This window comes from Burkholderia sp. FERM BP-3421 (genome assembly GCF_028657905.1).
In the GTDB taxonomy this organism is placed as follows: domain Bacteria; phylum Pseudomonadota; class Gammaproteobacteria; order Burkholderiales; family Burkholderiaceae; genus Burkholderia.
In genome coordinates, this window is sequence record NZ_CP117782.1 from 3852827 (window position 1) to 3899588 (window position 46762).

41 protein-coding genes and 2 pseudogenes (1 of these 43 only partly in view) are annotated in these 46762 nt (G+C 67.0%); 29 read left to right on the top strand and 14 right to left on the bottom strand.

The window, feature by feature from the left end:
• On the bottom strand, positions 1-794 hold the 5' portion of the coding sequence (locus Bsp3421_RS33665; protein ID WP_274001408.1) for a TAXI family TRAP transporter solute-binding subunit. 595 nt of this gene lie to the left of the window's left edge; 794 of the gene's 1389 nt are visible here — the first part of the coding sequence; it begins with the start codon at positions 792-794; its stop codon lies off the left edge, out of view.
• A gap of 381 nt (positions 795-1175) precedes the next feature.
• Between Bsp3421_RS33665 and Bsp3421_RS33670 the strand changes: the two genes are divergently transcribed.
• Positions 1176-1538 carry a BON domain-containing protein gene (locus tag Bsp3421_RS33670; protein WP_274001409.1) on the top strand — a complete coding sequence of 121 codons (363 nt, stop codon included), beginning with the start codon at positions 1176-1178 and terminating at the stop codon, positions 1536-1538.
• A gap of 97 nt (positions 1539-1635) precedes the next feature.
• A complete protein-coding gene (locus Bsp3421_RS33675; protein WP_274001410.1) occupies positions 1636-3735 on the top strand; it encodes a D-(-)-3-hydroxybutyrate oligomer hydrolase in 2100 nt (699 codons plus the stop codon).
• Between the two features lie 147 nt (positions 3736-3882).
• On the opposite strand, the gene Bsp3421_RS33680 is transcribed toward Bsp3421_RS33675, so the two are convergent.
• Entirely contained in the window at positions 3883-4230 is a 348-nt protein-coding gene (locus Bsp3421_RS33680) for a hypothetical protein (RefSeq protein WP_274001411.1), read from the bottom strand.
• 68 nt (positions 4231-4298) lie between these two features.
• Here Bsp3421_RS33680 and Bsp3421_RS33685 point away from each other — a divergent pair, with 68 nt between their 5' ends.
• A complete protein-coding gene (locus Bsp3421_RS33685; RefSeq protein WP_274001412.1) occupies positions 4299-6137 on the top strand; it encodes a S10 family peptidase in 1839 nt (612 codons plus the stop codon).
• Between the two features lie 75 nt (positions 6138-6212).
• Here the strand turns inward: Bsp3421_RS33685 and Bsp3421_RS33690 are convergent, their stop codons facing one another.
• The 5 genes from Bsp3421_RS33690 to Bsp3421_RS33710 all read right to left on the bottom strand — a co-directional run bounded on the left by Bsp3421_RS33690 (position 6213) and on the right by Bsp3421_RS33710 (position 11083).
• Positions 6213-7001, bottom strand: a complete 789-nt coding sequence (locus Bsp3421_RS33690) for a sulfite exporter TauE/SafE family protein (RefSeq protein ID WP_274001413.1) — start codon at positions 6999-7001, stop codon at positions 6213-6215.
• 92 nt (positions 7002-7093) lie between these two features.
• Entirely contained in the window at positions 7094-8536 is a 1443-nt protein-coding gene (locus tag Bsp3421_RS33695) for a DHA2 family efflux MFS transporter permease subunit (RefSeq protein WP_274001414.1), read from the bottom strand.
• 145 nt (positions 8537-8681) lie between these two features.
• Positions 8682-9821, bottom strand: a complete 1140-nt coding sequence (locus Bsp3421_RS33700; protein WP_274001415.1) for a glycerophosphodiester phosphodiesterase — start codon at positions 9819-9821, stop codon at positions 8682-8684.
• A 138-nt stretch (positions 9822-9959) separates the two neighbouring features.
• Entirely contained in the window at positions 9960-10496 is a 537-nt protein-coding gene (locus Bsp3421_RS33705) for a GNAT family N-acetyltransferase (protein ID WP_274001416.1), read from the bottom strand.
• A complete protein-coding gene (locus Bsp3421_RS33710; protein ID WP_274001417.1) occupies positions 10493-11083 on the bottom strand; it encodes a helix-turn-helix domain-containing protein in 591 nt (196 codons plus the stop codon). The genes Bsp3421_RS33705 and Bsp3421_RS33710 overlap by 4 nt, the downstream gene beginning before the upstream one ends.
• A gap of 120 nt (positions 11084-11203) precedes the next feature.
• Here Bsp3421_RS33710 and Bsp3421_RS33715 point away from each other — a divergent pair, with 120 nt between their 5' ends.
• Positions 11204-12112 (top strand): LysR family transcriptional regulator, encoded by a 909-nt coding sequence (locus tag Bsp3421_RS33715; protein ID WP_274001418.1) that lies wholly within the window; start codon positions 11204-11206, stop codon positions 12110-12112.
• A gap of 52 nt (positions 12113-12164) precedes the next feature.
• On the opposite strand, the gene Bsp3421_RS33720 is transcribed toward Bsp3421_RS33715, so the two are convergent.
• From Bsp3421_RS33720 to Bsp3421_RS33730, 3 genes and pseudogenes are all read right to left on the bottom strand, one after another.
• The gene (locus Bsp3421_RS33720) at positions 12165-13502 is read right to left on the bottom strand and encodes a dihydroorotase (RefSeq protein WP_274001419.1); all 1338 of its coding nucleotides are present in this window, start codon (positions 13500-13502) and stop codon (positions 12165-12167) included.
• A gap of 1 nt (position 13503) precedes the next feature.
• Complete coding sequence (locus Bsp3421_RS33725; RefSeq protein WP_274001420.1) at positions 13504-14064, bottom strand: gamma carbonic anhydrase family protein; 561 nt, start codon at positions 14062-14064, stop codon at positions 13504-13506.
• 420 nt (positions 14065-14484) lie between these two features.
• A pseudogene (locus tag Bsp3421_RS33730) lies at positions 14485-15432 on the bottom strand (MBL fold metallo-hydrolase); the annotation flags it as partial.
• Positions 15433-15593: 161 nt separating this feature from the next.
• On the opposite strand from Bsp3421_RS33730, the gene Bsp3421_RS33735 reads away from it, so the two are divergent.
• Positions 15594-16043 carry a winged helix-turn-helix transcriptional regulator gene (locus Bsp3421_RS33735; protein ID WP_443111554.1) on the top strand — a complete coding sequence of 150 codons (450 nt, stop codon included), beginning with the start codon at positions 15594-15596 and terminating at the stop codon, positions 16041-16043.
• A 33-nt stretch (positions 16044-16076) separates the two neighbouring features.
• On the opposite strand, the gene Bsp3421_RS33740 is transcribed toward Bsp3421_RS33735, so the two are convergent.
• On the bottom strand, positions 16077-16565 hold the full coding sequence (locus tag Bsp3421_RS33740; protein WP_274001423.1) for an Lrp/AsnC family transcriptional regulator: 489 nt from the start codon (positions 16563-16565) through the stop codon (positions 16077-16079).
• Positions 16566-16729: 164 nt separating this feature from the next.
• On the opposite strand from Bsp3421_RS33740, the gene glmS reads away from it, so the two are divergent.
• The 15 genes from glmS (at position 16730) to Bsp3421_RS33815 (ending at position 33923) form a co-directional block, all read left to right on the top strand.
• Positions 16730-18559: a glutamine--fructose-6-phosphate transaminase (isomerizing) gene (gene glmS / locus Bsp3421_RS33745; protein ID WP_274001424.1), complete on the top strand. Its 1830-nt coding sequence runs from the start codon at positions 16730-16732 to the stop codon at positions 18557-18559.
• A gap of 444 nt (positions 18560-19003) precedes the next feature.
• Positions 19004-21700, top strand: coding sequence for a type VI secretion system Vgr family protein (locus Bsp3421_RS33750; RefSeq protein ID WP_274001425.1), 2697 nt, complete (start codon positions 19004-19006; stop codon positions 21698-21700).
• 13 nt (positions 21701-21713) lie between these two features.
• A complete protein-coding gene (locus tag Bsp3421_RS33755) occupies positions 21714-23480 on the top strand; it encodes an esterase/lipase family protein (protein ID WP_274001426.1) in 1767 nt (588 codons plus the stop codon).
• A 76-nt stretch (positions 23481-23556) separates the two neighbouring features.
• Positions 23557-24777: a T6SS immunity protein Tli4 family protein gene (locus Bsp3421_RS33760; protein ID WP_274001427.1), complete on the top strand. Its 1221-nt coding sequence runs from the start codon at positions 23557-23559 to the stop codon at positions 24775-24777.
• A gap of 6 nt (positions 24778-24783) precedes the next feature.
• Complete coding sequence (locus Bsp3421_RS33765; protein ID WP_274001428.1) at positions 24784-24945, top strand: hypothetical protein; 162 nt, start codon at positions 24784-24786, stop codon at positions 24943-24945.
• A 13-nt stretch (positions 24946-24958) separates the two neighbouring features.
• Entirely contained in the window at positions 24959-25234 is a 276-nt protein-coding gene (locus Bsp3421_RS33770) for a hypothetical protein (RefSeq protein WP_274001429.1), read from the top strand.
• Positions 25235-25284: 50 nt separating this feature from the next.
• Positions 25285-26718, top strand: coding sequence for an esterase/lipase family protein (locus Bsp3421_RS33775; protein WP_274001431.1), 1434 nt, complete (start codon positions 25285-25287; stop codon positions 26716-26718).
• Positions 26719-26794: 76 nt separating this feature from the next.
• Positions 26795-28018 (top strand): T6SS immunity protein Tli4 family protein, encoded by a 1224-nt coding sequence (locus Bsp3421_RS33780; protein ID WP_274001432.1) that lies wholly within the window; start codon positions 26795-26797, stop codon positions 28016-28018.
• Positions 28019-28045: 27 nt separating this feature from the next.
• Positions 28046-28309 (top strand): PAAR domain-containing protein, encoded by a 264-nt coding sequence (locus Bsp3421_RS33785; RefSeq protein ID WP_274001433.1) that lies wholly within the window; start codon positions 28046-28048, stop codon positions 28307-28309.
• Positions 28310-28765: 456 nt separating this feature from the next.
• Positions 28766-29479, top strand: a complete 714-nt coding sequence (locus tag Bsp3421_RS33790) for a c-type cytochrome (protein ID WP_443111555.1) — start codon at positions 28766-28768, stop codon at positions 29477-29479.
• Positions 29479-30759 (top strand): c-type cytochrome, encoded by a 1281-nt coding sequence (locus Bsp3421_RS33795; RefSeq protein ID WP_274001435.1) that lies wholly within the window; start codon positions 29479-29481, stop codon positions 30757-30759. The genes Bsp3421_RS33790 and Bsp3421_RS33795 overlap by 1 nt, the downstream gene beginning before the upstream one ends.
• A 7-nt stretch (positions 30760-30766) precedes the next feature.
• Positions 30767-30949, top strand: coding sequence for a hypothetical protein (locus Bsp3421_RS33800; RefSeq protein WP_274001436.1), 183 nt, complete (start codon positions 30767-30769; stop codon positions 30947-30949).
• A 25-nt stretch (positions 30950-30974) separates the two neighbouring features.
• Positions 30975-31532, top strand: coding sequence for a cytochrome C oxidase subunit II (locus Bsp3421_RS33805; RefSeq protein WP_274004443.1), 558 nt, complete (start codon positions 30975-30977; stop codon positions 31530-31532).
• A complete protein-coding gene (locus tag Bsp3421_RS33810; protein WP_274001437.1) occupies positions 31519-33144 on the top strand; it encodes a b(o/a)3-type cytochrome-c oxidase subunit 1 in 1626 nt (541 codons plus the stop codon). The genes Bsp3421_RS33805 and Bsp3421_RS33810 overlap by 14 nt, the downstream gene beginning before the upstream one ends.
• The gene (locus Bsp3421_RS33815; RefSeq protein WP_274001438.1) at positions 33141-33923 is read left to right on the top strand and encodes a c-type cytochrome; all 783 of its coding nucleotides are present in this window, start codon (positions 33141-33143) and stop codon (positions 33921-33923) included. The genes Bsp3421_RS33810 and Bsp3421_RS33815 overlap by 4 nt, the downstream gene beginning before the upstream one ends.
• A gap of 49 nt (positions 33924-33972) precedes the next feature.
• Here Bsp3421_RS33815 and Bsp3421_RS33820 read toward each other — a convergent pair.
• A pseudogene (locus Bsp3421_RS33820) lies at positions 33973-34287 on the bottom strand (helix-turn-helix transcriptional regulator); the annotation flags it as partial.
• Positions 34288-34408: 121 nt separating this feature from the next.
• Between Bsp3421_RS33820 and Bsp3421_RS33825 the strand changes: the two are divergent.
• The gene (locus Bsp3421_RS33825; RefSeq protein ID WP_274001439.1) at positions 34409-35233 is read left to right on the top strand and encodes a nitrilase-related carbon-nitrogen hydrolase; all 825 of its coding nucleotides are present in this window, start codon (positions 34409-34411) and stop codon (positions 35231-35233) included.
• Positions 35234-35376: 143 nt separating this feature from the next.
• Here the strand turns inward: Bsp3421_RS33825 and Bsp3421_RS33830 are convergent, their stop codons facing one another.
• Positions 35377-35751: a hypothetical protein gene (locus tag Bsp3421_RS33830; protein WP_274001440.1), complete on the bottom strand. Its 375-nt coding sequence runs from the start codon at positions 35749-35751 to the stop codon at positions 35377-35379.
• Between the two features lie 334 nt (positions 35752-36085).
• On the opposite strand from Bsp3421_RS33830, the gene trpS reads away from it, so the two are divergent.
• The 8 genes from trpS to Bsp3421_RS33870 all read left to right on the top strand — a co-directional run bounded on the left by trpS (position 36086) and on the right by Bsp3421_RS33870 (position 45494).
• Complete coding sequence (gene trpS, locus Bsp3421_RS33835) at positions 36086-37102, top strand: tryptophan--tRNA ligase (RefSeq protein WP_274001441.1); 1017 nt, start codon at positions 36086-36088, stop codon at positions 37100-37102.
• Positions 37103-37729: 627 nt separating this feature from the next.
• Positions 37730-39346, top strand: a complete 1617-nt coding sequence (locus Bsp3421_RS33840; RefSeq protein ID WP_274001442.1) for a DUF2957 domain-containing protein — start codon at positions 37730-37732, stop codon at positions 39344-39346.
• Between the two features lie 61 nt (positions 39347-39407).
• Complete coding sequence (locus Bsp3421_RS33845) at positions 39408-40655, top strand: DUF2957 domain-containing protein (protein ID WP_274001443.1); 1248 nt, start codon at positions 39408-39410, stop codon at positions 40653-40655.
• Positions 40656-40729: 74 nt separating this feature from the next.
• The gene (locus tag Bsp3421_RS33850) at positions 40730-41554 is read left to right on the top strand and encodes an OmpW/AlkL family protein (RefSeq protein ID WP_274001444.1); all 825 of its coding nucleotides are present in this window, start codon (positions 40730-40732) and stop codon (positions 41552-41554) included.
• Between the two features lie 116 nt (positions 41555-41670).
• Positions 41671-42174 carry a hypothetical protein gene (locus tag Bsp3421_RS33855; RefSeq protein ID WP_274001446.1) on the top strand — a complete coding sequence of 168 codons (504 nt, stop codon included), beginning with the start codon at positions 41671-41673 and terminating at the stop codon, positions 42172-42174.
• Between the two features lie 410 nt (positions 42175-42584).
• Positions 42585-43106, top strand: coding sequence for a hypothetical protein (locus Bsp3421_RS33860; RefSeq protein WP_274001447.1), 522 nt, complete (start codon positions 42585-42587; stop codon positions 43104-43106).
• 485 nt (positions 43107-43591) lie between these two features.
• Positions 43592-44617, top strand: a complete 1026-nt coding sequence (locus Bsp3421_RS33865; protein WP_274001448.1) for a hypothetical protein — start codon at positions 43592-43594, stop codon at positions 44615-44617.
• 73 nt (positions 44618-44690) lie between these two features.
• The gene (locus Bsp3421_RS33870; RefSeq protein WP_274001449.1) at positions 44691-45494 is read left to right on the top strand and encodes a class I SAM-dependent methyltransferase; all 804 of its coding nucleotides are present in this window, start codon (positions 44691-44693) and stop codon (positions 45492-45494) included.
• Positions 45495-45543: 49 nt separating this feature from the next.
• Here Bsp3421_RS33870 and Bsp3421_RS33875 read toward each other — a convergent pair whose 3' ends face one another.
• Positions 45544-46551, bottom strand: a complete 1008-nt coding sequence (locus Bsp3421_RS33875; protein ID WP_274001451.1) for a zinc-dependent alcohol dehydrogenase family protein — start codon at positions 46549-46551, stop codon at positions 45544-45546.
• Positions 46552-46762: the final 211 nt, after the last annotated feature.

Below are 46762 nucleotides of genomic sequence, written 5' to 3' on the forward strand. Positions count from 1 at the left end.
TGCAGGTCGGTCGCCGGCAGGTTGGCGCCGGGATCGTAGACGCCCATCGGCAGCGTGATGTCGGTCAGGTAGGGAAAGCGCCGCGCGTAGGCCTCGGCCTGCGTGAACGAATAGAAATGGATGCCGGGCGCGCGGAACAGCTTGGCCATCACCGGGATCTCGGTCGAATCGCCGGACAGGAAGGCCGCGTCGATCTTGCCGTCGAGCAGCGCGGTTGCGGCGTCCTCGCCGGCCGTCGGCAGGATCGGCGTCGGGCCGCCCGGCGCGATGCCGTTCATCTTGAGGAGCGCGAGGCCCAGCTCGCGCGCGCCGCTGCCTTCCGCGCCGAGCGCGAGCCGCTTACCCTTGAACTGCGACAGCCGCTCGATCACCGGCCCGCGATACAGGATCGCGAGCGGCACGTAGCCGACGCTGCCGAGCGACACGAGGCCGCTGTCGTGCTGACGGTCGCCGATCCCGCTCTGCACGAAGCCCACGTCGACCGCGTCGTCCGGCGCCGTCAGCCGCTTCAGGTTGGCGGCCGAGCCCTCGGACGCCAGCACGTTGAGCGTCACGCCGTTCTTCGCGAGGATCTTCTTGTAGCGCTGCGCGGCGAGCCAGTTGGTGCTGCCGGGCGGCCCGGCGGAGATCGTCAGCGAGGAGGGCGGGGACGGCTGGATCAGCGAGTACGCGAGCCAGATCGCGGCGAGCGCGAGCACCAGGGTCGGGCCGATCGACATCGCGAGGTCGCGCCACGATACGGCGACGAAGCGGGCGAGGATCCGGGGCGGCGGGCGATGGGGGGATGGCTTCATGGGGCTTGGGCGGAGGCGCGCCGGCGGACAGTCTGTTCGCGGCGATGGTACCCGAGTTCGGCGCCGCTGCGGCGGCCGCGCAAATCCTTTGCGTATCCTGACGGTGTGGATTAAATTGTGCGACGCAGCCGCGCATCCAGACCGTGCCGGCGCGACCCGGCTTCCCGACCAGACCGGGCGCGTCCCGTGCATGGCGCGGCCGCCTGGCGCACGCGTCGCCGGCTTCCGCCGGTGCGACGTCGCGGCGCCGGGCCATCGCCTCGCCTCTCTCGCATCGCCGTGAAAAGCGCCGGCCGGCAGCCTGCGCGCCGCCGTCCGTTTTTTTGGGGGTCATGCAACCGTTCGCTGTCGCGGTTCATCTCGAAGTCACAAGGAGAAAGTATGAAGTCGATCGTATGGAAGGCGTTGGGTGGGGCGCTGGTCGCCGCGTGTCTGAGCGGCCAGGCCTATGCGCAGGCGAGCGACGCGGCAATGGCGGCCCCGGCCGCCGCACAGGATGCGTCGAAGGCGGCCGCGAAAACGGCGAAGAAGACGAACCGCAAGCTCGGCTACGCGGTGCGCAAGGCGATCTCGAAGGTCAACGGCGTCGACGTGTCGAACATCACGGTGCGCAGCAAGGGCGGCGTCGTGTCGCTCGAGGGCACGGTGCCGGATGCGGGCCAGATCGACAAGGCCGTCGAGGCGGCGAAGGGCGTGTCGGGCGTGACCTCGGTGAACAACAAGCTGAGCGTGCAGCAGCAGTGAGCCCCCGGTGCCCCCGTGCAGGCCGCGCGGGGGTTCGGGCCCCGGCGGGCCCGGCTGCCGCCGGGACGCGAACCGAACATCAGACTGAGGGACGGCCATGACGAGCGGCAGGGGCGGACCGATGCGCGCGGCGGCCGCCGCGGCGCTCATCAGCGGCGCGGCATTGCTCGGCGCATGCAACGGCGACGGCGATGCGTCGACCAACGTGCTGCCGGGCTTCGCCTCCGGCAGCGTGCGCACGACCGCGTACGACGGCGTCAGCGACGACCTGCTGACCGCGGGTCTCGGCAAGACCGGCCTCGCGAGCGCGACGCCGCCGCCGATCGCCAATCCCGCGCGGCCGACCGCCGCCGAGCTGCGGCGGCTCGCGATCTACGCGAACTACCGCGCGCTCGTCGACATGACCCCGAACGGCGGCTACGGCCGCTTCTGGGGGCCGAACGTCGACCTGGCGGGCAACGACACCCTTGGCGAAGGCAAGATCGCCGGCACCGAATACCTGACTTATTCCGACGACGGCAGCGGCCGCAAGAACGTCACGCTGCTCGTGCAGGTGCCGGCGCGCTTCGACCCGGCGAATCCGTGCATCGTGACCGCGACGGCCTCGGGTTCGCGCGGCGTGTACGGCGCGATCTCGGCGGCGGGCGAATGGGCGCTCAAGCGCGGCTGCGCCGTGGCCTACAACGACAAGGGCGGCGGCAACGGCGCGCAGGAGGTCGCGAGCGGCACGGTCGCGCTGATCGACGGCACGCTTTCCAATGTCGCGGGCGCGGGCGGCCAGAGCCAGTTCAGCGCGAGCGAATCGCTGTCCGACCTCGCGAGCTTCAACACCCGTTACCCGAACCGCTACGCGTACAAGCATGCGCATTCGCAGCAGAATCCGGAGCAGGACTGGGGGCGCGTGACACTGCAGGCGGTGCAGTTCGCGTACTGGGTGCTGAACCAGCAATTCGGGCCCACCGTGGGCGGCGGGCGCCACGGCATCCGCTACCGGCCCGGCGACATCACGACGATCGCGGCCTCGGTCAGCAACGGCGGCGGCGCGTCGCTCGCGGCGGCCGAACAGGACACGCAGGGCTATATCACCGCGGTGGTGGTCGGCGAGCCGCAAATCAACGTGCGGCTCGCGCCGAATGTCGCGGTGCAGCAGAACGGCGGCGCGGTGCCGTCGTTCGGCCGTCCGCTCGCCGACTACGCGAGCCTCGCGAACCTGCTGCAACCGTGCGCGGCGGCGGCGGGCGCGGCCGCGGGCGCGCCTTATCTCGGCGCGCTGCCGCTGGCGCAGACCCAGGCCCTGCGCCAGCAGCGCTGCGCGACGCTCGCGGCGGCGGGGATCGTCTCCGGCCAGGATCAGGCGAGCCAGGCGAACGACGCGCTCAACCAGCTGCACGCGGCCGGCTACCTGCCCGATTCCGACCTGCTGCAGGCGCCGATGTGGGATTCGCAGGCGATTCCGGCGATCGCCGTGACCTATGCGAACGCCTACACGCGCTCGCGCGTCAGCGACAACCTGTGCAACTTCAGCTTCGCGACCACCCAGGCTGCGACGGGCGCGGTCGCGGCGCCGGCCGTGTCGCCGATGGGCAACCTGTTCGGGCTCGGCAACGGCGTGCCGCCGACCAACGGCATCAATCTCGTCTTCAACGGCGCGGCGGGCGGCGTCGATCACCGGCTCGCGACGCCCGACGCGAGCTTCGCGGGGGCGCTGTGCCTGCGCCAGCTGTGGACCGCCAACCAGCTCGGCATCGGCGCGAACGTCGATGCGGTGCGCGTGAACGCGAACCTGCAACGCAAGCCCGCGATCATCGTGCACGGCCGCAGCGACGCGCTCGTGCCCGTCAATCACGCCTCGCGCGCCTATGTCGCGCAGAACAGCCTGAGCGAGGGCGGGGCGAGCCAGCTGGCGTTCTATGAAGTGACCAATGCTCAGCACTTCGATGCATTCCTGCCGGTGGCCGGCTTCGACACCCGCTTCATCCCGCTCCACTACTACAACCTGCAGGCGCTCAACCTGATGTGGAACCACCTCAAGAACGGCGCCGCGCTGCCGCCGTCGCAGGTGATCCGCACGATTTCCCGCGGCGGCACGCCGGGCGCCGCGCCGCCGCTGACCGCCTCGAACCTGCCGCCGATCGCGGCGTCGCCGGGCGCGAACGCGATCCGCGCGGGCGGCGGCGTCGTCGACGTGCCGTTCTGATTCCCGCTTGATCCGCTGCCCGGCCGCCCGAACAGGCGGCCGGCTGTCCTGTCGCGGACGCGCCGGACGCCCCGCTTCCGCTGTAACAAATTCTTACTTTACGTTGCCGCCCGGCGCTCCTAATATGCGCCCGTATTTGTTCGTATTTTAAAAAGGCAGAAAGTCCGATCCTTTCTGTTTAATTGAAAACCCTTTCATTTTGTATATTTGATTTTCAATTCGACCAATCGTATCGAATTGAAGATCGGGGGGTGTTTTGTTCAAAAAAAATGATGCGCGCGGCGCGGCCGCCTGCGCAGGGGGCGGTCTTGTCCGCGCGGAACGCCGCGCGGCGGCCTTGGCGCGGCCATCGCGCGAATCCGGCCGGTGCGCGCGGCTGGAATTGATTCCAATCGGATTGAATGGAAATTCAGGTGGGGAAATCGGTGATCCGGTGAATATTGAATCGCCGGGAGAAATACTCGGGTCGTACATCGCATAACGATCGCGATCCAAGTGCGGAGCGCTGCTTGGAATCAAGCATTTCAAGTCGCGTCATTTATCGTTCTGTTCGAGAGGCAATAATGAAGACTCAGAAGTCCTTGAAAGACGGTTTCGCGCTATTCCTCGGCAAGGCGACCCGGCCGGTCGCGGCGGCGGCGGTGGCCGCGCTCTTGCTCGCCGGTTGCGGCGGCGACGACGGCGGCGGCGGTGCGCCCGCGGCGGCGGCCGTCACGAACGCGACGGCCAATTCGGCGGCCAATTCGGCGGCGGCGCCGCAAGCGACGGCGGCCGTCCCGGCCGACCAGCCCTATGTCGACAACGATGTGTACGGCACCGGCCCGACCGCTTCGGTCAGCGACGCGACCGAAGGCGCGTCGGTCGTGCACCGCCAGGTCACGATCGGCGGCAAGGTCGTCCAGTACACGGCGACGGCCGGCCACCTGACCACCATCGATCCGGTGACGTCGAAGCCGAACGCGAAGATGTTCTACGTCGCGTACACCCAGGACAATCCCGATCCGAGCAAGCCGCGCCCGGTCACGTTCTTCTACAACGGCGGCCCGGGTTCGTCGTCGGTCTACCTGCTGCTCGGCTCGTTCGGGCCGAAGCGCCTGCAGTCGTCGTTCCCGAACTTCACGCCGCCCGCGCCGTACAAGCTGCTCGACAATCCGGACAGCCTGCTCGACCGCTCCGACCTGGTCTTCATCAATCCGGTGGGCACCGGCTATTCGGCGGCGATCGCCCCGGCGCAGAACAAGGATTTCTGGGGCACCGACCAGGATGCGCTCTCGATCGATCGTTTCATCCAGCGCTACCTGACCAAGTATTCGCGCTGGAACTCGCCGAAATTCCTGTACGGCGAGTCGTACGGCACGGCGCGCAGCGCGGTGGTGTCGTGGGTGCTGCATGAGGACGGCATCGAACTGAACGGGATCACGCTGCAGTCGTCGATCCTCGACTACGCGAATGCGCTGTCGGCGGTCGGCACGTTCCCGACGCTCGCGGCCGATGCGTTCTACTGGAAGAAGACGACGCTGAGCCCGACGCCGACCGACCTCGACGCCTACATGGCGCAGGCGCGCCAGTATGCGGACACCGTGCTCGCGCCGCTCGCGCAGGCGCCGAATCCGCAGGACGGCGGTTTCGTCAACGTGCGGCTGAACCTGAATCTCGCGGCCGCGCAGCAGATGGGCGCGTACATCGGCACCGATCCGGTGTCGCTGATCCAGACCTTCGGCAATCCGGCCGCGCTCGGCAACGTGCCGTCGTCGGACAACAATCCGCCGTACACGTTCTTCCTGACGCTCGTGCCGGGCATCCAGATCGGCCAGTACGACGGTCGCGCGAACTACACGGGCCTCGGCATCGCGCCGTTCATCCTGCCGAACGCGGGCGGCAACGATCCGTCGATCAACAATGTCGGCGGCGCGTACACGGTGCTGTGGAACAGCTACCTGAACACCGATCTCAAGTACACCTCGACGTCTTCGTTCGTCGATCTGAACAACCTGGTGTTCACGAACTGGAACTTCAGCCACACGGACCCGACGGGGGCCAACGCGGGCGGGGCGAACACGCTGTACACCGCGGGCGACCTGGCGGCGACGATGAGCCTGAACCCGGACCTGAAGGTGCTGTCGGCGAACGGGTATTTCGATTCGGTCACGCCGTTCCACCAGACCGAGCTGACGCTGCAGCAGATGGCGCTCGACCCGACGCTGAAGGCGAAGAACCTGACGATGAAGTTCTATCCGTCGGGCCACATGATCTATCTGAACGATCCGTCGCGGGTCGCGCTCAAGGGTGATCTGGGCGCGTTCTACGACGGCATCCTGGCGAACCGCTCGGGGCTGCAGCGCGTGCTCGCGCTGCAGCAGAAGGCATTGCAGCTCAAGCAGCAGAAACAGCAGGGGCAGTAATCAGCGTGCTCCGCGCGGCGGGCCTTGTGCCCGCCGCGCGGACCTCTTGCGGCGGGCGTGATGCCCGCCGCGCCGTCAGGCGAGCACGAGCTTCGCGCCGACGGCGACCAGCGTCGCGGCCAGCACGCGGCGCAGCAGGCCTTCCGGCGCGCGCGTCGACAGCAGGCTGCCGAGCACGATGCCGGGCAGCGAACCCACCAGCAGCGACAGCAGCATGCTCCAGTCGACCGAGCCGAGCAGCCAGTGGCCGAGGCCCGCGATGAGCGTGAGCGGCACTGCGTGCGCGATGTCCGAGCCGACGATGCGCGTGGTCGCGAGCGTCGGGTAGAGCAGCAGCAGCACCGTCACGCCGATCGCTCCCGCGCCCACGGAGGTCAGCGACACCAGCACGCCGAGCACGGCGCCCGTGAACACGGTCGCGGCCAGCGTGCGGGTCGGGCTGCCCGCGCGTGCACGACGCGCGGCGAACGCCGCGAGCTGCGGGCGGAACAGCAGCGCGATCGAGGTCAGCAGCAGCGCGCCGCCGAGCACGATCTGGATCATCCGGTTGGTGCCGTGCGATTCGAGCCCATACGCGTGCAGCACCCAGAGCGTGAGCGCGGCGGCCGGCACGCTGCCTGCCGCGAGGCGGCCGGTGATGCGCCAGTCGATGGTGCCCTTGACGCCGTGCACGAAGGTGCCGGTGGCCTTGGTGGCGGCCGCGTACAGGAGGTCGGTGCCGACCGCGGTCGCGGGATGGACGTTGAACAGCAGCACGAGGATCGGCGTCATCAGCGAACCGCCGCCGACGCCTGTCAGGCCGACGAGAAAACCGACGAACAGGCCGGACAGCGAGTACAGCAGGTCGATATGGGGGAGGGTCATCGGAGCCGGGGCGGGGCGGAACGGAATCCGCCATTGTCGCAAAACTGGCGAGGCGACGCCGAAATGCCCCGCGCCGGGGCGCGGGGCGGGCGTCAGTGCGCCGTGTGCGACAGGCCGTCCGCGTCCGCCGGCTGCGGGCGCACGCGCAGCGCGAGCCCGATCAGCGCGGCGGCGGCGGCGAACAGCGCGCCGCCCGCGAAGGCGACGTGATAGCCGCCGTTCAGCGCATCGGCGAGCGGCGCGTGGTCCGCGAGCCGCGCGCCGGTGCGCGCGGCGGCGAGGCTCGCGAGCACCGCGAGCCCGACCGCGCCGCCCATCATGAAGGCGGTGTTGACGATGCCCGAGGCGAGGCCCGATTCGCCGGGCCCGACGTCGTTCATCGCGGCGAGCAGCACCGGATTGAACGCGACGCCCGCGCCGATGCCGAGCAGCGCCATGCCGGGCAGCACGTGCAGCGCGAAGTCGCCGTCGGCGGGCGAGATCGAGAACAGCGCGAGGCCGGCCGCGGCGAGCAGCAGGCCGACCGCGATCGGCCCGCGGATCCCGAAGCGCATCACGATCTTCGCGGACAGCCCGAGCGAGAACGCGGCCATGATCAGGTTCGCGGGCAGGAACGCGAGCCCGACCTGCAGCGGCCCATAGCCGAGCACGCGCTGCATGTAGAGCGCGGACAGGAAGAACCACGCGAACATGGCCGCGGCCCACAGCACGCCGACGAGGTTCGCGAGCGCGATGTTGCGCTTGGCGAACAGCGACAGCGGCATCAGCGGATGCGCGACGCGCGCCTCGATCGCGATGAACGCGGCGAACAGGACGGCTGCGCCCGCGAGCAGCGACAGCGTCTGCGCCGACAGCCAGCCCGCATCGTTGCCGTTGACGATGCCGTACACGGCGAGCATCAGCGAGGCGGTGACGGTGAGCGCGCCCGCGACGTCGAGGCGCGCGCCGGCCGCGACGCCGTCGCCCCTGGGCAGCAGCGCGACGCACAGCGCGTAGACCGCGACGCCGATCGGCAGGTTGACGAGAAAGATCCAGTGCCAGCTCAGCGAACTCGTGAGCAGGCCGCCGAGCAGCACGCCGATGCTGCCGCCGCCCGCGCACACGAAGCCGTAGACGCCCATTGCCCTGGCGCGTTCGCCGGGCGCGGTGAACACGTTCATGATCAGCGACAGCGACACGGCCGACACGATCGCGCCGCCGAAGCCCTGCACCGCGCGCGCGGCGATCAGCATCAGCTGGGTCTGCGCGAGCCCGCAGGCGAGCGACGCGAGCGTAAACAGCGACAGGCCGAGCAGGAACATGCGGCGCTGGCCGTACAGGTCGCCGAGGCGGCCGCCGAGCAGCAGGCAGCCGCCGAAGGTCAGCATGTACGCGTTGACGACCCAGACGAGCGCGGTTTCGGAGAAATGGAGATCGGCGCTGATCGACGGGAGCGCGACGTTGACGATGGTCGAGTCGAGCACGATCATCAGCACGCCCAGGCAGAGCACGAACAGCGCGTACCAGCGCCGTTCGCCATGCAGGCCATGTGTCATGGGGGAAATTGCCTCGCGGATTATTATTGGGATAGTGAATGGTAGGCAAACGGCAGGGAGGCTTGCTGCCGTTTTTTGTCAGTAGCCGCGCGGGGCGACCGCGCGGCCGCGCTGCGATCGCAGTGCGTTCGGTGCGTTGGTGCGCTCAGCGCTTGAGCGTGTCGACCGCCTGGCGGCCGACGGCCGGATCGTCGGTGAAGAAGCCGTCGATGCCCGCGTTGAGATAGGCCTGGATTTCCTGCACCGAGCCGGCCGGGTTGCGCGTGTCGGGCGTGCCCGCGCTCTTGAGCGACTTCGGCAGGAAATTGTTCTCCGGCCGGAACGTGTACGGATGCACGAGCAGCCCGGCCCGATGAGCGTCGCGCACGTAGTTCGTCGGTTTTTGCAGCGCGCCGTCCGCGCCGACCGCGATGATCGAGGTCTTGTACGGGCCGACCGCATTCGCATAGGTCGAGATCTCGCGCATGCCGCTCTCGGTCGACAGGTCGCCGTAGGTGCGCTTGTCGCCCGCGACGACGAAGTCGTAGGGCCGCTGCTGCGCCTCGTCCATCAACTGCACGAGCTTCCAGTTCGGCTGGCTCCCGCCCACGCGCGCGCGGATCGCCTTCAGGTTCGCGACCTCGAACGACTGGATGTAGACGGTCGCCTGGCGGGCCGTGTAGGGGTCCTTGCGCAGCGCGTCGATGAGGCGGCCCTCGAGCGGCAGGCCGATCGACTGGAAGTAGGTCGGGTGCTTGGTTTCCGGATACAGGTGGATCGTGCGGCCGACCCGGCCCGACATGTCCTTCGCGAGCGCGACGATCTCGTCGAAGGTCGGAATCTCGAACTGGTCGTTGTAGGCGGTGTTGGCGGGACGGAATTGCGGAATCCGCTCGCGCGCGCGCAGCGTCTTCAGCTCGGCCAGCGTGAAGTCCTCGGTGAACCAGCCGGTCAGCTGCGCGCCGTCGATGGTCTTGGTCTTCTTGCGGTTCGCGAACTGCGGCAGCGTCGCGACGTTGGTGGTGCCCGAGATCTCGTTCTCGTGGCGCGCGACCAGCACGCCGTCGGACGTCGACACGAGGTCGGGCTCGATCACGTCGGCGCCGTCCTCGATCGCCTTGCGGTACGACGCGAGCGTGTGCTCGGGGCGCAGCGCGCTCGCGCCGCGATGGCCGACCACCTGCGCCTTCGCGACGAGCGGGCGGGGGACGTCGGGCGGGTCCTCGCCGCCGCAGGCGGTGACGGACACCAGCGCGGCGGCGCAGGCGAGGACGAGGGGGAGCACGGCAAACGGACGCTTGGACATGACGATCCTGGGTACATGAGTCGATGAGGGCGATGCGTGCGCGCAGGGGCGCCACGCGGGCGGGATGGGATCCTCGCAGGCCGTCATTACATCTGTATTACGTTTCGCTGTCTATTGATGCACGGCTCGAACGGTGCGTCAGGCCGCGTCCAGCCGCTTCGTGAAGAAGGTCGTCGCGCAGGGCGCGCCGTCGGGCAGCAGCGCATAGTCGGGCACCACGCCGACGCGCTGCCAGCCGGCGCGCGCATAGACGCGCTCGGCGTCGCCGCCCGTCACGGTGTCGAGCACCAGCACCGTGCGGCCGGCCGCGCGGGCGGCCGCCTCGAGCGCGTCGAGCAGGCGCGGCGCGACGCCGTGGCGGCGCGCGTCGCGGTGCACCAGCAGCTTCGCGACGTCGGCGCGATGCGGCTGGTTCTCCGGCAGGTCGACGATGAGCTGCACGGTGCCGACGAGGCGCGCGGCGGCGTCTTCCGCGACGAACAGCAGCCGCTCGCCGCGCGCGACGCCCGCCGCGACGCCGCGCCAGAACGCCTGCGCCCGGTCGCGCGCGAGCGGCCACATGAAGCTCACCGACGCGCCGCCGGCGACGCAGTCGATCAGCACGTCGGCGAGCGCATCGACGCTCGCGGCGGCGGCGTCGCCGTCGAGCCGCCGCACCGTGACGGCGGCGCTCACGATGCGCTCCGCGCGGCGGCGGGCCCGGACCGCGGGCTCAGCGCGACGAGATAGCGCGCGGCCTTGCGGGTCGGGTTGTGGAACAGGGTCGGGCGGTCGAGCTGCATCGCGAGGCAGTCGCCCGGCGCGAGCCGCCAACGCACGTCGCCGCTCGTGATCTCCATCTCGCCTTCGAGCATCCAGATCTGCTGGTGGATCTCGGCCTCGCGCACGCCGGTGTCGTAGGCGACCCGCTCGCCCGCCGGAAAGCGCACCTCGACGAGCTGCAGCGGCGAGGCGACCGCCGGCGACAGGTGGCGGCGCACGTAGCCGGAGGCCGGGTCGCGCCACAGCACCTGGTCGGCCGCGCGCGCGAGCGGCGAGGCGGGCGCGGTATCGGCGCCCGCCTCGAACAGCGACGCGAGCGGCGCGCCGAGCGCGGTCGCGAGCCGTTCGAGCACGACCGCGGTCGGGCTGCTCTGCGCGCGTTCGATCAGGGAGATGGTCGAGCGGCTCACCTTGCTGCGTTCGGCGAGCGCATCGAGCGAATAGCCGGCGCGGTCGCGCAGTTCGCGCACCCGCCGGGCGATCAGGTGATTGATGTCCATGTCTCCAGTTTAATGGAAAAAAATTCCAGAACAATGGAATTCGGAGTCGTCGGACCCCATGTCGACTCCCTGACTTTTCTGCTGCGATTGCTATCCTTCATGCCACGGAGGAATGATTCCATGGACCGCCTGACCGCAATGGAAACGTTCATCAGCGTGATCGACACCGGCTCGTTCTCGGGCGCCGCGCGGCGCCTGAAGGTCGGTCAGCCGGCCGTGTCGAAGTCGGTCGCGCAGCTTGAGTCGCGGCTCGGCGTGAGGCTGCTCGCGCGTTCGACGCGGGGCCTGACGCCGACCGAGGCGGGGCAGCAGTTCTATGCGCGCGCGAAACGCGCGCTCGACGCGGCCGAGGAGGCCGAATGCGCGGCGCGCGGCGCGGACAGCGGGCTGGCCGGCGTGCTGCGCGTGAGCGCCGCCGTGACCTTCGCGCGGCTGCATATCGTGCCGCGCATGCAGGCGTTTCTCGACGAGCATCCGGACCTCGCGGTCGAACTCGTGCTCGACGACCGGCCGGTCGATCCGGACGCCGACGGCATCGACGTGGCGCTGCGCACCGGCGCCGGGCCCGTCGACCTCGGCGCGCAGGCGCGCAAGCTCGGTGCGAGCCCGCGCCGCGTGTTCGGCACGCCCGCCTATTTCGCGCGCGCCGGCCTGCCGTGCGAGCCGGAGGATCTGCTCGGGCACCAGGTGATCGTGCATGACCCGCGCGGCCCGACTGCGTGGAAATTCCGGCGCGAGCACACCGAGGTGACGGTCGAGACCTCGGCGCGGCTGCGCGTGCAGGTGGCCGAGGGCGTGCGCGCGGCGGTGCTGGCCGATCTCGGGCTCGCGATCGCGTCGGAATGGCTGTTCGCGGACGAGTTGCGCCGCCGCTGCGTGACGGTGGCGCTGGCCGACTGGACCCTGCCGCCCGTCGAATTGTGGGCGGTGTTTCCAGGCGGCCGCGGCGCGAACGTCAAGGCGCGCGCGTTCGTCGCGTTCGTGGAGGCGGCGCTGGGCGTCGCGGCGGCGGGGCGCGAGATCGCCTGAGCGGACGCCGGGCGCACGCGCCATGCGTCCGAGCCGCGCGGATCCCGAGGCGTCAGCGCGCGAAGCGCAGCGGCAGACCCTGACAATCGTCGTACAACTGACCATCGAGCCACGCGATCTGGCCCGACACGAGCGTCGCGCGCACCGCGTGGCGAAACGCGTGATCGACGAACGGCGTCCAGCCGCAGCGCGCGAGCACCGGCGCATCGCGCACCGCGCGCGGTTGCGCGAGCCGCTCGATCAGCGCGAGATCCGCCCAATAGCCTTCACGCAGATAGCCGCGCTGTTCGATCGAGAAGCGCGCGGCGACTGCGTGGCTGGTCTTGTCGACCAGCGTCGCGAGCGGCACGCAGCCGTCGGCGACGAGTTCGAACAGCGCCGGCAGCGCATGCTCGACGAGCGGCAGGCCCGACGGCGCGTCGAGGTAGGGGCGGGCCTTCTCGGCGCGCGTGTGCGGCGCGTGATCGGTGCCGATCACGTCGATCCTGCCGCTGACGAGCGCCGCGCGCAGCGCGTCGCGGTCGGCGCGGCGCTTGATGGCCGGATTGCACTTGATCAGGTGGCCGAGACGCGCATAGTCGCCGTCGTCGAACAGCAGGTGGTGCACGCACGCCTCCGCCGTGATCTGCTTGCCCGCGATGGGGCCCGGCGCGAACAACGCGAGCTCGCGCGCGGTCGTGATGTGCAGCACGTGGAGCCGGGTGCCGAAGCGCCGGGCGAGCGACACCGCGAGGCTCGACGATTCGAAGCAGGCGGCCTCGTCGCGGATCAGCGGATGCTGGTCGGGCGGGATCTCGGCGCCGTGGCGCGCCGTCCATTGCGCCTCGCGCGCGCGGATGCGCGGCGTCGCCTCGCAATGCGCGAGGAGCGGCAGCCGGCACACCGCGAACAGGCGTTCGAGCACGGCCGGATCGTCGACCAGCAGGTTGCCCGTGCTGGCGCCCATGAAGACCTTCACGCCGGCCGCGCGGCGCGGATCGAGCGCCGCGATCGTGTCGAGGTTGTCGAGGCTCACGCCGAAATGGAAGCCGTAGTTCGCCACCGAGTGGCGCGCCGCGCGCTGTTCCTTGTCGGCGAGCGCGTCGAGCGACAGCGTCGGCGGCGCGGTGTTCGGCATGTCCATGTAGCTCGTGATGCCGCCCGCGACGGCCGCGCGCGATTCGGTCGCGATGGTGCCCTTGCGCGGCGCGCCGGGTTCGCGGAAATGCACCTGGTCGTCGATCATGCCCGGCACGAGCCACGCGCCGCGCGCGTCGAGCGCGGGCTCGCCGGGGCGGCCCGCGAGGCTGCCGGCGATCTGGTCGATGCGGCCGTGCCGCACGCGCAGGTCCGCGTCGAATTCGCGCCCCTCGTTGACGAGCCGCGCATTCCGGATCAATAGGCTCGTCATCTCAGAACTCGTTGTGCAGCGCCTTGTAGCCGCGCACCAGATCGATGTTGGTGCGGGCGACGTCCTCCGAGAACTCGGTGGCCGACACGCTGACTTTTGGCAGGCGCGCGAGATCGGTGCGCGGGCCGATGCGCTCGGTCGACGCGACGTAGAAGCCGGCCGGCAGCGTGCAGCCGTCGACGACCGCGTTGTGCCGCACGACGCAGCCGTCGCCGACGACGCAATTGAACAGCACGCTGTTGAAGCCGATGAACACGCGGTCGCCCACGGTGCAGGGGCCGTGGATGATCGAGCGGTGCGCGATCGAGGTGTGCTCGCCGATCGTGACGGCCGCGCCCGATTTCGAATGGATCACGACGCCGTCCTGGATGTTCGAGTTCGCGCCGATCACGATCGGCTGCATGTTGCCCGACGCATCGACCTCGTCGGCGCGGATCACCGCGTACGGGCCGACGAACACGTTGTCATGGATCATGACCTTGCCGCAGATGATGGCGGTCTGGTCGACGTAGGCGGACTGGGCGATGCGCGGCAGGTGGCCGGACGGGTTGCGGCGGATCATCGGAGGCGGCGGCAAGTGGTGGAGATGAAAAGATATAATATATCGTTTCATCGGACAAGCGATGACGAGAGGCGGGCTGGGTGGAGGGGCGGGGAACGGCGGGGTGATGCGAGGCGGGTGCGCTGGAGGGCTGGCGATGTGTCGCATCGGCGCGGTGTCACGCCAGCGAGGTTTCGCACCGGCAAGGCGTCTCACCTGCAAGGCGTCACATCGGCGAAGCGTCGATCGGCAAGGCAGTGCACCGGCAAAGCCGCCGCATCGTCGGCTCATCAGGTCGGCGAGGGTTCGCCAAGGGGGGTGAAGCCGGCCGCGCGACGACCGGATACGCGGATCAGGTCGTCCCGGCCTTCGGTTCATCCGCCCCGCGCGGGCCGCGGGGCGTCGCAAGCGTGCGTCGGCGCGCGATCAGTGCGCCGGCGGCGCGTCCGCGGCGGCGGTCGGCGTCGCGGCATCGTTGGCCGGGGCCGGCCACTGCATCTCGCCCTTGATGACCTTCGCGCTCAGTTCGAGCGACGACTCGTCGGCGAGGCCCGGATAGCGCTTCTTCATCGCCGCGATCAGCGCGGCCGAGTCCGGCGCGCGCGCCGCCTCGACCTCGAAGGCCTTCAGGTAGTCGCGGGTGAAGCGCACCGACGCGAGCGTGTCGGGCGCGCTGCCGTTCGGATTCGGCAGGTAGTGGCCGGGCACCACGCGATGCGGCCGCAGCGCCGCGATGTGATCGAGCGTCTTGAGCCAGTTCGCGCGCGAGGCGGGCGTCTGCGTATCGGCGATCCAGACGTGGATGTTCGCGGCCACCGGGATGCCGCCCACCACCGCGTGCGCCGACGGAATCGACACCACCGTGCGGTCCGGCGCGGGGCCGTCGAGTCCGACGATGCGCAGCGTCTGGCCGTCGAGCGTGAGCGTGTCGCCGTCGAGCGCGTCGGGCACGACGAGCGCGCGCGGCGCGTTGTCCTTCAGGATCGGCCCCCAGTACGCGAGCTTGCTGTCCTTGTTCGCGCGGATCGCGGCGACCGTCTGCGGCGTCGCGAGGATCCGGACGTTCGGGAACGCGGCGCGGATCGTGTCGAGGCCGAAGTAGTAGTCGGGATCGCTGTGGCTGATGTAGACGAGCTTCAGCGGCTTGCCGGTGGCCTTGATCTGGCTCACCAGCGCCTCGGCGTCGTTGCGCTGGAACTGCGCGTCGATGAGGATCGCGCCGGTCCTGCCGGTCACGATCTCGGAGGACACCGGGAACAGGCTCTTTTCGCCGGGGTTGTAGACCGAGATGTGCAGCGGCGCGGCGGCGTCGGCCGCGCGGGCAGGCGCGGCGACGCCCGCGAGCAGGGCGGTGGCGGCGACCAGGGTCGCGAGGGAGCGCAGGATCATGGGCAGTTCCATAGGTGAGGGTGAAGGCTGGCGGTGGCGCGGACGCTTGGCGTTGCCAAGCGATGCGCCGGAACGCGTGGACGAGGCAGCCCGAAGGCGGGCGTCGCCGCGACTGCTGGTATCTTCGGGATACGTGGTAACGGTTGGAAACTATAGTCGGGATGAGGAAGATGGGGAAGAACGCACTGCCAAGTGAGTTGGTTACCGCCGGGAAACCGTCGCTGCTCGACGCGCCGCAGCCGGGCAACGTCTATGCCGCGGAATGTCCGACGCGGCTCGTGCTCGATCGCATCGCGGACAAATGGACCGTGTTGATCCTCGCGCTGCTCGTGCATCGTCCGCTGCGCTTCAATGCGCTGCTCAGGCAGGTCGAGGGGCTGTCGCAGAAGGTGTTGTCGCAGACGCTCAAGCGTCTCGAACGCGACGGGCTCCTGAGCCGCACCGTGCATGCGACGGTGCCGGTGTCGGTCGAATATGCGCTGACGCCGCTGGGCGCGACGCTCGCACGCGCGCTCGGCCCGTTGATCGCGTGGGCCGAGACGCATATCGACGCGGTGCTGGCCGCGCGCGAAGCCTACGATGAGCGTGCCATAGGCTGCACGACCGGTTGAGCGGCCGCTGCCGCGTGCGGACGCGGCGTTCCGTCAACGCTGTGGCGCGGCGCCCGGCACCGGTGCGTTCGCCTCGAATTTCGCGCGGTGGGTCGAGAAGAAAGTGCGGACGTTGCGCACGTTCGCGGCATGCGTGAACAGGCGTCGCGCGAGCGCGTCATAGGCGTCCATGTCGGGCAGTTCGGCGATCACGACGAAGTCGGGCCCCGGCGACACGCGATAGCACTGCGTGACGGCCGCCTCCGCGCAGATGTAGGTTTCGAACGCCGCGTGATCCTCGGCAGTCTGGCGATCGAGCGTGATCTCGATCAGCGCGGTCAGGGTGGGGCCGAACGCCGCCGCGTCGAGCAGCGCGATCTCGCGCACGATCACGCCCAGCTCGCGCAGGCGCCGTACGCGTCGCAGACAGGTGGGCGGCGACGCATGCGCGCGCTCGGCCAGTTCGAGGTTGGTCAGCGAAGCGTCGGCCTGCAGCAGACGGAGCAGGCGCAGGTCGAGGTCGTCGAGGGATACGGCGGGCACGGGCAGTCTCCATCCGGGAGCGGGACGCGGTGAAATAAAATTTCAGATTCATCGATACATGTCTCATTATTTCACCGAAGCAACAATTTCGAAATTAAATTCCATTTCAGCCATCTTAGTATCGCCGCCATGGGCTCGAAAGAGCGTTCCGGGGAGAAGACGGCATGTGTGGAATTGTTGGGGCGGTGGCGCAGCGGGACATCCTGCCGGTGCTGGTCGATGGCTTGAGGCGGCTCGAGTATCGCGGCTACGACTCGTGCGGGGTCGCGCTGCACCAGGCGGGGCGGCTCGTGCGCGCGCGCAGCGTCGACCGGGTCGCGCAATTGCGGCAGGCGATCGCGGACGGCGAGCTCGCGGGCTACACGGGCATCGCGCACACGCGCTGGGCCACGCACGGCCGGCCCGCGACGGAGAACGCGCATCCGCACGTCTCGCCCGACGACGCGCGGCCGCGCATCGCGCTGTCGCACAACGGCATCATCGAGAACCATGAAGCGCTGCGCGCGGAGCTGGAGGCGCAGGGCTATGTGTTCGCGAGCCAGACCGACAGCGAGGTGATCGCGCATCTGGTCGACAGCCTGTACAACGGCGACCTGTTCGACGCGGTGCGCGACGCGGTCGCCCGGCTGCGCGGCAGCTATGCGATCGCGGTGCTGTGCCGCGACGAGCCGCACCGTCTGGTCGGCGCGCGCGACGGCATGCCGCTCGTGGTCGGCGTGGGCGACGGCGAGCACTTCCTGGCGTCGGACGCGATCGCGCTCGCGAACGTCACCGATCGCATCGCCTACCTCGAGAACGGCGACGTGGTGGACGTGCAGCTGCACCGGCACTGGATCGTCGATGCGGCGGGGCGGCGGGTCGAACGCGAACTGCACACGGTGGCCGCGCACAGCGCCGCCGCCGATCTCGGCCTGTACCGCTGCTACATGCAGAAGGAGATTTTCGAGCAGCCGCGGGCCGTCGCCGACACTTTGCAGGAACTGACCTCGGTGATGCCCGAGTGGTTCGGCGACGGCGCGTGGCGCGTGTTCGACGGCATCGATTCGGTGCTGCTGCTCGCGTGCGGCGGCAGCTATCACGCGGCACTGACCGCGCGCTACTGGATCGAGAGCCTCGCGCGCCTGCCGGTGAATGTCGAGATCGCGAGCGAGTACCGCTATCGCGACGGCGTGCCGAATCCGCGCACGCTGGTGGTCGCGGTGTCGCAGAGCGGCGAGACCGCCGACGTGCTCGGCGCGCTGCAGAAGGCGCGCGAACTGGGCATGCCGCATACGCTCGCGATCTGCAACGTGGCGACGAGCGCGCTCGTGCGCGACTGCGCGCTGAACTTCATCACGCGTGCGGGCGTCGAGATCGGCGTCGCGTCGACCAAGGCGTTCACGACGCAGCTGGTGGCGCTGTTCCTGTTGGCGTTGGCGCTCGCGCAGGCCAAGGGGCGATTGAGCGACGAGGACGAGCACGCGCACCTGCGCGCGCTGCGTCATCTGCCCGATGCGATGAGCCGCGTGCTCGCGCTGGAGCCGCGCATCATGGCGTGGGCCGAGCAGCTGACGCGCCGCGAGAACATCCTGTTCGTCGGTCGCGGCATGCATTACCCGATCGCGCTCGAAGGCGCGCTGAAGATGAAGGAGATCTCGTATATCCACGCGGAGGCGTATGCGGCGGGCGAGCTCAAGCACGGGCCGCTCGCGCTCGTCAGCGACCAGATGCCGGTGGTGGCGGTCGCGCCGAACGACCGGCTGTTCGAGAAGCTGCGCTCGAACATGCACGAGGTCAGCGCGCGCAACGGCCGGCTGTTCGTGTTCGCGGACAGCGATTGCGGAATCGCCGCCGGCGAGGGCATCGAGGTGATCCGGATGGATGAGTACTACGGGCCGCTGTCGCCGATTCTGCATGCGCTGCCGATGCAACTGCTTGCGTTTCACGCAGCGTTGGCGCGCGGCACGGATATCGATAAGCCGAGGAATCTGGCGAAGTCGGTGACGGTGGAGTAGGGAGATGTCGAGGCCGGGTCGGGATGCGCGAAGTGTGTCCCGACAGGCAGGCTCGCGGCAATCGTCTCGGATAAATGTGAGGCCGGTTCATTTCACACGCAGCGCTATCGATCAAATATTAGAACGAGTATGGAAAATCGATAAAACTGCTTCAGGTCCGCGGATTTTCCTCCGCGCTCGGCTAGAATCCCGCGGTCATGCGCTTTCACGGCGATCGCGTTTCCTCATGCCACCTTGCCCTTGCGATGATCGAGGGTGTCGGCAAGAGCCGGCTGGTTGGCGATAAGGCGTGGAAAATATATCGGAATTTTAGGATTCCGGATGAATAAATTCGAGATATGACGCCGAGCGGCGGCCGTTGAATGACGGTCGCCTTGTCCATCCATCGTTCCGGGGCGGAAATGGAGCGCACCTCACACATGCGTTCCGTTTACCGATGAGACCATGCCGACACCGTCGTTCACACCCGCGTCTTCCTCGAATCCGTTGGAAGGGCTGTCCTCGATGTTCGCGAATTTCGACCAGTTGTGGTCGATCTTCAGTCAATCGCAGCGGCAGTTGCAGGTGCAGCTGGCCCCGAGCGCGGGCCTGCCGGGCAACGTGATCCTCCCGCATGAGCTGGTCGGCAGCGAAGGGATTTGCGAGCCGCTGCATTACACGCTGCGCTGGCTGTCGACCGATGTGCGTTTGCCGCTCAAGGCCTTCAACGGCGTTCCCATTGCGTTCCGGGTCGGCGACTTCACGGGGGCGCGTCGAACCGTCAGCGCCATCGTCACGAGCGCGCATCAGCTGGCGTCGGACGGCGGGTTCGTCCTGAACGAGTTCGTCTGCCGGGATGCCTTGACGATACTCGAACACCGGACGACGTGGCGCGTCTATCGCGCCGTGTCGATCATCGACATCACGCGCGACATCTTGTCCGCGCATCGTGACGGCAACGGCGTGCTCGGCAACGCGTTCGAATTCGACATGACGGGATTGACTTCGACCTATCCCGTCCGCGCCTTCACCATGCAGGCGGGCGAAAGCGATGCGGCCTTCCTGATGCGCCACTGGCGATTCGAGGGAATCTGCTGGTACTTCACCCACGATATCAAGGACGGATGGCCGGTTCATACGCTGCATCTGGTCGATAACGTTCATGCGTGGCGCGACAACCCGGCCGGGACGGTTCGCTTTCACCGCGCCGATGCGACCGAGCGGGACGATACGATCACGTCGTTTCAGGCCCATCGTCATCTCATGCCGGGCGCGGTGTTTTCCGCTTCACCTGACTATCGGGTGGCGGGTGTCCGGGAAGTCGGCGAAACCGGCATCCGGGATCAGGGCAAATACGGCAACGCGTTCGCCGTCACGCTGACGGACTATCGCTATGACTCGCCGCACGTCGCGGACGACCTCCGGCACTACGAACAGATCAACCGGCGGCGTCAGCAGGCGCACGAGCAGCGGACCAAGCATTTCACCGGGGAGGGCGTCGTGCGCGCGTTCAGCGGCGGCGCGGGCACGGTTTTCTCGCTGTCCGGCCATGCGGAAATGGATCAGCATCCGGCCGAGCAGCGGCGCCTCGTACTCACCCGCGTCGAAACGCGCGTGCGCAATCATCTGTTGACCGCTTCGCCGGGCAAGGGGCCATTGGCGCTCGATGCCGACAGCGCCGACTATCTGAACCGCTTCGAGTGCGTTCGCGCGGATATCCCGATCGTCCCGGCTTTCGATCCGTCCGCCGTGCCGTCCGTCGGCCCGATGAGCGCGCGCGTCGTCGGCGGACAGGGGCTGGAGATCGACGTGGACGCGGACGGCCGCATCGCGGTCCGGTTTCCCTTCGCGCGAAGCGACGAGCATCCGCGCGCGGGCGCGAGCGGAACGCCGCGCGATTCCGCGCGCATCCGCTACGCGCTGCCGTGGGCGGACAACCGGGCAGGTACGGCGCTGTGGCCGCGGGTCGGAAGCGAGGTGCTGGTCGTATTTCAGCAGAACGATCCCGACAAACCCATCGCGATTGCGACGATGCACGATGCGCATCATGCGCCCGCGCAATTTTCCGGCGCGGGCAGCTTGCCCGCCAACGCCGCGTTGTACGGCATTCGTTCGAAGGAGGTGGGAGGGACGGGCTATGGCGAGTTGCTGTTCGACGATACGTCGCGCGAGATCAAGACGAAGCTCTCGTCCGAGCACGGCAAGACGCAATTGAATCAAGGGTGGATCGGCCATCCACGCGAGGACGGCCTGTCCGAACCGCGCGGCGAGGGGTTCGAGCTGCGATCCGATTTGCCGGGGGCCATTCGCGCATCGCAATTGCTGATTTCCACCGATGCCCGGCCGAATGCGAAGGGCGCGGTGCTGGATCGACAGGAACTGATCGGGCAGCTCGAAGCGGCGCTCGCGATCGCGAAGCAGCTTGCCGACCTGTCGTCCGTGCATGAAGCGGACGGCACGGATACCGCGCCGCAGGAAAAGCTCGTCGAGCGGATCAAGCAATGGGACGGCGGCAGCCAGGACGGCGCGGCCATCGCGCTGTCCGCGCCGGACGGCATCGCGCTGTCGAGCCCGCAGGGCGTCATGGCGTCGGCTGGAACCCACGTCGACGTGGTCGCGGTTCAGGACGTCAACGTCAGTACGGGCCGCCGGATACTCATGCGCGCGGCGCAAGGGCTGTCGGCATTCGCGAAGGCGGGCATGAAGCTCATCGCGGGCACCGGGGATGTCGTCGTGCAGGCACAGCAGGGCCGCGCGGAAATCGGCGCATCCGAACGCATGCATCTCTATTCGCTGAAGGAGCTGGTGATCGAGGCGCCGAGCATCGTGTTCCGCTCGAACGGCGTCACGCAGTCGTTTGCCGACGGTGAGGTGCTGACTTCATCGAGCGGCGCGCACACGATCCAATCGTCGGGATTCAGCCATGTGCGTGGAGGGGGCGGCACTCCCGATCTGCCGCATATGCCGGCGTCGACGATGCGAACGGACGAGCAATTCGCCGTGGCCTCGCGCAATGGGAACGCTTATCCGCCATTCCGGCATGAGGTGATCGACGAGACCCGGGACACGCGCGATGCGGGCGCGCTGGCAACGGACGGAACCAATCGGAACGTCGTGCAGGACGCGCAGATTCGCCCGCTTACCTTCATTCCGAAACCCTGATGGCCGATTCCCTATGACGACTTCCTCCGCTGATACCTGTGCAACCCGGCCGGTGCATGAAAAGGCTCGCCGCCGGGTTCCGCTGCAGTTCGACGAGAACGGGCATCCGTATTTCGGGAGCGTGGCGAGTCCCGAGAGCTTCAGGATGCGGGCATTGTGCGTGATGCCGCCGCGACATGTGATTCCGGTCATCTTCGTGCCGGGCATCATGGGGAGCAATCTGAAAGCCAACGAGATGGCCAAGAGGCCTGGGATACCAGCGTGGAGACCGCCCAATGGAATCATCGATGGCTTGATCGAAGTGGGACGCAGGATCAGGCAAAGTCCGAAGGACCGGCAGATCCAGATGACGCCGGAAGAGGTCGAGGTGGACCGTAGCGGCGACATTCATGTGCCTCGGAACCTCTACACGCTGACGAAAAGCGAAGCGGAACGTCGCGGATGGGGGGAGATTCATCTCGGCAGTTACGGCACGGTCCTGGCCGAACTGGAAATAGCGCTGAACGAGCAATATGCCGATGCAGGAACGAAGGATTGCAAGCCGTTACCCGTTTGGGAGATTGCGTGGACGCTGAAACGCAGGAGCGGCTCTGCGTCGGACGAGATGGTCGATGTGGTGGACCAGGATTGGCGGCCGGTGAACACCGATGTGCCGCCCTTGAGCGAGCAGGAGTTCAATCGGCTGGACGACTATTTTTATCCGGTATGGGCATGCGGCTATAACTGGCTCGAAAGCAGCGAGCTGTCGTCCGACCGGCTGATCGCCCGTATTCAAGAGGCGATCGATTGGTATAAGAAGGATAGCTATTGGATTTCGATCGACAAGGTCATCGTCGTCACTCATTCGATGGGTGGGATGGTCGCAAGGCGCGCGGTGCAGAAGGCGCCCGACAGAATTCTGGGCGTCGTACACGGGGTGCAGCCCGTCGGCGGCGCTCCCGTGGTCTATCGACGTCTGCGCTCGGGGACGGAAGTGAATGGCTGGTCTGATATAGGTGGGGCTGCGGCAGCTGTTGTGATGGGGTGGAGCGCCGCCGATGTCACATGCGTAATGGCGAATTCCCCGGGCCCGCTGGAACTGCTGCCGACGAAGCATCATCCCCCCGGCTGGCTTCGCTTCGAGCAGCGGAGGAACGGGAAAACACGGGAGCTGATGCCGCCGATGCCGATCTCCGATCCGTATGCGGAGATCTATGCGAAGCGAGTGCAGGATGTGTGGTGGGGAATGATCGATGAGACGTTGATTGACCCTGCGAATCTTGCCCAAAAAAACAATACAAATCCTTCCGCGATGTACGGAGCCGCCCTTAAAAAGGCGCGGCTCTTTCATGATCGAATCAAGCTTGATTGTCATCCCGTCACATTCGCGCACTATGGCAGCGATCCGGGACAGGTGTCGTTTGGTCGTGTGGTGTGGACGACTTCGGATGAAGTGGGGGCTGAAGCGGAATCAGGATTGAGCGATGCGCAGACGCAGTCGTTCACGCGGCTCGGTCGTGCAGTGCTCGCCTTTGGTGAGCAGAAAGTAAGCATGAAATTGGAAAATAACGAAAGCCTGGCTACGCATGGCGCAGTCCACGCGGGGGACGGGACTGTCGCTCTCGAATCCGGGGCATTGATTGCAGATGCCACACCGACACCCAAAGTATTCGGCATGATCGGATTCGATCACTCGGGTAGTTACAGAAATAAAAATGTACTCAGCAATGTAATTTATTGCATCGCTAAGATCGTGCAATTGGCTCCGGTTGTGGGTAAGCCTTCATCAAGCGAGGATTGATGTGTTCATTCGATCGATTGTTCAGATGCTTTGCACCTGCTTTTTATTGTCGGTATGTCATGCGGGAGAGCCAGTGATGAGTGAAACAAAAACCTATTGTTTCGGACGCTATTTGGCGGATATCCCGGTTGGCGCTCAGGTGAACGGCTACGCTTCGAGGTATAAGTATGGATATATAAAATCGTCTTCGTTGTCTAGAGTGGAATTCGATGAATACGTCGGGAAGCGTGAGGCGGTGATCAGATCGGGAAAGCAAAAGGATGGATATTCGCTGAAGGGAGGTGGGCGGATAAGTGAGTCAATCTGGATTTTCGAACTGGAAAATCAATTGCTGACTGGCCTGTCGGTCGGGTTTGAGGCCCATCGATGGGATGGCGGACGTGCGTTCGAAATGACTCAAGTGGGCACGATGTCGGATAAATATGACGAAGTCTTGTCCACAATGAAAACGAGCGTGCTGCCGAATCTCCACGCGCGTGATGCCGACGATATACCTTCGCAGCCGGGGTTTTGTCTCAAGGATGGATTCATCGACGACGACGGCACGACCGAGCAATACGAAGACTCGGGGATGAGCTTCAAGTTTCCACAATGGCCGGGCATCCTCATCACGGTGAGCGCGAGCACCACGACCAAAGCCGGCGAAAAGACCCTGCTCCAGCGTGTCGGCAGCGCCTGGTTGCCCACCAACTTCATCCTGGTCAAGACGCTGCGCCGTGGCAAGCGTACGGTGAACGGCCGCGATGGCGAAGAGATCCTGTGGTCGTTCCCGACCAATCATGGATTCCGTTCGCATCAGTTCCAATGGGAGGCGCAAGGCACGCTGAGCCAACCGCTCAATGCCGATTTGACCGTGGAATTCGAGAGCGGACTGCAAGCGAAAGGTGGAGAGTGGCAGCGCCCGAACCTGAGCGACGAAGAAGCCATCGCGATATTCGACGCGGTGGTGAAATCGATCCGTCTGCGCCCGACCAGCGATGCGAAGGCATCGCGCGCCGCACCGCCTCCGACCATGCCGTTGGGCACGCTCGTGCAAACAGGTTCGGCGTGTCCTCAAACCGGTTGGTGGACGTGTCCCGAAGCAAACGGCAACGAACTCGCCGGAGGCGGGCGGCGGTATTTTGTCGCAGGATCGCCGATGCCGGTCGCGACGATCCTGCGCGGCCGGACCCTGGCCGACCGGTTGTTCGGAAAGCCGGCCCGATACGACGTGCCGACGACGTGGCGACTCGTGGGATCCGATCCGGCGAACGACGCGGACACGACGCCTGCGTCGATGATACGAACGGATGAGTAATTCGCCGTGGCCTCGCGCAATGGGAACGCCTATCCGCCATTCCGGCATGAGGTGATCGACGAGACCCGGGACACGCGCGATGCGGGCGCGCTGGCAACGGACGGAACCAATCGGAACGTCGTGCAGGACGCGCAGATTCGCCCGCTTACCTTCATTCCGAAACCTTGATGGCCGATTCCCTATGACGACTTCCTCCGCTGATACCTGTGCAACCCGGCCGGTGCATGAAAAGGCCCGCCGCCGGGTCCCGCTGCAGTTCGACGAGAACGGGCATCCGTATTTCGGGAGCGTGGCGAGTCCCGAGAGCTTCAGGATGCGGGCGTTGTGCGTGATGCCGCCGCGTCATGTGATTCCGGTCATCTTCGTGCCGGGCATCATGGGGAGCAATCTGAAAGCCAACGAGAGAGGCCTGGGATACCAGCGTGGAGACCGCCCAATGGAATCATCGATGGCTTGATCGAAGTGGGACGCAGGATCAGGCAAAGTCCGAAGGATCGGCAGATCCAGATGACTTCGTCAAAGGTCGAGGTGGATGATGATGGCGACGTTCACGTGCCTCGGAGTCTGTACACGCTGACGAAAAGCGAAGCGAAACGTCGCGGATGGGGAGAGATCCACCTCGGCAGTTACGGCACGGTCCTGGCCGAACTGGAAATGGCGCTGAACGAACAATACGCCGATGCTGGAACGAAGGACTGCAAGCCATTACCCGTCTGGGAGATTGCACGGACGCCGAAGCGCAAAAGCGGTTCCACGTCGGAGGAGATGGTCGATGTCGTGGAGCAGGATTGGCGCCCGGTGAATACCGACGTTCCGCCGTTGAGCGAGCAGGAGTTCAATCGGCTGGACGACTATTTCTATCCGGTATGGGCATGCGGCTATAACTGGCTCGAAAGCAGCGAGCTGTCGTCTGATCGACTGATCGCCCGTATTCAAGAGGCGATCGATTGGTATAAGAAGGATAGCTACTGGATTTCGACTGACAAGGTCATCGTCGTTACGCATTCGATGGGCGGAATGGTCGCTCGGCGCGCGGCGCAGAAGGCGCCCGACAGCATTCTGGGCGTCGTACACGGGGTGCAGCCCGTCGGTGGCGCTCCCGTGGTTTATCGGCGCCTGCGCTCGGGGACGGAAGTGAACGGTTGGTCCGATATCGGCGGGGCGGCAGCAGCCGTCGTGACGGGGTGGAGCGCAGCCGATGTGACGTGCGTGATGGCGAATTCCCCGGGCCCGCTGGAACTGCTGCCGACGAAACACCATCCTCCCGGCTGGCTCCGCTTCGAGCAGCGGAGGAACGGGGAAACACGGGAGCTGATGCCGCCGATGCCGATCTCCGATCCGTATGCGGAGATCTATGCGAAGCGAGTGCAGGATGTGTGGTGGGGGATGATCGATGAGACGTTGATCGATCCGGCGGATCTTGCCAAAGAAAACAATACAAGTGCTTTCGCGATGTACGAAGACGCCATTGCAGATGCACGGCTATTTCATGATCGAGTCCAGTTAGATTGTCATCCCGTCACATTCGCACACTATGGCAGCGATCCAGGACAGGTGTCGTTTGGTCGCGTGGTGTGGGCGACTTCGGATGAAGTGGGGGCCGAAGTGGAATCAGATTTGAACAATGCTAAGTCACAGTCGTTCACGCGGCTTGGTCGTGCAGTGCTCGCCTTTGGTGAGCAGAAAGTAAGCATGAGATTGGAAAATCACCAAAGTCCGGCTACGAGTGGTGCCGCCAATTCAGGCGATGGGACTGTCGCTCTCGAATCTGGGGCATTGATTGCCGATGCGACGCCGACACCCAAAGTATTCGGCATGATCGGATTCGATCACTCGGGGAGTTACGGAAATAAAAATGTGCTCAGTAATACAATTTATTGCATCGCGAAGATTGTGCAGTTGGCTCCGGTTGTAGGTAAATCTTCATCAAACGGGGATTGATGTGTTCATTCGATCGGTTATTCAAATTCTTTGTGTCTGCTTTTTATTGTCGGTGTGTCATGCGGGAGAGCCTGTGATGAGTGAAACAAAAACCTATTGTTTCGGGCGCTATTTGGCGGATATTCCGGTTGGCGCTCAAGTTAATGGCTACGCATCGAGATACAAGTATGAATATATAAAGTCGTCCTCGTTGTCTAAGGGCGAGTTTGATAGGTACGTCGAGCAGCGCGAAGCGGCGATCAGGTCGGGAAAGCAAAAGAATGGATACTCGCTGAGGGGAGGCGGGCGGATAAGCGAATCAATCTGGGTTTTCGAGTTGGAGCGCCAATTGCTGACTCGTCAGTCGCTGGGGTTTGAGGCCCATCGATGGGATGGGGGGCGTGCGTTCGAAATGACTCAAGCGGCCACGATGCTGGATAAATATGACGAAGTCTTGTCCACAATGAAAACAAGGGTGCTGCCGAATCTCCACGCGCGTGATGCCGACGATATCCCTTCGCAGCCGGGGTTTTGTCTCAAGGATGGATTTATCGACGACGACGGCACGACCGAGCAATACGAAGACTCAGGGATGAGCTTCAAGTTTCCACAATGGCCGGGCATCCTCATCACGGTGAGCGCGAGCACCACGACCAAAGCCGGCGAAAAGACCCTGCTCCAGCGTGTCGGCAGCGCCTGGTTGCCCACCAACTTCATCCTGGTCAAGACGCTGCGCCGTGGCAAGCGTACGGTGAACGGCCGTGATGGCGAAGAGATCCTGTGGTCATTCCCGACCAACCATGGATTCCGTTCGCATCAGTTCCAATGGGAGGCGCAAGGCACGCTGCGCCAACCGCTCAATGCCGATTTGACCGTGGAATTCGAGAGCGGACTGCAAGCGAAAGGTGGAGAGTGGCAGCGCCCGAACCTGAGCGACGAAGAAGCCATCGCGATATTCGACGCGGTGGTGAAATCGATCCGTCTGCGCCCGACCAGCGATGCGAAGGTATCGCGCGCCGCACCGCCTCCGACCATGCCGTTGGGCACGCTCGTGCAAACAGGTTCGGCGTGTCCTCAAACCGGTTGGTGGACGTGTCCCGAAGCAAACGGCAACGAACTCGCCGGAGGCGGGCGGCGGTATTTTGTCGCAGGATCGCCGATGCCGGTCGCGACGATCCTGCGCGGCCGGACCCTGGCCGACCGGTTGTTCGGAAAGCCGGCCCGATACGACGTGCCGACGACGTGGCGACTCGTGGGATTCGATCCGACGAACGACACAGACGCGACGCCTGCGCGAATGCCTGACGACGACCCCGCCTGAATCCAATCCACTTCCACGGAGTGCCCTATGAGGAACGTCATACGCGTCGGCGACCCGACCAGCCACGGCGGTGTCGTGGAAACCGGCGACGTGGGATTCGTCGTGGACGGACGCGCCGTCGCCCGCGTCGGCGACGGCTGCACGTGTCCGATCGCCGGACATCAAGCCTGTGTCATCGTCGAGGGCGATCCGAACTTCGTGATCGACGGCCGGGCCGTGGCATTCGACGGCCACCGCACGAGCTGCGGCGCAACGCTGCGCTCCACGATGGAGCGCTTCGGCACGAAGTAAGGCGCGACGAGCGCGTCGAACCCGCGCGCGCAGTCGCCGCGAATCAGCGCTGAGCGCCGCATCTCGTCCGCGCAGGGCACGCAGTCTCGATCCACGCCCGCCCGTGGCGCATCAACCGCCCCCGCGGCGCGGCTTCCGCCTCCGCCATCGTGCCATGCGTCGCCACCCGCCCAAACAGCCCCCACCGCGCCCTCCTTGCGCGCAAACAACCCGCCGCCAAAAACGTCCAAACCGCGACCGCAGTTCCACCCCTTGCCCACGAAGTCGCGCATTCAATTGACGTGCATCAATACGAGCGCACGACGCCCGTGAGATTTTCGGGGCGCAGAAAAATTTGAATAACAGGTTCCCTTAAGACCAACGAAGGCGATGGTGCCGGCGGCGTGCCCGCTCGCGCCAACGATTCGCGGGGGGTCGCTCGCGTGACAGCGGGAACGGGGTGCCTCGCCAGAGAAGATGACAGTGACCTTGAGATCCACTGCAGTACTCGCCGTGCTGTGCGGCTTGCTGAGCCAGTCGGCGTCCGCCCGGGAGCCGCAGGAGCGCGCGCCCGACACGATGGAAGCCCGCGTGCTGGCCTGCGCCGCATGCCACGGCCAGCAGGGCGAGGGGACGTCGAACGACTACTTCCCGCGCCTGTCGGGCAAGCCGGCCGGCTACCTGTACGAGCAGCTCGTCGCGTTCCGCGACGGCCGCCGCAAGTACCCGCCGATGAACTACCTGCTCGCCTACCTTCCGGACCCTTACCTGCAGCGCATCGCCGATCACTTCGCGAGCCAGCGTCCGCCGTTCCCGACGCTCGGGGCGTCCACGGTCGCGCCCGAGGTGCTGGCGCGCGGCCAGCAGCTCGTGAAGACGGGCGACCCCGCGCGCAAGCTGCCCGCGTGCGTGTCATGCCACGGCGCGGCGCTCACGGGCATGGAGCCCGGCGTACCCGGGCTGCTCGGCCTGCACGCGGAATACCTGAGCGCACAGCTCGGCGCCTGGCGTTACGGCACGCGCACCTCGCGCGCGCCCGACTGCATGCAGCAGGTCGCTTCCGGGCTCACCGACACCGACGTGACCGCGATCGCCGCCTGGCTCGCGTCGCGGCCCGCGCCGGCCAACCCGTCGCCCGCGCCCGCGGGCTCGCTCACCATGCCGCTCGTGTGCGGCGGCGAGATCCGCTAATGGAGACCTCGGTGCACACGCAACTGATCACGAAACTGCGCCGCGCGCTCGCCTTCGTCGGCATGCTGCTGACCGCCGCGGGCGCGGTGTCCGCGCAGCCGTCGAGCGATGCGTCGACCGTCCGGCGCGGCGAATACCTGGCCCGCGCGGGCGACTGCATCGCCTGCCACACGATCCCGGGCGACAAGCTCTTCGCGGGCGGCCGCGCGATGCCGACGCCGTTCGGCACGCTGTACTCCCCGAACATCACGCCCGACGACGCGACCGGCATCGGCAAATGGAGCGCCGACGAGTTCTACACGATGATGCACACCGGCCGTTCGCGCGACGGCTCGCTGCTGTATCCGGCGATGCCGTTCGGCGCCTACACGAAGGTCACGCGCGCGGATTCCGACGCGATCTTCGCGTACCTGCGCTCGGTGCCGCCCGTGAAGTTCGCGAACCGGCCGCACGACCTGCGCTTCCCGTACAACAACCGTCAGCTGCTGATCGGCTGGCGCACGCTGTACTTCAAGGAGGGCGAGTATCGGCCGGACAGCACGAAATCGGTCGAATGGAACCGCGGCGCGTATCTCGTGCAGGGGCTCGGCCACTGCTCGATGTGCCACACCGCGATCAATGCGCTCGGCGGCAGTTCGGAGGCGAATGCATTCGAAGGCGGGTTGATCCCGATGCAGGCGTGGTACGCGCCGTCGCTCACGTCGAACCGCGAGGCGGGGCTCGGCGACTGGAGCATCGTCGAGATCTCGGCGCTGCTGCAAACCGGCGCTTCGCATCGCGGCACGGTGTACGGCCCGATGGCGGAAGTCGTCTACGACAGCCTGCAGCATCTGTCCGACGACGACGTGCGCGCGATGGCCGTCTACCTGAAGTCGCTGGCGCCGCGCGGCGGCGATGCGGCGCCGGCGCGCAAGACGACGATGTCCGCCTCGGAGCAGACGCGCCTCTATAAGCTCGGCGGCAAGATCTACGACGCGCAGTGCGCGAGCTGCCACGGCAGGAACGGGCTCGGCAAGACGCCGGCGTTCCCGCCGCTCGCGGGCAACCAGTCGATCCAGATGACCTCCGCGGTCAACCCGATCCGCATGGTGCTGAACGGCGGCTACGCGCCCGGCACCGCGAAGAATCCCGAACCCTACGGCATGCCGCCTTTCGCCCAGTCGCTGTCGGACGACGAGGTGGCGGCCGTGACGACGTTCATCCGGACCGCCTGGGGCAATCGCGGCGCGCCGGTTTCCGCGAAGGAAGCCAATGCGCTGCGTTCCGCCCCGCTCTACTGAGGACATCATGAGCGACTCTTCCCAACGCCAGGGCGGCGACCCTGCCGCGCACGACGACGCGGTCGACGAGATCGTCCGCGCGGGCCCGCGCGGCGCGCTCGCGCTGGCCGGCACCGCGACCGCGATCGTGATCGCGCTGTGGTTCGTCTTCTATTTCTTCGTTTTCCTGCCTCGCGGCGTGATCCAGTAATCCGGCTCCCATGTCAAAACAACCTTTGCCAGACCGTCTCGACGGCGCGCAGCTCGCGGCGCGGATCGAACGCAGGTGGGCGATCCTGGCCGTCGGCCTGATGATCCTGCTCGTCGCCGTCACGGTGTTCACCGGCCTGCACTGGGCCATGATGCCGCCGTCGCGCGTCGAGACCATCGACCCGACGACCCTGCATGTCTCGGGCGAATTCATCGAGAGCAATCTCGGCACCGCGCGCGAGCCCGACGGCTCGGTCACGGTGCGCGTGATCGGCCAGCAGTACTCGTTCACGCCGCAATGCATCCTGGTGCCGGCGAACACCCCCGTCACGTTCCGCGCGACCAGCGCCGACGTGGTGCACGGCTTCCTGATCACCGACACCAACATCAATTCGATGCTCGAACCCGGCTACGTCGCGACCTTCAGGACGACGTTCGACAAGCCGCGGGATCACCTGATGCCTTGCCACGAATACTGCGGCACCGGGCATGAGGCGATGTGGGCGCACGTGAAGGTGATCGACCGTGCGGAATTCGACAAACTCGCGTCCGGCGCGCGGAGACTGAGCTGTGTTAAAGAATAATCGACTGGTGCTCGCCCATTTCTGGTTCGCGTTCGCGCTGTTCGGCGTCGCGTTGCTGCTCGGCGCGTGGCAGATGCTCGCGCGCAGCCCGCTGCATCCCTGGCTCGGCAATCCCGAGCTGTACTACCGCTCGGTGACCGCGCACGGCTCGGTGATGGGCTACGTGTTTCCGACGATGATCGCGATGGGCTTCGGCTACGCGATCAGCGAACTCGCGCTCAAGATGCCGCTCGTCGGCCGCCGCTGGGCGTGGACGGGTTTCTGGCTGATCGCGGTCGGCTCGGTCGTGGCGATGGCGCCCGTGTCGCTCGGCCTGTCGTCGGTGCTCTATACGTTCTACCCGCCGATGATCGGCAATCCGTTCTACTACCTCGGCGTCGTGCTGGTCGTCGTCGGCTCGTGGGTGTGGGTCGCGTTGATGTCGGCGAACCTCTACGTGTGGAAGAGGGCCCATCCGGGCGCGCCGATTCCGCTCGCGATGTTCGCGAACGTCGCGGGCGCGTATCTGTGGGGCTGGACCTCGATCGGCGCCGCGATCGAGATCCTGTTCCAGATCCTGCCCGCCGCGGTCGGGCTCACGACCACGATCGACGCGGGGCTCGCGCGCGTGTTCTTCTCGTGGACGCTGCACGCGATCGTCTACTTCTGGCTGATCCCCGCGTATATCGCGTACTACACGCTCGTGCCGCGCGCGATCGGCGGCAAGCTGTACAGCGACGGGATGGCGCGCATCTCGTTCATCCTGTTCCTCGTCGGCGCGATGCCGATCGGCATCCACCATCTGTTCGCGGATCCGCAGATCGGCTCCGGGTTCAAGTTCCTGCAGTCGGTGTTCACGGCGCTCGTCGCGGTGCCGACGATCCTCACCGTGTTCACGGTGTGCGCCTCGGTCGAGATCGCCGCGCGGCTGCGCGGCGGCAAGGGCATGTTCGGCTGGCTGCGCGCGCTGCCGTGGCGCGAGCCGATGATGCTGGCGGTGGCGTTCTCGTTCGTGATGCTCGGCTTCGGCGGCGCGGGCGGGATCATCAACATGAGCTACCAGCTCGATTCGACGATCCACAACACGCAGTGGATCACGGGCCACTTCCACCTGATCTTCGGCGGCGCGGTCGTCATCATGTACTTCGCGATCGCCTATGAACTGTGGCCGCACCTGACGGGCCGCGCGCTCGCCAGCGTGCGCCTCGTGCGAACGCAGCTGTGGCTGTGGTTCATCGGCATGATCGTCACGACGTTCCCGTGGCACTACGTCGGCATCCTCGGCATGCCGCGCCGCATGGCCTATTACGACTACAGCGATCCCGCGCTCGCGCCGCAGGCGATCTGGGTGATCCTGTCGGTCATCGGCGCGCTGATCCTCGTCGCATCGGCCGTGCTGTTCTTCGTCGTGCTGATCCGCAGCCATCGCGGCCCGAAGGTCAAGCCCGCCGAGTTCACGTTCAGCGCGGCCGTGCACGAACCGAAGACGCTGCCCGTCGCGCTCAACAGCTTCGCGCTGTGGATCGCGCTGATGATCTGTCTCACGGCCGTCAACTACGGCTATCCGATCGCGCAACTGATGTCGCTCAAGCAGCCGTCGGTGCCGGCCATCTACCTGGGGACGCCGCGATGAGCACGGAACGTCTGTTTTCGCTTCGCAACCGCTGGTTCACGGTGAGCGTCGGGCTCGTGCTGCTCGCGGTGGTCAGCTCGGTGCTGATCGGCTTCGTCTGGCTGCCGTCCGCGCAGAAGGATGCGCAGTTCCAGGGCCTCTGGAATGCGATCTGCTCCGCGGCCGGCGTGCCGGGCGCGTGGCTGCCGTCGCGGCCGGAGCCCGCCGTGATCAAGACGAGCGGGGTGGTCGTCACGCCGCAGATGATGGCGGGGGCCGACAGCCTGTCGATCGGACGCGGCGCGACACTCGCGATGCGCTGCACGATGTGCCACGGTGAACGCGGCATGAGCGACGCCAATTCGCCGAACCTCGCGGGCCAGTATGCGGCCGTCGTCTACAAGCAGCTGAAGGACTTCCAGAGCGGCGCGCGCACCAACGCGGTGATGGAGCCGATGGTCGTGAATCTGTCCGATCAGGACATGCGCGATCTCGCGGCGTACTACGCGTATCTGCCGCGCGTGGCGACGAAGCCCGCTGCAAATCCGCCGCTGATCGTCGCGAGCGGCGCGCCGATGCGCAACATCGCGCCGTGCGCGTCGTGCCACGGCGGCATGGACAACAAGGTCGGCGGGCCGTGGCTCGAAGGCGAGCCCGAGGTCTACATCGCGGCGCAGTTGCAGGCGTTCGCGTCGGGCGCGCGGCATAACGACATCAGCGAACAGATGCGCAACGTCGCGCGGCAGATGACCTTCGACGAGATCGCCGCCGCCGCGCGCTACTACGCGGGCCACCGGTAGTCCGCGCGGCGGATGGGGCAGCCCGCGCCCGCGTCGCGCATCACGCGGCGTCGGGCGCGACGTCGGCCAGCGTGAAGAAACCCGATGCGCGGCGCCCGAATGCATCGAGATAGAACGGATCGAGTTGACAGAAGGTCGTCAGGTAGGCCTGGAACCGCGGGTCGACCTGTCCGTCGGGCAGGCTCTGCTCCGCGCAGACATGCGGCGCGGTATGCCGGCCGAAGCGCAGCGCGACCCAGGCGTCCACGGCCACGTGCCGTTCGAGCACGCGCACGAGACGCGCCCGGAAATGCGGCCCGTCCAGCGCGTCGATCACGGTGCCGGTCTCGCGGTGAAAGGCGAGATCCTGCCATTCGAGCCGCATGCCTGTCTCCGATGAGGCAACCCGATTGGGCGTTACCGAAAAAAAGAATGCCGCGATAATCCGGGCATGGGGTGGCGCGGCCGGCACGCGGCCGCGGCCCGTCAGACGAAAGGATGGCGACATGCAGGTGGAACTCGCGCAACTCGCGCTGACCGACGGTGACGTCGAGCGCAATACCGCACTCGTGATCGACAGCATCGAGACCGCGGATGTCGCGGGCGGCACGGCGCTGATCGTGTTTCCCGAGACCACGTTGTCCGGGTTCCCGACCCGCGACACCGTGTTCGCGATCGCGCAGCCGCTCGACGGCGCGGCGCTCGGCGCGGTCCGCGCGGCGGCCCGGCGGGTGGGCGTCGCGGTCGCGGTGGGGCTCGCGGAGCGCGACGGCGGGCACTGCTACAACACCTCGGTCCTGATCGATGCGCGCGGCGAGATCGCGCTGCGCTACCGCAAGGTGCATCTGTGGGCGACCGACGTCGGCGTGTTCACGGCGGGCGATCGCTTCACGACCTGCCGCTGGAACGGCATGACGGTCGGCCTGCAGATCTGCTACGACATCGAGTTTCCCGAAGGCGCGCGGGCGCTGGCCTCGCTGGGTGCGGATCTGCTGATCGTCACCAACGGCAACATGGAGCCGCTGGGCCCCGTGCATCGCCGTGCGATGGCCGCGCGCGCGATGGAGAACCAGGTGTTCGCGGTGATTGTGAACCGCTGCGGCGAGGGCGACGACGATCTGGTCTTCGCCGGCGAATCGGCGCTGCTCGATCCGTTCGGCGAGTGCGTCGCGTCGGCCGGCCGGGGGCCGACGACGCTGCGCGTGCGGATCGCGCGCGAGCAGCTTGCCGCGAGCCGGCGCGATTATCGCTACCTTGCCGACGCACGGGTGCCGCTCGGCCTCGTGCGCGGCGAGCAGGCGGACACGCTGCTGATTCCACCGACGCGCTGAGCGCGCGACACCGACGCGGCCCGCCCGATCTCACGCCTTCACGAGACAGGACACGTCATGCGCGATACGGAGACTGGCTCGCGCATCTGAAACGGACTCCCGGCCTTGCGTCCGGGCGGCCTGCATCGCGCCGCCGGCCGCGCTTACTGCGAGCAGCGCACGTCGGCGCGGGGCACGGCGACGATCACGGGATACGTGCCGCGATCGAGTTCCACGCGCACGGATACGGTGACGAGGGTGTCGTCGTCCGTGTCGTCGTACACGCTGGCGCGCTCGCGCGACAGGGTGGTCACGCCGGCGCAGGCGGAGGCGCGTCCTTCATCGGACACCTGGCAGTGGATCGGGTTGTCGGCCAGATAGCGGTAGCGGTTGGCGCTCGCGAGGTACTCGCGGACGTTCTGCGCGGCCCCGGCGACGCCGGTGATGTAGACGGTCGAGCACGCGAGCGGGGCCGCGTCGGCGGCCGCGTTCGCCGAGATGAAGAGAGCGGCGAGCGCGGCGGCGAGGGAGGGTTTCATGGCGCGGATTCGGGCGTGGAGAAGCGGATGCGCGATTGTAGCGGTTCGTCGCGCGGTGCGTCGCGGCGCGCCGCGCGATCGACCGGGTGCGCGCCGTGATGTGGCGGGCCGGGGCACGGAAGGCGCGAATGCGCCGCCGCTGCGGCTGCGCTATACTTTTCGCCATGTGTACGACCCCGACTCTTTTCCTTCTTCGTCGTTGGTGGCGCGCCTGACCCGGGCGGCCCGTTTCCCTACGTACTTCGAAACCACGATGCCGCCAGTCATGGCGGCGGTTCGTTGAACGATCGATACTCATGGCTGGTGACGTCGCTTCCACCAGGAATGCCAGACCATGACGTCCACACCCCTCCCCGTCATTCTCACCGGCGATCGCACGACCGGCCCGCTCCATCTCGGCCACTACATCGGCTCGCTGCGCGAGCGCGTGCGGCTCCAGCACGAAGCGCGGCAGTTCCTGCTGCTCGCGGACACCCAGGCGCTGACCGATAACGTCGGTCGCCATCGGCGCGTGACCGCCAACGTGATCGAGGTGGCGCTCGACTACCTGGCCTCGGGCATCGCCCCCGAGCTGTCGACGATCTGCATCCAGTCGCAGGTGCCCGAATTGGCGGAGCTCTCGCAATACTTGCTGAATCTCGTCACGGTCGCGCGCCTCGAACGCAACCCGACGATCAAGGAGGAGATTCGCCTGCGCGGCTTCGAGCGTGACATCCCCGCGGGCTTTCTCACCTATCCCGTGAGCCAGGCGGCCGACATCGCCGCGTTCAAGGCGACCCACGTGCCGGTCGGCGCGGACCAATTGCCGATGCTCGAACAGACCAACGAGCTGGTGCGCCGCTTCAACGCCACGGTCGAGCGTCCGGTGCTGGTCGAATGCGAGGCGGTGCTGTCGCAGGTGCCGCGCCTGCCCGGGCTCGACGGCAAGGCGAAGATGAGCAAGTCGCTCGGCAATGCGGTCGCGCTCGGCGCGAGTCCGGACGAGATCACGCGGGCCGTGAACGCGATGTACACCGATCCCGGGCATGTGCGTGCGAGCGACCCCGGCCAGGTCGAGGGCAACGTGGTGTTCGCGTTTCTCGATGCGTTCGAACCCGATGTCGCGGCGGTCGAGGCGCTCAAGGCGCATTACCGGCGCGGCGGCCTCGGCGACAGCGTGGTCAAACGCGCGCTCGACGAGCGGCTGCAGGCGCTGCTCGCGCCGATTCGCGCGCGTCGTCGCGCGTTCGAACAGGAGCGCGGGGAAGTGCTGGCGATCCTGCGGCGGGGCACGGAGCGCGCCCGCGAGGTTGCCGCCGCGACGCTCGGCGAGGTGAAGGGCGCGCTGGGCCTGTCGTATTTCCCGAACTGAATACGTCGATCGCGCGAGTCGGACGACGCGCGCGACACCGCTCGTTGCATCCACAACCAAAATGCCGAATCGCATTGATGATCGATGTGAAATTGACGCGTCGCGTCATTTATTCACAAGCTGTTCGAAAGCAGGGGGAAAGCGCGAACGGATGATTTCGACAACACCCAGTATGGTGTTTGAAAAAACGTGAAGAGCCTTGGTTGGACAAGGCTTCGCGGCTGATCGACGTTTGGAATTCTGTATCAATTTACTTGTTCGAATCGTCGGATCATAGTCACACAAAACAAAGCGCCACGATAACGACGAGCGCAGACTACGGAGACAAGGATGATACGTAGATACGAGGGGTTGTCAGGACGACCGTTTCCATCTGATCGGAGACGCGCGAGTTTATTCACCGCGTGTTTTCGCATGACCGAGTGACCGGCGAGCCGCCGGATTCCAGCTGCTTTCACCGCCCAAGGGCGCCGCGCGCAAGCGCCGCGTCGCGGTGACGCTCGCGCATCGCGGCGGTTGCGCCTTCCCACACGCAGTCGAATCCCGCCCGGCGACGGGCGTCATACCAACCGGTGCGCCGTCGAGCGACACTGGAAGAGAAACAGTATTCAAGAAAAAGGAGGGGAAATGCTCTGCATTCCTAATCTGCGCGCGGCCGTCCTGTCCTGCGTGGTGGTCGCCATGCCGTTTGTCGCCGGATGCGGCGGCGGCAACAGCGACGACCCGGGTCCCATCAATGCCTCGCAGTGCTCGGGCAGCAATTGCCCGGCGAGCGGATCGAACACGACGCCGAGCCAGAATGTCACGCTGTGCCCGGCATCGCTCGACTACACGAGCACCTATTCGGGCGGCGCCGGCAGCGGCGAATACCTGAAGGTCCGGTTCGACACGACCAAGAAGACCTACCAGATGCAGTTCATCGAATCGTCGGTGCCGACGCTTCCGGACGAAATCAACACCACGCGCGCCGGCCTCACGATCAACGGCACGTTCCACAACGCGACGACGCTGCCGACCGCCGAGCAGAACCGCTGCTCGTTCGTGCTCGACAATGGCGCGACGGCGGACGGCACCTACAAGGTCACGATCAATCCCGCGGATCCGCCGATGATCTTCGTCGGCAACGGCGGCGTGATGGGCGGCTCCATCCCCGGTGCGACGATCTCCTACCCGGGCATCGCCGCGCTCGGCGGGCTCGGCAAAGTGCCGTCGCGCACCTTCGATTTCTATCCGTTCATCGGCTTCACCAGCACCGAGACGGATTTCACGAAGGTCGCGGGCAACTACAACGAACTGGGCGTCCACATGTCGCCCGTCGGCGGCAACTACCAGAGCGGCTCGTCGCCGATCGGCTGGGAACCCGACGTGGTCAACTGGAACCAGACCTTCAACGCGGACGGTTCGTGCACGATCACCCCGGGCAGCGACTACTCGTGCCAGACGACCGGCTCGCCGTGGACGCTGCGCAAGAACGCCGACGGCTCGAACGATACGGTGTTCGTCAGCAATGCGGTCGCCAACCAGTTCGGCGCGGTGTCGTATCCGGTCGCGGGGCAGGCGCCGGGCCTCGTGATCGTGACCCCGAGCCAGGCGAAGGGCATCATGATCGTGGGCAAGCTCAACGGCGTGCTGGTGCCGGTCGTGATCCGCGTCGGCTACGCGTACATTGATCCGAACTCGCTGCTCTCCTCGGTCGCCGATGCGGAAGTCGGCATCTCGGTGCTCGCGCCGTCCACGCCGATCGCCGCGAATTCGCTGCAAGGCGGCTTCATCGGCGCGACGAGCGCCTCCGCGTGCGGCGTGGTGAGTTTCACCGGCAACCTCGGCACCTCGGCGGCGGCCGGACCGTCCTTCAACCCGAACATCGCGCATCCGGACCTGCCGGGCGTGTTCGCGAACGGCGCATTCGCATCGCAGGCCGGCTCGTGCAACGACGGCACGGCGGTGTCGACGATGGCGGCCAACTACACCTCGACCTTGTTCCAGGGCACGACCGCCGGGCTGATCGATCCGCAGACCTCGCAGGTGAGCTCGCAGCTCTCGCTCGATTACTCGCAGGCCTCGCCCGGCAAGATCAAGGTGAATGTCCTGAGCGACTTCCGCGCGCAGGGCAGCACGGGCGCCGTGTCGATCTTCAAGAAGGGCGACACCGGCTACCTGATCAAGGTCGGCAATGTCTACGGCATGGTGGTCAACAACAGCCAGGTGAATCCGTTCTTCACCGTCGGCGCATTCGTCCGCTAACGCAGGACCAGGCGACGGCGCAGCGCGCGCCGTCGCGGTTATCAAAATATCGAGGATTCCTATGTATTGGCAGAAGTGGATGACCATTGCCGTGTTGGCGCCCGTGTTGACCGCGTGCGGCGGCGACGGCGACCCGCCGCCCGCGCCCGTGGTGCGACTGTGCCCGCAGACCATCGACTACAACACCGTCTTCACCGGCGGCTCGGGTTCCGGCGAACTGGTGAAGGTGCAGCTCGACACCACCAGGATGACGTACCAGATCACCTTCCTGGCGTCGCCGATCCCGCAGACGACCGGCACGGTGCAGCCGACGCGCGACACGGCGCCGAACAACGTCATGTCGGGCACGCTGAGCGACGAGACCGGCCTGCCGACCGTGAAGCTCAACCAGTGCACGTTCCGCCTCAACAACGGCAGCCTCGATCCGAGCCGGCCGGCGCGGATTTTCCTTGGCGAAGGCGTGATGGGCGGGGCGATCCCGGGCGCGACGATCCAGTTCGACGGCGTGATCGGCGTCGGCCAGATCGACAAGACGACTTTCCCGTACTACCCGTTCATCGCCTTCCCGTCGGTCGAGACGGATCTGACGAAGATCGCCGGCACCTACAACCAGCTCGGCTACCACCAGGTGCCGTCGCAGAAGTTCGCGCCGGTCGCGATCGACCAGCAGTTCGTGATTCGCGGCGACGGCAGCTATACGGAGACCGACAACTTCGGCAAGAAGAACGGCGGTCAGCCGCTCAGCTCGACGGCCATCGTCAACCAGCCGTTCCAGCTGCGCTCCGACGCGTCGGCGTTCCAGACGCTCAATTACCAGCCGCAGGTTCCGGCGACGCAGGCGTCGCTCGATCCGACCAAGGCGGGCAAGGGGATCCTGATCGTCGGCAAGCTGCGCAACCAGCTGGTGCCGGTATTCATCCGCACGGGCGCGGCGAACGCGAGCCTGCAGAACGGCTCGCCGGTCGCCGACGACGAGTCGGGCATCACGCTGCTGAGCCCGCGGGTGTCGGTCGGCTCGCAGGACGGCGAGTACACCGGCGTCGACAGCCAGTTCGACTACCGCGCCACCGCGATGGTCGGCTCGCAGGCGACCCTGCTCGATCCGTTCAACGCGTCGCAGGCCGGCCTCACGCGTCCGCTCAACCTGAACTTCGCGCAGACGGTGCCGGGCGTGGTCACGACCGTGCACGCGGATGCGGCCTCGGGGCCCGCGACCGGCAAGTTCATCTTCACCGGCGGCGTCTTCGGCTTCCTCGACATGGCCAACGCGAGCAGCCCGTACTTCACCGTGGGCGCGTTCGTGCAGTGAGCGTGCAAATACAACAAGGAGACAGGCGGGGCGCGCGGCGCGCGCTCCGTCGGAGCAGAGGACGAGGAGATCACATGAAGAAGCTGATTGCTGCGTGCGTCGTCGCTTGCGCGTCGACGGGCGCGCTGGCCCAGCAGGCGGGCGACAACGTCGCGACGCTCGGCTGGCTGCACATCATGCCGCAGGATTCGACCAACGGCCTGACGACCACGGTCGCGAACATGCCGATCAACGCGCCGCTGCGGCTGCCCGGCTCGTTCACGTCGCCGGGCACGAGCCTGACCGTCAACAACGCGGATACGGTGGGCCTGACGCTCACGCACTTTTTCACGGACCACATCGCGGTGACCTCGGTGCTCGGCGTGCCGCCCGAGTTCTCGCTGACGGGCCACGGCGTGATCAAGCCGTTCGGCCCGGCGGGTTCGCTCGGCAACGTCGATCTCGACAAGCCGGCGAACCAGCCGGCCGTGAAGAACGCGCGGCAGTGGAGCCCGACCGTGATCCTGCAGTACTACTTCAACAACGCGAACGCGCGCTTCCGGCCGTTCGTCGGCATCGGCGTGGCGTACAGCTGGTTCACCAACATCGAGCTGAACGGCAACTTCGTGCGAGACGTCAACGAGAACCTCGGCAGCGTGCTCGCGGCGGGCGCGAACAAGCCGGGGCCGACCTCGGTCGAGGCCAAGGCGTCGTCGTCGTGGACCCCGGTCTACAACATCGGTGCGTCGTATGCGCTGACCAAGCACCTCGGGCTCACGGCGACGCTGACCTACATGCCGCTCAAGACCTACTCGTCGATCATCGTCAAGGCGGCCGACGGGAGTGAGCTGTCGAACACGCGCACGCGTCTGAAGGCCGATCCGCTGATCACCTTCGTCGGGATTTCCTACAAGTTCTGATCCGCGGGCGCGCAGTCGAGGCGCCCGGGTATCCCGCGACCGAGCGGCCGGGTTCACCGGACCGCGAAGTCGCTTAACCGGCGGCAAGCCGCCATTCGTCAAGTGAGGCAGTTCCCATGAGCACTCGTAAGATCGTTTCGTTCGTTGTCGCGCTTGCATTCGCAACGGCTGCAGCTACACCCGCGCTGGCGGTCACGGTTACCCGTGCCGACGGCCAGGCGATGAACCCGAACGGCGAGCCGTTCTCCGCGACGGGCGCCACCAACCTCAACAAGGGCGGCGTGGCTGCCGCCTGCGTGTCGACCTTCAACGGCACCATCACGTCGTCCGGCATCGTGACGGTCACCTCGGCGCAGTTCTCGGGCGGCGGCCTGTGCGGCCTGATCACGAGCAGCGCAACCGGCACCAACCCGTGGACCGGCCAGGCCGACGACACGACGCACCTGACCATCAACAACGCTCAGGTCAATGCGTCGATTCTCGGCACCTGCGGGCCGAGCAAGGTCACGACGACGTGGAACGACACGGCATCGTCGCTGGCCTTCAACAATGCGGCGCTGACGCCGAATTGCACGATCAACGGCACCCTGACGACGTCGCCGGCGTTCAAAGTGCAGTAAGGCGTGACGTGCGGCGGCCCGGCAAGCCGCCGCATGCATGACGGCGCCATTCCGGCCCTCGGGCTGCTCGTCGCGAGGCGGGCGGCCCGGGCCGCGGCGGAAAAGGGCGCGGGGTGTGGCCGCGCCCGATGGCGTCGTGCCGTGTGGAAGCCGTCGACGCCCCCGGCGAGGGGCGCGACGGTGTTGCGGGATCGGATACGTCGTTCCGTGGGCCCGCTGGATGAGCGGCACGTGTGCCTTGCCGCCGCCGTTTCAGTTGTTTCAGTTGCAGATTCAGATTCCGCCCGGGGTGGGTCCGCCCGCACGAGCCAGCCTGGGTACGTCGTTGCATCGTGATGTGTTCACCGCCTGGTGAACGGACCGGCAGACGGCTGGTGCCGGAGCTGCCGACATTGGAGATGGGGAATCCTATGCAATCCAGCAAGTTTGTCTTGTCGCTGGTCGCGTTCGCGCTCGCGGCCGCCATGACGGCACAGGCGCAGGCCGTGACCGTGACCCGCGCCGATGGACAGCCGATGAATCCGAACGGCGAGCCCTTTTCCGCGGCAGGGGCGACGACGTACCTGAAAGGGTCGATCGTGATCAACTGCACGACGCGCATCAACGGCACGGTCACGCCGACGGGCATCGTGTGGATCACATCCGCGAGCCTGACGGGCGCGCCGCTCTGCCAGCTGGCACAGCCGAGCGCGTCGAGCGCGTCGATGTGGACCGGCCAGATCGAGACGTCGACCCAGCTGAGCATCAACAACATGGCGATCAACTGGAATCTGTTCGGTCCATGCGGACCGAACCAGGTGACAACCGCCTGGAGCAACGCGCTGCCCTGGGCCGACAACCCGTCGGGGCTGACTTTCTCTTCGGCGCTGCTTACGCCGAATTGCACGATATCGGGATCGCTCGTCACGTCGCCGAAGTTGCGCGTGGACTGAGCGGCAGCAGTAATGAGTTCCGGCGATGCGATGCCTGTCGATCACGGGCCGCGATGCGCATGGAGGAGCGAGGCGGGCAGACGGGCCAAGAGCCGGTCGCCTGCCTGGCAGCGAGCCGTACTGGAACCTGTCCGGTGCGCCGCGCCGCCGTCCCGCGAACCGGGACGCATGGCGGCAGGCCGCGGCCGTGAGGGCGGCGAGACAGGAACCGCGAAAGGGGATGCAGGAACCGGCGCGCCGCCGAGGGCGCGCCGCCCATCCCGCGACGCATGGGCCGGCGCGCGACATGAGCACGGGGTGCCGAACCGACAGGCGGGCGCGGCGCGGACGGGGGCCACCGTCCGCGCCGCGCCGGGGCCGGACATGGGGCGCATAACAACATAGATCGTTCCTGGCGCGGCGGCGGTCCGACAGCGTAACCGGGCCGGCCTCCCGAGGAGGCCGGCCGACGGATCGCGGCGCGCGTCGTCATAGATGGATGACCCATGCTCACCTACAACACGCAGTATGGTTACGCCAGCAGCCTGCCGCTCGACCGCCTGCGCACGGCTGCGTGGCTGCAATATCTGCTGGATCGCCTCGAGCGCGTCGCGCACGCGATGATCGCGGGCGGCAACGCGGCGATGGCCGCGGCGGGCCACGAGACGCTCGCGCGCCTGCGAGGCGTCGCGCGGTCGACGCCGCGTCTCGACGCGAGCCTGCTCGATCCGCTCTTCACCGCGATCCTGGGCGACGACGCGGATCACGGCCGCTGTTCCGGCACCGCGTACGGCACGCTCGCGATGGCGCCCGCGCGGCGCGAACTGCTGCTGATCGAACGCTACGTGCCGGGCTCGAAACGCGCCTTCGACGTCGCCCGCGGCGTGATCGACGCGTATGCGTGGCGCGATCCCGAGTTCGGCTGGGCCGCGCTCGAAGCGATCGAGGCGGGCATCGGCCACGAGCCGGTCGACAGCGATGCGCCGCCCGAGCCGGCCTCGATCCGCGCGGCGCGCGACGAAGGGCAGCCGGCGAGCCGCATCATCGATACGGTGATCGGTCGCGCCTGGCAGGCGGACGAAGAAGAGCGCCGCTTCGACACGATGGCCGCGCTCGTCGAATTCGCCGCGGCGATCGCCACCCAGACGCCGATCACGCCCGCGGCCTATGGCGGCGATCACAACAGCGTCGCGCGCGCGATCTGGCGCGAGCGCGGCGATCTCGCGTCGATCGATGGGCTGTTCGCCGCGCTCTCGGTGTGCCGTCTCGAACAGGTGACCGACGCGGGCAGCTTCTGGGCGTACTACCTGCTGGCGGGCATCCGCATCGCGGCGCCCGAGGTGATGCGCGAGATGGGGCGGCATTTCTACGGCGATGCGTGGCGCGGCTGGCTCGACGCGCTGCTTGCGCTGCCCGCGACCGGCGAGCTGGATCGGGACGGCGCGGCGGCGCTGGCGCGGCTGGAGGCGTCGATGAGTCTCGTCGCGCACCGCAATCCGATCGTTCACGCGCGCCGCAGGTCGGCGCGCTGAGCGACGCGCGGTGCGGCGGCGCCGGAATCTGGCATGCTGGCGGTTCCGTCATCATGTATTTCGGGGGGCCGCCATGTCACTGGATCGGATGCAGGTCGCGCTGCCGCTGACCGCTTGCAAATGCTGCGGCGGCGACAGCCGCCTGTGCGGCGTCGTCGATTTCTCGCGCTGCGGCGCCGATCATCTCGGCGGGCGCAAGGTCGATCCGTATGTCGGCGTGCCGGTGTATTTCCACCGTTGCGACGCATGCGGCTTCGTGTTCACGCGCGCGCTCGACGCGTGGACCCATGCCGATTACGCGGCGCACATCTACAACGACGATTACGGGCGGCACGATCCGGACTACCTGGGCAAGCGGCCGTTCGAGAATGCCGAGCTGATCGCGAAGAGTTTCCCCGAGTTGGCGCAGGCGAACGTGCTCGATTTCGGCTCGGGGCTGGGGCAGTTGGAGCGCGAGCTGAAGGCGCGCGGCTTCAGCCAGGTCGATTCCTACGATCCTTACGCGGCGCATGCGGAGGCGACGCGCGCGGGCCTGGCCGCCGCGTACCGGACGGTGGTTGCGTTCGAGGTGTTCGAGCATCATCCGCAACCGCGTGAGCTGATCGCCGAACTGGCGGGCTTTCTCGACGACGACGGCGCGATCCTGTTCAGCACGATGCTTGCCGACGACGCCGTGATGGCGGAGGGCATCGATCGCTGGTGGTATTGCGCGCCGCGCAACGGGCATATCTCGTTCTATGCGTCGCGCGCGCTCGCGCGCCTCGGCGCGCCGCACGGGCTCGTCGCGGGCTCGTTCAACGAGAATTTCCACTTTTTCTACAAGCGCGCGCTGCCCGCGTGGGCCGCGCGCTTTTCTCATCGGCTCTGCGTCGCGTGACGCGTCCGCGCGCCGACGCGCGCGGACGGCCGCGGAGGCGCGGTCGGCGTCAGATCGCGAGGCAGATCTTGCCGAAGTGCTTGCCGTCCGCCTGATGGCGGAACGCGTCGGCGATCTCGTCGAGCGGGAAGCTGAGGTCGACGACCGGCTTGAGGCCGGTTGCGTCGAGCGCGCGCACCATCTCGATCTGATGCTGGCGGCTGCCGACGATGAGCCCTTGCAGCCGTTGCTGGCGCGTCATCAGCGTGACGGTGGACAGTGGCCCGGCGATGCCCGTGAGCACACCGATCAGTGCGATGTGGCCGCCGATCCGGCAGGCCTCGATCGATTGCGCGAGCGTGTCGGGGCCGCCGACCTCGATCACGTGATCGACGCCGCGCCCGTTCGTGTAGTCGAGCACCTTCGCGGCCCAGTCGGGATCGCGCCGGTAGTTGATCAGGTGATCGGCGCCGAGCGCGCGCGCCCGTTCCAGCTTTTCGTCGGACGAGGACGTGACGATGACCGTCGCGCCCATCTGCTTGGCGAACTGCAGCGCGAAGATCGACACGCCGCCCGTGCCGAGCACGAGCACGCTGTCGCCGGCCTTCAGGTTGCCGTCGACGACCAGCGCGCGCCAGGCGGTCAGCCCGGCCGTGGTCAGCGTCGCGGCTTCCGCGTGGCTGTAGCCGCGCGGTGCGTGCGTGAACCACTGCGCGGGCCGCACGACGGCTTCGCGCGCGTAGCCGTCGACGCCGTCGCCGGGCGTGGTCTTGAAGTCCGCGACGGCCGGGCCGCCGTCGAGCCAGAGCGGATAAAAGCCCGACACCACCGCGTCGCCGACCGCGAACTCCGTGACGCCTTCGCCGACCGCCTCGACGACGCCCGCACCGTCCGACATCGGGATGCGCCCGTCGGCGGCCGGCAGACGGCCCATGACGACGCCGAGATCGTGGAAGTTCAGCGAGCTGGCGTGGAGACGCACGCGGATTTCGCCGGCGCGCGGGGCGCCCGGATCGGGAAGATCGACGCGGACGAGATGATCGAGGCCGCCGGGCGCGCGCAGGGTGATGGCTTTCATACGGAACTCCTTGAGGAAGCGGCGTCCCGCCCGGGATGGCGGCGGGGACGCGGTGGATTGGGACGGCAGGCGGCGCGCCGGCGCACGCGACCCCGGGGCGGGGCGCGGCGCGGCCGACGGGCAGCACGCGAGGCGATTGTCGACCGGTAGGGTGATGATGACAAGAAGGTACAATTAAAGCCGGTACTATCAAATGTGTAGGTATAAGGCG

What these genes read in the sequence shown, in the direction of transcription:
- Bsp3421_RS33670 (WP_274001409.1), top strand. Translation starts at nt 1,176, where the DNA reads ATGAAGTCGATCGTATGGAAGGCGTTGGGTGGGGCGCTGGTCGCCGCG.
- Bsp3421_RS33675 (WP_274001410.1), top strand. Translation starts at nt 1,636, where the DNA reads ATGACGAGCGGCAGGGGCGGACCGATGCGCGCGGCGGCCGCCGCGGCG.
- Bsp3421_RS33685 (WP_274001412.1), top strand. Translation starts at nt 4,299, where the DNA reads ATGAAGACTCAGAAGTCCTTGAAAGACGGTTTCGCGCTATTCCTCGGC.
- Bsp3421_RS33690 (WP_274001413.1), bottom strand. Translation starts at nt 7,001, where the DNA reads ATGACCCTCCCCCATATCGACCTGCTGTACTCGCTGTCCGGCCTGTTC.
- Bsp3421_RS33695 (WP_274001414.1), bottom strand. Translation starts at nt 8,536, where the DNA reads ATGACACATGGCCTGCATGGCGAACGGCGCTGGTACGCGCTGTTCGTG.
- Bsp3421_RS33700 (WP_274001415.1), bottom strand. Translation starts at nt 9,821, where the DNA reads ATGTCCAAGCGTCCGTTTGCCGTGCTCCCCCTCGTCCTCGCCTGCGCC.
- Bsp3421_RS33710 (WP_274001417.1), bottom strand. Translation starts at nt 11,083, where the DNA reads ATGGACATCAATCACCTGATCGCCCGGCGGGTGCGCGAACTGCGCGAC.
- Bsp3421_RS33715 (WP_274001418.1), top strand. Translation starts at nt 11,204, where the DNA reads ATGGACCGCCTGACCGCAATGGAAACGTTCATCAGCGTGATCGACACC.
- Bsp3421_RS33720 (WP_274001419.1), bottom strand. Translation starts at nt 13,502, where the DNA reads ATGACGAGCCTATTGATCCGGAATGCGCGGCTCGTCAACGAGGGGCGC.
- Bsp3421_RS33725 (WP_274001420.1), bottom strand. Translation starts at nt 14,064, where the DNA reads ATGATCCGCCGCAACCCGTCCGGCCACCTGCCGCGCATCGCCCAGTCC.
- Bsp3421_RS33735 (WP_443111554.1), top strand. Translation starts at nt 15,594, where the DNA reads ATGAGGAAGATGGGGAAGAACGCACTGCCAAGTGAGTTGGTTACCGCC.
- glmS (WP_274001424.1), top strand. Translation starts at nt 16,730, where the DNA reads ATGTGTGGAATTGTTGGGGCGGTGGCGCAGCGGGACATCCTGCCGGTG.
- Bsp3421_RS33750 (WP_274001425.1), top strand. Translation starts at nt 19,004, where the DNA reads ATGCCGACACCGTCGTTCACACCCGCGTCTTCCTCGAATCCGTTGGAA.
- Bsp3421_RS33755 (WP_274001426.1), top strand. Translation starts at nt 21,714, where the DNA reads ATGACGACTTCCTCCGCTGATACCTGTGCAACCCGGCCGGTGCATGAA.
- Bsp3421_RS33760 (WP_274001427.1), top strand. Translation starts at nt 23,557, where the DNA reads ATGAGTGAAACAAAAACCTATTGTTTCGGACGCTATTTGGCGGATATC.
- Bsp3421_RS33770 (WP_274001429.1), top strand. Translation starts at nt 24,959, where the DNA reads ATGACGACTTCCTCCGCTGATACCTGTGCAACCCGGCCGGTGCATGAA.
- Bsp3421_RS33775 (WP_274001431.1), top strand. Translation starts at nt 25,285, where the DNA reads ATGACTTCGTCAAAGGTCGAGGTGGATGATGATGGCGACGTTCACGTG.
- Bsp3421_RS33780 (WP_274001432.1), top strand. Translation starts at nt 26,795, where the DNA reads ATGAGTGAAACAAAAACCTATTGTTTCGGGCGCTATTTGGCGGATATT.
- Bsp3421_RS33785 (WP_274001433.1), top strand. Translation starts at nt 28,046, where the DNA reads ATGAGGAACGTCATACGCGTCGGCGACCCGACCAGCCACGGCGGTGTC.
- Bsp3421_RS33790 (WP_443111555.1), top strand. Translation starts at nt 28,766, where the DNA reads ATGACAGTGACCTTGAGATCCACTGCAGTACTCGCCGTGCTGTGCGGC.
- Bsp3421_RS33795 (WP_274001435.1), top strand. Translation starts at nt 29,479, where the DNA reads ATGGAGACCTCGGTGCACACGCAACTGATCACGAAACTGCGCCGCGCG.
- Bsp3421_RS33800 (WP_274001436.1), top strand. Translation starts at nt 30,767, where the DNA reads ATGAGCGACTCTTCCCAACGCCAGGGCGGCGACCCTGCCGCGCACGAC.
- Bsp3421_RS33815 (WP_274001438.1), top strand. Translation starts at nt 33,141, where the DNA reads ATGAGCACGGAACGTCTGTTTTCGCTTCGCAACCGCTGGTTCACGGTG.
- Bsp3421_RS33825 (WP_274001439.1), top strand. Translation starts at nt 34,409, where the DNA reads ATGCAGGTGGAACTCGCGCAACTCGCGCTGACCGACGGTGACGTCGAG.
- Bsp3421_RS33830 (WP_274001440.1), bottom strand. Translation starts at nt 35,751, where the DNA reads ATGAAACCCTCCCTCGCCGCCGCGCTCGCCGCTCTCTTCATCTCGGCG.
- trpS (WP_274001441.1), top strand. Translation starts at nt 36,086, where the DNA reads ATGACGTCCACACCCCTCCCCGTCATTCTCACCGGCGATCGCACGACC.
- Bsp3421_RS33840 (WP_274001442.1), top strand. Translation starts at nt 37,730, where the DNA reads ATGCTCTGCATTCCTAATCTGCGCGCGGCCGTCCTGTCCTGCGTGGTG.
- Bsp3421_RS33845 (WP_274001443.1), top strand. Translation starts at nt 39,408, where the DNA reads ATGTATTGGCAGAAGTGGATGACCATTGCCGTGTTGGCGCCCGTGTTG.
- Bsp3421_RS33850 (WP_274001444.1), top strand. Translation starts at nt 40,730, where the DNA reads ATGAAGAAGCTGATTGCTGCGTGCGTCGTCGCTTGCGCGTCGACGGGC.
- Bsp3421_RS33855 (WP_274001446.1), top strand. Translation starts at nt 41,671, where the DNA reads ATGAGCACTCGTAAGATCGTTTCGTTCGTTGTCGCGCTTGCATTCGCA.
- Bsp3421_RS33860 (WP_274001447.1), top strand. Translation starts at nt 42,585, where the DNA reads ATGCAATCCAGCAAGTTTGTCTTGTCGCTGGTCGCGTTCGCGCTCGCG.
- Bsp3421_RS33865 (WP_274001448.1), top strand. Translation starts at nt 43,592, where the DNA reads ATGCTCACCTACAACACGCAGTATGGTTACGCCAGCAGCCTGCCGCTC.
- Bsp3421_RS33870 (WP_274001449.1), top strand. Translation starts at nt 44,691, where the DNA reads ATGTCACTGGATCGGATGCAGGTCGCGCTGCCGCTGACCGCTTGCAAA.
- Bsp3421_RS33875 (WP_274001451.1), bottom strand. Translation starts at nt 46,551, where the DNA reads ATGAAAGCCATCACCCTGCGCGCGCCCGGCGGCCTCGATCATCTCGTC.